This window comes from Azospirillum sp. B510, from assembly GCF_000010725.1.
GTDB classification, from domain to species: Bacteria; Pseudomonadota; Alphaproteobacteria; order Azospirillales; family Azospirillaceae; genus Azospirillum; species Azospirillum lipoferum_B.
Genome location: NC_013854.1, coordinates 3,270,671 through 3,311,395 on the forward strand (window position 1 = coordinate 3,270,671; position 40,725 = coordinate 3,311,395).

Sequence of the window (40,725 nt, forward strand, 5' to 3'; positions counted from 1 at the left end):
GCGCGTGCCCGGGCTGGGCGAACGGCTGGTCCATCCCTCGGGCCTGGAATTCGAGATCGTCGATGCCGACTCCCGCCGGCTGAAGCGCCTGCGCGTCCACAATGTCCCGGCCAACAGTTCGGAGTTGGCGGAGACGGCGTAACGGGATGGGGGCGGCACGACGCCCCCACTTTCACAACCCAGCCTAGCCCAACAACAGCCTTGGCGCTCCCGCCCGGCCACATTACCTATGGCGCCGCCCGCCCCGCCGCTGCCGGAGTTTCCGCCTTGACCGCCACCGACACCCTGCCCGTCCCGGCCCGGCTGGGCCGCGTTTCCGCGCGGCTGGCCGCACTGGCCGGCTGGCGCCGGCTGGCCGCCGCGGCGTTGCTGGGCGGGCTTGCCACCCTGGCGCTGCCGCCGGCCAATGTCGTGCCGGTTCTGCTGATCGCCTTTCCCGGCCTGCTCTGGCTGTTGCAGGGGGTCGCGACGACGCGGGGCGCCTTCGCCGTCGGCTGGTTCTTCGGCTTCGGCCATCATCTTCTCGGTCTCTATTGGATCAGCGCGGCGCTGTTCACTGACATCGAGCGTTTCTGGTGGGCCCTGCCGCTGTCGGCGGTCGGGCTGCCGATCCTGCTGGCGATGTTCAGCGGTGGCGCCACCCTGACCTTCCAGCTGCTGCGCCGGCGCGGCTTCGGCGCCGGGCTGGCGCGGCCGCTGCTGTTCGCGGCCTGCTGGTGCCTGTGGGAATGGCTGCGCGGCCATGTCTTCACCGGTTTCCCGTGGAACCTGGCCGGCTATGGCTGGGTCGGGGTGCTGCCGGTGCTGCAAACCGCCTCGCTGGTCGGCATCTATGGGCTGACCCTGCTGACCGTGCTGGTGGCCGCCCTGCCCGCCACCTTGCCCGACCGCGACACAACGCCGCGCCGCGCCCGGGCCGCCGTCGCCGCCGGTCTGGCGTTGCTGGCGCTGCTGGGCGGTTGGGGCGCCTGGCGGCTGGCCGGCGCGATCGACGAGCCGGTGCCGGGCATCCGGCTGCGGCTGGTCCAGGCGGCGATCGACCAGCGGCTGAAATGGGCGCCGAGCGAACGGGTGCAGAATTTCCAGAGCCATCTCGCCCTGTCCGCCGCCCCGCCCTCGGACCCTTCGGCCCCGCCGCCCAACCTCATCATCTGGCCGGAAACCGCCGTCCCCTTCTTCGTGGAGGAGGATGCGCGGGTGCGCCAGGCGATGGCCTCGGTCACGCCGCCGGGCGGGCTGCTGATCACCGGGGCGCCGCGGACCACGTTGGGTGCCGATGGCGAGCGCCGCTATTTCAATGGCATGGTGGCGGTGGACGGCAGCGGCGCCGTGGTCGCCGACTATGACAAGTTCCACCTCGTTCCCTTCGGCGAATACATGCCGCTGCGGCAATGGCTGCCGGTCGGCGCCATCGCCGGCAATGGGGCGGAATTCTCCCCCGGCACCGGCCCGCGCACCCTGCATCTGGACAGCCATGTGGCCGGACTGCCCTCCTTCAGCCCGCTGATCTGTTACGAGAGCATCTTTCCCGGCGCCGTGGTCGATGGCGCCGACCGCCCGCGCTGGCTCCTCAATCTGACCAATGACGCCTGGTACGGCCGCACCGCCGGCCCGCACCAGCATTTCGCCATCAACCAGGTCCGCGCGGTCGAGGAAGGGCTGCCGCTGGTCCGGGTGGCGAATACGGGAATATCCGGGGTGGTCGACTCGTACGGTCGTGTGCGACACTTGCTCTCACTGGGAGAGCGAGGTTTCATCGATACCACATTGCCGAAAGCGCCGGACGGCGTCACAGCCTATGCCCGTATGGGCGACTGGATTTTCGGCTTAGTGCTTCTTGGCTGTTTTTTGACGGCCTTGTCCTCGCGATATCACCGGTAACCCAGCAATACGGGCAATCGGGCCCCCCATGTAGGTTAAGTTCGTGTAAACGGGTTGACCGAACCGGGCTTGACTGCATACGTGGATATGTCGTAACTAGGTTGCACAACCTCTACAGGGATAAACGAGATGCAGACTGAAACTGGGGCGCCGCGCGGGCGCCGTGCGGGTGCCGGCCGTCCGAAGACCGGAAAGCCGAATCCCATCGACGTCCATGTCGGCTCCCGCGTCCGTCTTCGCCGCACTCTTCTCGGCATGAGCCAGGAGAAGCTGGGCGAGGCCATCGGCCTGACCTTCCAGCAGGTGCAGAAGTACGAGCGCGGCGCCAACCGCATCGGCGCGTCCCGCCTGTTCGACCTCAGCCGCGTTCTGGACGTGCCGGTTTCCTTCTTCTTCGACGACATGCCGGCCGAAGCGGCCGCCGCCCGCGTCGAGGATGACGACGAGGCGGGCGCGTCCGACGAGCGGTCCGCCAACACCTACGAGCCCGATCCGATGGCCAAGCGCGAGACGCTCGAACTGGTCCGCGCCTATTACAAGATCAACGACCCGTCGGTGCGCAAGCGGCTGTTCGAGCTGACGAAAGCGGTCGCCAGCGCCGCCGTGGCCGAAGCCGCCGAGTAACCTCCGCCGATCGTTTCACGGCCTGTATACCCACCGAACGGGGAAGGCGCGGCGCGGCCGTGCCCACCCCTTCGTGTGGAGCCGTTCTATGATCGGTCCATCGCCTTACTGCCGGTAGTCTTCTTGACCACGGCTGGATTCCTTGCCACAACCGGTGTTGGACCGGTGTCTGCGGCCGCTGTACCGGTCTGCCGTTTCGGCTCATGAAATAGCGTGCCGCCGAATGCCGAGGTTTCCCGTGGCAAAGCTCAACTACGTCTTCACCAGCGAGTCCGTGTCGGAAGGTCATCCCGACAAGGTCTGCGACCGCATTTCCGACGCCATCGTCGATCTTTACCTTTCGCACGACCCGCAGGCCCGCGTGGCCGTCGAGACGCTGGCGACCACCAACCAGGTCGTCCTGGCCGGCGAGGTGCGCGGCCCCGACAGCATCAAGGCGGACCAGCTGGTCGCGGCCGCCCGCGCCGCGGTGAAGGACATCGGTTACGAGCAGGACGGCTTCCATTGGGAGAAGATGGACGTCAAGTGCTTCGTCCACTCCCAGTCCGCCGACATCGCCGTCGGTGTCGACGCCGCCGGCAACAAGGACGAGGGCGCCGGCGACCAGGGCATCATGTTCGGCTACGCCTGCCGCGAGACCCCGGCGCTGATGCCGGCCCCGATCTATTACAGCCACGCCATCCTGAAGTCGCTGGCCGAGGCCCGCCATTCCGGCGCCGCGCCGCAGCTGGGCCCGGACGCCAAGAGCCAGGTCACCCTGCAATACATCGACGGCCGCCCGACCCGCGCCACCGCCATCGTGCTGTCGACCCAGCATGCCGAGGGGCTGGACCAGGAGGCCGTTCGCGAGATCGTCCTGCCGCACATCGTCAACTGCCTGCCCGAAGGCTGGATGTGCGAGCCGAAGAATCTCTACGTCAACCCGACCGGCCGTTTCGTCATCGGCGGCCCGGACGGTGACGCCGGCCTGACCGGCCGCAAGATCATCGTCGACACCTATGGCGGTGCCGCTCCGCACGGCGGCGGCGCCTTCTCCGGCAAGGATCCGACGAAGGTCGACCGCTCCGCCGCCTATGCCGCCCGCTATCTCGCCAAGAACGTCGTCGCGGCCGAGCTGGCGGAGAAGTGCACGATCCAGGTCTCCTACGCCATCGGCGTGTCGAAGCCGCTGTCGGTCTATGTCGACACCCACGGCACCGGCAATGTCGACGAGGACCGCCTGTCCGACGTGCTGCAACAGCTGGTCGACCTCAGCCCGCGCGGCATCCGCACGCATCTCGGCCTGAACAAGCCGATCTACGCCCGCACCGCCGCCTACGGCCATTTCGGCCGCGAGCCGGAGGTTGACGGCGGCTTCTCCTGGGAGAAGACCGATCTGGTCGAGGCCCTGCGCGGCGCCTTCTGATCGCCCCAACCGGCGCATCACCGACATCGAAGGGACGGCGGAGGCTGGAAACGGCCTCCGCTGTCTTTTTGTATAAGCCCGTTTCGTGCCGACCCCGCTCTTCGAACCGCATCAGCCGCCATGACCGACAGCAAAACCGACCAACAGACAGACAACGCTCCGCAGACCGAAACCGGAAACCGGCTGTTCGGCCGGCGCAAGGGCCGTCCCCTGCGCAAGCGCCGGACCAGCCTGATCGAGGATCTGCTGCCGCGGCTCCAGATCCCGATGCCGAAACCCGGCGACGGCCTGGACCCCGCCGGCCTGTTCGACACGCCCAAGCGCGAGGTCTGGCTGGAGATCGGCTTCGGCATGGGCCATCACCTCGCCTGGCAGGCGGGGCGCCATCCGGATGTCGGTGTCATCGGTGCCGAGCCCTTCCTCAACGGGATCGCCGGCCTGCTCGGCATGGTCGAGGACGAGACCTTGCGCAACGTGCGCGTCCATCCCGACGACGCCCGGCCGCTGCTCGACGCCCTGCCCGACGCCTCCATCGGCCGCGCCTTCGTGCTGTTCGCCGATCCCTGGCCGAAGAAGCGCCACGCCGACCGCCGCTTCATCGGGCCGGAGAATCTGCCGCGGCTGGCCCGCGTGCTGAAGGACGGGGCGGAGCTGCGCCTGGCCAGCGACGACATGGGGCTGGTGCGCTGGATGCTGGAACACACGGTGAAGCATCCCGATTTCGAATGGACGGCCCGCCGCCCGTCGGATTGGCGTGTCCGCCCCGACGACTGGCCGGCGACCCGCTACGAGGAAAAGGCGATCGCCGCCGGCCGCAAGCCGGTCTTCATGCGTTTCGTCCGCCGTCCCCGCGCGTGACCGGCCGCGGCGGCTTCTCCAGCGGATCCGGCATCGCGGCGAACGGAGCGGCGAAATGCTCCACCAGCGGGAACGGGTCGTAGAAGTGATGAAGCCGCCTCTTCCACTCCGCATAGCGGTCGGAGCCGCGAAATCCTTCGGTATGGTCCTCCAGGCGCTCCCACCACACCAGCAGCAGGTAACGGCCGCCATCCTCCAGGCAGGGCCGGACCTCCATGCCACGGAAGCCGGGTGAAGCCGCGATCAGCGGACGGGCTTCGGCCATCGCCAGTTCGAACCCGTCCCGTTCGCCCGGCCTGACGTTTAGAATCGCCGCTTCCAGGATCATTCCAGCCCCTTTCCGACACCGCCGGCACCAGTTCCGCTTGTAAAGGAACGGCGTGTTTCCGAAAAGGCTTGCGGCATCGGGCGGAATGACTATATTGACCCTCTGTGAACCCATACGGATCGGCGGCCCGGGCAACCGGGCCGGCGAGACGCTTTGCGGGTGGGCTTTTGCCCACTTATTTTTTTATGAGCGTGTGGAAGCACGCGCTTCTTAAACCTTCTGTTGTGGAAACCTCGTCCGGTTCGATCCCGGCCGCAGGCTTTGGGTCAGGTGGAATGGACGCTACAGGTCGCATCGAACAGATCATCACGCCGTCGGTCGAAGCCATGGGCTATGAGGTCGTGCGCGTACAGATCTCCGGCGGCCAGCGGGCGGTTCTCCAGATCATGGCGGAGCGCGCCGACGGCGCGCCCATGACTGTCGAGGATTGCGCCGACATCAGCCGCTCCGTCTCCGCCCTTCTCGATGTGGAAGACCCGATCCGCGAGGCCTACACGCTGGAGGTCAGCTCGCCCGGCATCGACCGGCCGCTGACCCGGCTCAAGGATTTCGAGCGCTTCGCCGGCTTCGAAGCCCGGCTGGAAAGCCGCATGGCCATCGATGGCCGCAAGCGCTTCAAGGGCATGCTGAAGGGCGTCGAGGACGGCCTCGTGTGCATCGATACCGAACAGGGAGCCGCCCGGCTGGAGTTCGACAACATCCTGCGCGCCAAGCTGGTGCTGACGGACGATCTGATCCGCGCCAGCCAGGAGCAGCAGGACGGGCCGCACAACTGACCGGCCCGTCCGCGAGGACGAAGACGCCGCGACGCGCCCCCCGATCGCCGAACGAATAGCCCGCCACCGACATCCCGCCGACCGGACATCACGCAAGACCGGCATCACGCAAGACCGACCCAGGAAGTGTAACGGATGGAACTGCTGCAAGTCGCTGACGCGGTCGCCCGCGAAAAGAACATCGACCGGGACGAAGTCCTGGAGGCGATGGAACAGGCGATTCAGAAGGCCGGCCGCTCCAAGTATGGCCACGAGCACGACATCCGCGCCCGCATCGACCGCAAGACCGGCGACATCCATCTGACCCGCCACCTGGAGGTGGTCGAAACGGTGGAGAACGAGGCGACCCAGGTCACCCTGCCCTACGCCCAGCGCCGCAAGGCCGGCGCCAAGCTCGGCGATTTCCTGGTCGATCCGCTGCCACCGATCGATTTCGGCCGCATCGCCGCCCAGACCGCCAAGCAGGTGATCGTCCAGAAGGTGCGCGACGCCGAGCGCAAGCGCCAGTTCAACGAGTACAAGGACCGCAACGGCGAGATCGTCAACGGTCTGGTCAAGCGCGTCGAATACGGCAACGTCACCGTCGATCTGGGCCGCGCCGAAGCGATCCTGCGCCGCGACGAGCTGCTGCCGCGCGAGCATTTCAAGAACGGCGACCGTGTGCGCGCCTATATCTTCGACGTCCGCGAGGAACCGCGCGGGCCCCAGATCTTCCTGTCGCGCACCCATCCGATGTTCATGGCGAAGCTGTTCGCCCAGGAAGTGCCGGAAATCTACGACGGCATCATCGAGATCAAGGCGGTCGCCCGCGATCCGGGCAGCCGCGCCAAGATCGCCGTTCTGAGCCACGACAGCTCCATCGATCCGGTGGGCGCCTGCGTCGGCATGCGCGGCAGCCGCGTCCAGGCGGTCGTCGGCGAGCTTCAGGGCGAGAAGATCGACATCATTCCGTGGAACGGCGAGGCACCGACCTTCGTGGTCAACGCCCTCGCCCCGGCCGAGGTCGCCAAGGTCGTTCTCGACGACGACAACCACCGCATCGAGGTGGTGGTGCCCGACGACCAGCTGTCGCTGGCCATCGGCCGCCGCGGCCAGAATGTCCGCCTCGCCTCGATGCTGACCGGCTGGGACATCGACATCCTGACCGAACAGGAGGAGTCGGAGCGCCGGTCCGAGGAGATCCACAACCGCTCCGCCCTGTTCATGCAGGCGCTGGACGTCGATGACGTGATCGCGCATCTGCTGGTCGCCGAAGGCTTCACCTCGGTGGAGGAGATCGCCTTCGTCGAGACCGAGGAGCTGGCCGAGATCGAAGGCTTCGACGAGTCGGTCGCCGACGAGCTGAAGCAGCGCGCGCTCGCCTTCCTCGACGTGCAGGACGAGCAGGCCAACCTGCGCCGTCTGGAGCTGGGCGTCGAGGACATCGTCGCCGAGCTGACTGGCTTCAACGCCACGCAACTGGTGAAGCTGGGCGAGAACGGCGTGAAGACGCTGGATGATCTGGCCGATCTGGCCGGCGACGAGCTGGTCGAGATCCTCGGCAAGGACGGCCCCTCGGAGGAGGAGGCGAACGCGATCATCATGGCCGCGCGCGCCCACTGGTTCGAGGGTGAGGAACAGGGCGCCACCGCCGAAGGCTCGGCGGATGGTCAGGGCGCGCAGGCCTGACCGGCGGCAATGCCGGTTGGAACTGCGCCCGACAGGAACGATTATTCGGGACCGCGCGAGCGGATGACGATCGGATGACCGAACGGAACGACGAACGGACACCGACCGCCGCCGCGGATGCGGTGCCGGATCAGGAATTGGCACAGGACGAGGGTGCCGGGACGGAGCATCTGCCGGCCGACGACGAGAAGGGGCCTCTGCGCCGCTGCATCGCGTCGGGCACGGTCGGGCCGAAGGAGGGCATGATCCGCTTCGTGATCAGCCCCGACGGCGAGGTGGTGCCGGATCTGGAGGAACGTCTGCCCGGCCGCGGCCTTTGGGTCACGGCCGATCGGGATGCCCTGGCGAAGGCCATGGGCAAATCCGTTTTCGCCAAGGCGGCCCGTCGGGGGGTGAAAGTACCGCCCGATCTGGCCGAGAGGCTTGAACGGCTGCTGGAACGCCGCTGTCTGCACGCGTTGGGCCTTGCCCGCCGTGCCAGCCACGTCCTGGCGGGGTATGAGAAGGTGCGCGAGGCGTTGAGGGCCAACCAGGTCGGCCGTGCGGGTCCCCCGCCGGCCCTGCTGGTCGAGGCCGCGGACGGCTCGCTGGACCAGCGCGGCAAGGTGACGGCGCTCGCGCCGTCGCTGCCGGTGATCGACCTGTTCGAATCCGCGGCCTTGGCCGCGGCGCTCGGGCGCGATCACGCGGTGCACGCCGTGGTGGCGCGGGGCAGGCTGGCCGCAGGGCTGGCCCGCGATGCGGCACGCCTGAAGGGGTTGAAAGGCCCCCAAGGGGACCGGAACGCGCACCGGGATTCTGATAAGGGCTTGGGAGTCGGCGATACGGCCGGCCGGCCTGCGATGTAACGTCTGACCATTCGGGAACCGATGACCGACAGCAACGACCAGGACCAGAAGAAAGTCTTGCACCTAACCGGCGCCAGCAAAGGAAAGCTGGAGTCGAAGAAGCCGGTCGAGACCCAGGTCCGGCAGAGCTTCTCCCATGGCCGGTCAAAAGCGGTGACCGTAGAGGTCAAGCGCAAGCGTCATGTTGAAAAGGGCGCCGTGCCCGGCGTGGCCGACGGCGGCGCCGCCGCGCGCCAGGCCGCCCAGGGCCTGCCCATCCGTGGAGCGGCGGGCCAGCGGCCCCGTGGCGGCGGAGCCCCCGCCGGGCGCCAGCTGACCCGGGAGGAGCTGGAATCGCGTCTGCGCGCGCTTCGCGGCGCCGCGGCGTTCGAGGAACAGCGCCGCATCGAGGCCGAAGAGGAAGCGGCCCGCGCCGAAGCCCGCGCCGCCGAGGCCGCCGCCCGCGCCGCCGAGGAAGCGGCCGCGGCCGCGGCAGCCCTGGCGGACAACGCGGCGCCGGCCGCCGCCTCCACCACGCCCGACGCTCCGGCATCCGCGGCGCCGGAAATGCCGCCGGTCATCCTGGACGCCGAGACCTTGCGCCAGCGCGAGCTGGACGAGATGCGCGCCATCCAGGAGGAGGATCGCAAGATCGCCGCCGAGGCCGAACGCCGCCGCAAGGAGGAAGAGGCCAAGCGCAAGGAGGCCGAGGAGGCCAAGCGCCGCGAGGCCGAACCGGCGCCGCGCCGCGAGGGTGGCCGTGATGGCGGCCGCGACGGCGCTCCGGCCCGTGACGGCGCGCGTCCCGCCGGTGCCCGTCCGGGCGCCGACCAGCGCCCCGGCGGTGCCGCCGCCCGTCCCGCCGCCGACGCGGCGCCGAGCCGGCCCCTGCCGGGCGCCGGCGCCCCCCCCGCCCGCGCCGTCGAGGAGGAGGAGGACAACCGCCGCAAGGGTGGTCGTGGCGGCGCTCCCGCCAAGGCCGCTCCGGCCCGGCCCGCCGCCAAGGCTCCGGCCGGCGCCGACCGCCGCAAGGGTTCCAAGCTGACCGTCTCGCAGGCGCTCAGCGACGATGGCGGCGACCGCACCCGGTCGCTGGCCGCCGTGCGCCGTGCCCGCGAGCGCGAACGCCTGCGCCAGATGAGCCGCCAGGAGACGGCGAAGGTCACCCGTGACGTCGTCCTGCCGGAGGTCATCACCGTCCAGGAGCTGGCCAACCGCATGGCCGAGCGTGGCGCCGACGTCATCAAGTCGCTGATGCGCATGGGCGTGATGGCGACGATCAACCAGACCATCGACGCCGACACCGCCGAGCTGGTGATCACCGAGTTCGGCCACCGCGTCCGCCGCGTCGCCGAGTCCGACGTCGAGATCGGCCTGCGCACCACCGAGGAGGAGGGCGCCATCCTGGTGCCGCGTCCGCCGGTGGTCACCATCATGGGCCACGTCGACCACGGCAAGACCTCGCTGCTCGACGCGCTGCGCCAGACCGACGTGGTGTCGGGCGAGGCCGGCGGCATCACCCAGCACATCGGCGCCTATCAGGTGCAGCTGGAGTCGGGTTCGAAGATCACCTTCATCGACACGCCGGGCCACGCCGCCTTCACCGAGATGCGTGCCCGCGGCGCCAACGTCACCGACGTGGTCGTGCTGGTGGTCGCCGCCAACGACGGCGTCATGCCGCAGACGATCGAGGCCATCCGCCACGCCAAGGCGGCCAAGGTTCCGATCATCGTCGCCATCAACAAGTGCGACCTGCCCGACGCCAAGCCGGAGCGCGTCCGCCAGGAGCTGCTCCAGCACGAGCTGGTGGTCGAGGAGATGGGCGGCGACGTGCTCGACGTCGAGGTGTCGGCCAAGGCCAAGCGCAACCTCAGCAAGCTGGAAGAGGCCATCCTGCTCCAGGCCGAAATCCTGGAACTGCGGGCCAACCCCGAGCGCGCCGCCGAAGGCGTCGTCATCGAGGCGAAGCTGGAGCGCGGCCGTGGTTCGGTCGCCACCGTGCTGGTCCAGCGCGGCACGCTGAAGGTCGGCGACGTGTTCGTGACCGGCGCCGAATGGGGCCGCGTCCGCGCCCTGATCAACGACCGCGGCCAGACCGTCAACGAGGCGGCCCCGGCCGTCCCGGTCGAGGTGCTGGGCCTGAACGGCACGCCGATGGCCGGCGACGACTTCACCGTCGTCGAGTCCGAGGCCCGTGCCCGCGAGATCGCCGAGTTCCGCCAGCGCAAGAAGCGCGAAGCGGTGGTGGCGGCCTCGGCCCGCGGGTCGTTGCAGGACATGTTCAGCCGCATCCAGGCCGGCGAGGCCAAGGAACTGCCGGTCGTCATCAAGGGCGACGTGCAGGGCTCGATCGAAGCCATCGCCAGCTCGCTGGAGAAGCTCACGGCCGAGAACACCGAGGTCAAGGTCCGCGTCCTGCACAACTCGGTCGGCGCGATCAACGAGTCCGACATCACGCTGGCCAACGCGTCCAACGCGATGATCATCGGCTTCAACGTCCGCGCCAACCCGCAGGCCCGCGACCTCGCCAAGCGCGACGGCGTGGAAATCCGCTACTACTCGATCATCTACAACGTGATCGACGACGTGAAGGCGGCGCTGACCGGTCTGTTGTCCCCGACGCTGCGGGAACGCTTCATCGGCTACGCGACCATCCGCGAGGTGTTCAATATCACCAAGGTCGGCAAGGTCGCCGGTTGCATGGTCACGCAGGGCACCGTCAAGCGCGGCGCCGGCGTCCGCCTGCTGCGCGACAACGTCGTCATTCACGAAGGCACGCTCAAGACGCTCAAGCGCTTCAAGGACGAGGTCAAGGAAGTGCGCGAGGGTTACGAGTGCGGCATGGCCTTCGAGAATTACGACAATATCCAGGCCGGCGATCAGATCGAAGCCTTCGAGATCGAGGAAATCGCTCGCGAGCTTTGATCTCTTCGGTTCACCCGATCCCTTCCGGCGGTCTGCCGGGACGGATCGGGTGGCCATCTTGGCTTTCAGGGGCGCGGGATCCACATCCTGCGCCCTGTTCCTATATTGGGGTGGGAGACCGACGGCTTCCCCGACCCCCATGTGACCGGCCGGAGAGCTGACGCAGCCCGGCCAAGCGACATCGACGAAAGACACGGACCATGGCCAGCAAGAAGCGCGGCGCGTTCATCGCCGGCAAACCCCCGTCCCAACGGCAACTGCGCGTCGGCGAGGAGTTGCGCCACGCCCTCGCCGACCTGTTCCGCCGCGGGGACTTCCACGATCCGGAGCTGGCCTCGCTGAACGTCACGGTCACCGAGGTGCGGATCAGCCCCGACCTGTCCAACGCCACCGTCTTCTATTCGACGCTGGGCGGCGAGCGGATGGAGGAGGCCCAGGTCGCGCTGAAACGGGCCGCCGCCTTCCTGCGTGGGCAGGTCGCCCGCATGGTCAACCTGCGCCATGCCCCGACGCTGAGTTTCGAGGGCGACACCTCCTTCGACTACGCCCACCGCATCGACAGCATCCTGCACAGCCCGGAGGTCGCCCGCGACCTGAGCGGCCATCCGCTGGGCCGCGTCAATGGCGACGACGACCATGACGAGGATGAGGACGAGGACGATTCCTGGGACGAGGAGGGGGACGAGGAGGGGGACGAGGACGACGACGGAGGCGAGGACGGGGGCGAGGAAGAAACCAAGGACGAGAGCCGGGGCGGCCGTCGTGGCTCGTAAGCGCAAGGGCACGCCGATCCATGGCTGGGTCGTGCTGGACAAGCCGGAAGGCATGACCTCCACCCAGGCGCTGTCGAAGGTGCGCCGCCTGTTGAACGCCGAGAAGGCCGGGCACGGCGGCACGCTGGACCCTCTGGCGACCGGCATCCTGCCGATCGCGCTGGGCGAGGCGACCAAGACCGTCTCCTACGCCATGGACGGCGCCAAGACCTACCGCTTCTCCATCCGCTGGGGCGAGCGCACCAGCACCGACGACCGCGAGGGCGAGGTGATCGCCCGCTCCGACCATCGGCCGTCGACCGAGGCGATCCGCGCCGCCCTGCCCGCCTTCCTCGGCGAGATCCGGCAGGTGCCGCCACAATTCTGCGCCATCAAGATCGACGGCGAGCGCGCCTATGACATCGCGCGCGACGGCGAGGTGGTCGATCTGGCCGCCCGCACCGTGCGCATCGACCGCTTCGAACTGGTCGAGGAAGCGTGCGCCGACCATGCGCTGTTCGAGGTCGATTGCGGCAAGGGCACCTATGTCCGCTCGCTGGCCCGCGACCTGTCGGAGGCGCTGGGCACGGTCGGCCATGTCGGGCTGCTGCGCCGTCTGCGCGTCGGCTCCTTCACGCTGGAGCGCGCGATTTCCCTGGACGAACTGGCCGCCATGGAGCAAGGTGCGGCCGTCGAACGACTTCTGTTGCCGATCGAGACCGCGCTGGACGACATCCCGGCGCTGGCCCTGACGGAAGCGGAAGCGCACCGACTGAGGCACGGCCAGACGGTCGCTCTCCTCACCCGGCAGGATCGTGACCGCCTGATGGCGGTTCAGGGTGCTGACGGTGGGGATTGCACCGTCATTGCGCTTTTCGGCGGAACGCCGGTTGCGTTGGCCCGTGTCGAGGGGGCGGAGGTCCGTCCGGTGCGCGTGCTCAACCTCACATGATTTAGGAGACCCCGATGTCGATTACGCCCGAGCGCAAGCAGGAGCTGATCAAGGAATTTTCCCGCGGCACCAACGACACCGGTTCGCCCGAGGTCCAGGTGTCGATCCTGACGGAGCGCATCAGCAACCTGACGGAGCACCTGAAGGGCCACAAGAAGGACTTCCACTCCCGCCGTGGTCTGCTGGTGATGGTCGGTCAGCGCCGCCGTCTGCTCGACTACCTGAAGAAGAAGGATCAGTCGCGCTACGCCACTCTGATCGAGCGTCTGGGCCTGCGCCGCTGACAAGCCGCGCCGTCCCGCCGACGGGTACGGGTTCCCCTGGCCGGCCACCGGCCGGGGGCTTCCCCGGAAACACGGCGGGAAGAGTATTTTTCATTCTCCACCTGTATCGTTCCGGAACACCTCATTGGTTATTGGCAATAGAAACTCGATCTTGAGCGTTTCGTGACGGACAGGCCGGCCCGATCATTCGGGGACCGGCCTTTTTTGCATCCGCGACGTCTTTGTCTTGATTGATTTGGTCCTGTTGTCGAACATCACATCTCAAGTTTTCTCGCGGGGTCCTACGACCGATGGCCCCGGCCTTGGGCGGCAATCCGGCCGTTCCAGGGTGTCGGATGGAAGGAAAGAATCCATGTTCACTGTTCATCGCAAGGAAATCGAGTGGGGCGGCCGCAAGCTGGTCCTGGAAACGGGCAAGATCGCCCGTCAGGCCAACGGCGCGGTTCTGGTCACCTATGGTGACACCACCGTCCTGTGCACCGCCGTCGCCGCCAAGGCGCCGAAGCCGGGCGTCGATTTCTTCCCGCTGACTGTCAATTACCAGGAAAAGGCCTTCGCGGCCGGCAAGATTCCCGGCGGTTTCTTCAAGCGCGAAGGCCGCCCGACCGAGAAGGAAACGCTGGTCAGCCGCCTGATCGACCGTCCGATCCGTCCGCTGTTCGCCGATGGCTTCCGCAACGAGACGCAGGTCATCTGCACCGTGCTGAGCCATGACCTGGAGAACGACCCGGACATCGTGTCGATGGTCGGCGCCTCGGCCGCCCTGACGATTTCCGGCATCCCGTTCCTGGGTCCGATCGGCGCCGCCCGCGTCGGCTACAAGAACGGCCAGTATATCCTGAACCCGACCATGGATCAGGTCGAGGACACCGATCTGGATCTGGTCGTCGCCGGCACCACCGAAGGCGTGCTGATGGTCGAATCGGAAGCCAAGGAGCTGACCGAGGAGGTCATGCTCGGCGCCGTCATGTTCGGTCACAGCAACTTCCAGCCGGTGATCAACATGATCATCGACCTGGCCGAGGAAGCCGCCAAGGAGCCGTGGGACCTGCCGGAGCCGGCCTATGACCGCAAGGCCCTGAAGGCCCGCCTGCGCGAGACCGTCGGCGCCGCCGTCGAGGCCGCCTATACCGAGACGGTCAAGCAGTCGCGTTACGAGAAGGTCGGCGCCGCCAAGGCGAAGGCGCTCGAGACGCTGGCCGAGGAATTCGACGCCCAGTCGATCGGGTTCGAGTTCAAGGAGCTGGAGGCCGACATCCTGCGCGGCGCCGTCCTGAAGACCGGCCGCCGCATCGACGGCCGCGACACCAAGACCGTGCGCCCGATCGTGTCTGAGGTCGGCGTGCTGCCGCGCGCCCACGGCTCGGCCCTGTTCACCCGCGGCGAGACCCAGGCGCTGGTCGTCACCACGCTGGGCACCAGCCAGGACGAGCAGATCATCGACGCGCTCGAGGGTGAGTACCGCGAGCATTTCATGCTGCACTACAACTTCCCCCCCTATTCGGTGGGTGAAGCCGGCCGCATGGGTTCGCCGGGCCGCCGCGAGATCGGCCATGGCAAGCTGGCGTGGCGCGCCATCCATCCGCTGCTGCCGAAGAAGGAAGACTTCCCCTACACGCTGCGCGTGGTGTCGGAAGTCACGGAGTCCAACGGCTCCTCCTCGATGGCCACCGTTTGCGGCACCTCGCTGTCGCTGATGGACGCCGGCGCGCCGCTGGCCCGTCCGGTCGCCGGCATCGCCATGGGCCTGATCAAGGAAGACCACGGCTTCGCCGTCCTGTCGGACATCCTGGGTGACGAGGATCACCTGGGCGACATGGACTTCAAGGTCGCCGGCACCGAGGTCGGCGTCACCGCGTTGCAGATGGACATCAAGATCACCTCGATCACCGAGGAGATCATGAAGATCGCGCTGGGCCAGGCCAAGGACGGCCGCCTGCACATCCTGGGCGAGATGGCGAAGGCGCTGACCGGCGCCCGTGAAGGCGTCAACGAGAACGCCCCGCGCATCACCGTCATCAACATCCCGAAGGAGAAGATCCGCGACGTGATCGGCTCCGGCGGCAAGGTGATCCGCGAAATCGTCGAGCAGACCGGCGCCAAGATCGACATCGACGACGACGGCACCGTCAAGGTCTCGGCCGTCGACCAGAAGAAGTCGGATGCCGCCATCGAGTGGATCAAGGGCATCGTCGCCGAGCCGGAGATGGGCGTCGTCTACACCGGCAAGGTGGTGAAGGTCGTCGATTTCGGCGCCTTCGTGAACTTCCTGGGTTCGCGCGACGGTCTCGTCCACATCTCCGAACTGGCGCAGCAGCGTGTCGGCAAGGTGTCGGACGTCGTGTCGCAGGGTGACTCGGTGAAGGTCAAGGTCATCGGCTTCGACGACCGCGGCAAGGTCAAGCTGTCGATGAAGCAGGTCGACCAGGCCACCGGCGAGGATCTGACCAAGAAGGCGGAGTGATCCGTCCGAATGTGACGGCGGGGTGGGGCTGCGGCCCTTCCCTCGCCGGGTCCATGAAAAAGGCGCCATCCTGCGGGAGGGTGCCTTTTTTCTTGAAGGGTGAAGCGGTTCTACAGGACGGGCGCAAGCTGGAGATCGCCTATCGCGACCGCGACGGGTCGGAAAGCCGGCGCACCGTCTGGCCCTTCGCGCTCGGCTTCTTCGACCGGGCGCGGGTGATGGTGGCATGGTGCGAGCTGCGCCAGTCCTTCCGCCATTTCCGCACCGACCGCATCCTGGCGCTGACCGCCAGCGATGTCCGCTATCCCCGCCGCCAGCGCCGCCTTCTATGCCGATCTTCCGGGCTGGCCGCCGGTGGAATCCTCCGCCACCTTCGCCATGTTCAAGGCGGGTGACGGGCTGATGCTCGGCCTGTGGTCGCGCCATACGGTGGAACCTGCGGCGACCATGCCGGGGGGCAGCGAAATCGCCTTCACCGTCGCCGACGAGACGACGGTGCGCGGCCTTCATGCCGACTGGAGCGCCCGCGGCCTGACCATCCTGCAACCGCCGACGGCGATGGATTTCGGTCATACCTTCGTCGCACAGGACCCGGACGGCCACCGCCTGCGCGTCTTCGCTCCCCATCGGGACGAGGTTCGGGCGGACCGGACGCCGACATGAACGGACGCGGCGGGCGGCCGCGCCCGGTCTCGAAAAATTCATTGGCCGGCGGGGAAGAAACACCCCGCCGCCGGCGTCCGGACAGGAGATGATGCGAGGGACGGCAGCGGTCCCGAGCCTCTCACACATTGGTATTGGATCACGAACGAATGGCGCATCCTCCTGACCGAGATCAAGGCGAAACCCCTCGCAGTCCGCGATACATGCGCTTATATCGTCGGCAAGCCTGACCAGGGTCATCCGTACCGGGGCCATCGTCCTATGCATCGTTTCGCCAACCCCGCCCGCTTCCTGCGCCTGTCGGCCCTGCTGTTGCCGTGGTGCGCCGGGACGACCGTGATCCTGACGATCCTCGGGCTGTGGCTCAGCCTGTTCAGCTCGCCGCCGGACTATCAGCAGGGCGAGACGGTGCGGATCATGTACATCCATGTCCCCGCCGCCTGGATGAGCCTGTTCGTCTACACCAACATGGCCATCGCCGCGGCCTGCGGCCTGGTGTGGAAGCATCCGCTGGCCGACCTGTTCGCCAAGGCCGCCGCCCCCATCGGCGCCGGATTCACCTTCGTGTGCCTGGTGACCGGGTCGCTGTGGGGAGCACCCATGTGGGGCACATGGTGGGTGTGGGACGCCCGGCTGACCAGCGTGCTGATCCTGTTCTTCCTCTATCTCGGCTACATGGCGCTGGTGAACGCCTTCGACGATCCGCAGCGCGGCATGAAGGCCGGCAACGTCCTGCTGCTGGTCGGCATCGTCAATGTGCCGATCATCAAATTCTCGGTCGATTGGTGGAACACGCTGCACCAGCCCGCCAGCGTGATGCGCATGGGCGGGCCCAGCATCGACCCCAGCATGCTGATGCCGCTGCTGGTGATGGCCGCCGCCTTCACCGCCTATTTCCTGTCGGTCGTCATGCTGCGCGTGCGCACCGAGATCGCGCAGCGCAAAATCCAGACGCTGCGCCTGTCGGTCGCGGGCGATGGTGCCGTCAATGACGGGATGCGGGGGTGAGCGCCATGAACGAATTTCTCCATATGGGCGGATACGCCGCCTATGTCTGGCCGGCCTACGCCATCGCCACCATCGTCCTGCTGGGGCTGCTGGCCGCCACCTGGAAGGGGCTGCGCAACGCCGAGGCGACGCTGAAGGCGCTGGAAAGCGCCCGTCCCGCGCGCCGCCGCAACGGCCCCCGCACCGCCGGCCGGAAAGCGGCCGATCAAAGCGCCGGAACGCCGGCGGAAGCGAGCGAAGGATGACCCGCAAGAAACGCCGCCTCTACATGCTGGGCCTCGCCCTTCTCGGGCTGGGCACGGCGACCGCCCTGGCGCTGACCGCCTTCCAGGACAACATCGTCTTCTTCTACAGCCCGAGCCAGCTCCAGGCGCAGCATGTCGGCGACCGCAACTTCCGCCTGGGCGGGCTGGTCGAACAGGGCAGCGTGCACAAGCAGCCGGATGGCGTCACCACCGCCTTCCGCGTCACCGACACCGTCAACACCGTCGATGTCCGCTATCGCGGCCAGCTGCCCGACCTGTTCCGCGAGGGTCAGGGCGTGGTGGCCGAGGGTCGGCTGAGCGGCGGCGTCTTCGTGGCGCGCGAGGTGCTGGCCAAGCATGACGAGAACTACATGCCGCCCGAGGTGTCGGAGGCGCTGAAACAGGCGGGCGTCTACAAGAACCCGGCGGAGTCCGCGACCAAGACGGCGAAGAAGGAGTAGCGGGACCGTGATCCCCGAACTCGGCCATTACGCGCTGGTGCTGGCGCTGTTCGTGGCGCTGGTGCAGTCGGTGCCGCCGCTGGTCGGCGCCGCCACCCGCAACACCGCCTGGATGGGCGTCGCGGTGCCGGCGGCCATCGCCCAGATGATGCTGGTGCTGATCGCCTACGCGGCGCTGACCTGGGCGCATGTGGTGTCCGATTTCAGCGTGCTGAACGTGGTGCAGAACAGCCACTCGGCCAAGCCGATGCTCTACAAGGTATCGGGCGTCTGGGGAAACCACGAGGGCTCGATGATGCTGTGGATCGTCATGCTGACGGTCTTCGGCGCCGCCGTCGCCCTGTTCGGGCGCAATTTGCCGCCGACCTTGAAGGCGCGCGTGCTGGCGGTCCAGGGGCTGATCGGGGTCGGCTTCCTGCTGTTCATCCTGATCACCTCCAACCCCTTCATCCGCGTGGTGCCGGCGCCGATCGACGGCAACGACCTGAACCCGCTGTTGCAGGACCCCGGCCTCGCCTTCCACCCGCCCTTCCTCTATGCCGGCTATGTCGGCTTCTCCATGGCCTTCTCATTCGCCGTCGCCGCCCTGATCGAGGGGCGGGTCGATCCCGCCTGGGCGCGCTGGGTACGGCCCTGGACGCTGGCCGCCTGGTCGATGCTGACCATGGGCATCGCCATGGGCTCCTGGTGGGCCTATTACGAGCTGGGCTGGGGCGGCTGGTGGTATTGGGATCCGGTGGAGAACGCCTCCTTCATGCCCTGGCTGGCCGGCACGGCACTGCTGCATTCCGCCATCGTGGTGGAGAAGCGCGACGCGCTGAAGAGCTGGACCATCCTGCTGGCCATCGTCACCTTCTCGCTGTCGCTGATGGGCACCTTCCTGGTGCGCTCGGGCATCCTGACCTCGGTCCATGCCTTCGCCGTCGATCCGCGGCGCGGCATCTTCATCCTGGCGCTGCTGGCGGTCGCCACCGGCGGCTCGCTGCTGCTCTACAGCCTGCGGGCGCCGACGCTGAAGGCGGGCGGGCTGTTCGCGCCGATCAGCCGCGAAGGGGCGCTGGTGCTGAACAACCTGCTGCTGTCCACCGCGACGGCGACGGTGTTCATCGGCACGCTCTATCCGCTGTTCCTCGACATCATGAAGCTGGGCAAGGTGTCGGTCGGCGCCCCATTCTTCAACGCCACCTTCGTGCCGATCGCCATCCCGATGGTGATCGCCATGGTCGTCGGCCCCTTCCTGTCCTGGAAACGGGCGGATCTGGGGGCGGCGCTGACCCGGCTGTGGGTGGCCGGCGCCGCCGCGGTGGCGGCGGTCGCCGTCACCGCCTATGTCCAGGCCGGCGGCGGGCCGCTGCTCGCCCTGGTCGGCATGGCGCTCGCCGCCTGGGCCTTCGTCGGCTCGCTGGTGGAGTTCGCCGAGCGCATCGCCCTGTTCCGCACCTCGTTCAGGAACAGCTGGAACCGCGCCGCGCATCTGCCGCGCAGCGCCTGGGGCATGACCATCGCCCACGCCTGCCTCGGCCTGTCGATCCTCGGCATGACCGGCACCTCGGCCTGGCAGACGGAATCGATCACGGCGATGAGGCCGGGCGACCGCGCCATGCTTGCCGGCTACGAGTTCCGCTTCGACAGCGTCGGGCTGGTCGACGGCCCGAACTTCAAGGCGGAGCGCGGCGTCTTCACGGTGACGAGGGACGGGCGGCCCGTCGCCACGCTGGAGCCGGAACGCCGCAGCTACACCACCACCCGCATGACCACCACGGAATCGGCCATCCACACCACGGTCTTCTCGGACCTGTATGTGGCGCTGGGCGATCCGACGCAGAACGGCACCGCCTGGATCGTCCGCATCTACCACCACCCGTTGGTGCCCTGGATCTGGATCGGCGGCGTCGGGATGATGCTGGGCGGGCTGGTCAGCCTGACCGACCGCCGCTTCCGCGTCGGCGCGCCCGAACGCCGCCGCGCGGCCGGCAAGACCGGTGGAAAATCGGCCCCGCTGCCGGCCGAATGAGGACCAAGACACCATGCGCCGCCTTCTCTACCTGCTGCCCTTCCTGCTGTTCATCGGGGTGGGCATCGCCTTCTACCTGGGGTTCGAGCGTGACCCGCGCGACATCCCGTCGGCCCTGATCGACAAGCCGGCCCCGACCTTCGACCTGCCGGCGGTTCCGGGCCAACCGGCGACCGGCGGCCTGTCCTCGACGAAGCTGGCGGGGGACGTGACGCTGGTGAACGTCTTCGCCTCCTGGTGCATCCCCTGCAAGGCGGAGCATCCCATCATCACCCGCCTGTCGCGGGAACAGGGGGTGACGGTCTTCGGCATCAATTACAAGGACAAGCCGGAGGACGCGCTGACCTGGCTGTCGCGCAACGGCAACCCCTATGCCGCCATCGGTGCCGATCAGGATGGCCGGGTGTCGATCGACTGGGGCGTCTATGGCGTGCCGGAAAGCTATCTGATCGACCGCAAGGGCCGGATCCGCTTCAAGCATGTCGGCCCGCTGACCCCGCAGGTGGTGGAGGACCAGATCCTCCCGATGATCAAGCATCTGAGGCAGGGCTGATGAAGCGCCTCCTTCTCGCCGCCCTGCTGGCGCTGTCCAGCCTGTCCCCGGCCCTGGCCGTGCAGCCGGACGAGGTGCTGGCGGATCCGGCGCTGGAGACCCGCGCCCGCGCCATCAGCCAGGAGCTGCGCTGCCTCGTCTGCCAGAACCAGTCGATCGACGACAGCAACGCGCCGCTGGCCCGCGACCTGCGCCTGTTGGTGCGCGACCGGCTGAAGGCCGGCGACAGCGACGGCAAGGTGATGGAGTTCGTCACCGACCGCTATGGCGACTATGTGCTGCTGCGGCCGCCCTTCAAGGCCATCACGGTGGTGCTGTGGATCGGCCCCTTCGCCGTGCTGCTGCTGGGAGCGGTCGGCACCTTCCTGTTCCTGCGCGGGCGGCGCGGTGTGGCCGCCGGCGCCGACACCGCGCCCTTGAGCGCGGATGAGCGGCGGCGGCTGGACGCCCTGCTGCGGAAAGAAGACTGATGCTGTTCTGGATTTTCGCCGCCGCCCTGACCGTGGCCGTGCTGCTGCTGATCGTGCCGCCGCTGCTGCGCTCCGGTGCCGCCGCCCCCGGATCCGGCCCCGCTTCCGACCGCGACGCCCCAGACCGCGATGCCCCAGACCGCAACGCTTTCGACCGCGAGGTCTATCGCGACCAGCTCGACGAGCTGGAGCGTGACCGCGCGCGCGGCCTGATCAATGACGCCCAGACCGAGGCCGCCAAGGCGGAGATCGCCCGGCGCATGCTGGCGACCGTCGAAAAGGACGAGGGGGCGGCGGCCGCGGCTACCCCGCGCAGCGCGCGCCTGCTCGCCCTGCTGCTGGCGCTGGTCCTGCCGCTGGGGGCGCTGAGCGTCTATGGCGTCTATGGCCGCCCGGATCTGCCGGCCCAGCCGCTCGCCTCGCGCAATCTGGACCAGGAGCGCGGCGGCCCGTCCAAGAGCGTGCTGGCGGCGATGGACAAGCTGAAGGCGCAGCTGGCCGAGAACCCGGCCGATCTGCAAGGCTGGCTGATCCTGGGGCAGGCCTATGCCAAGATGGGCCGCAACGGCGACGCCGCCGACGCCCTGCGCCGTGCCGTCGCCCTGAACAAGGACGATGTCGAGGTCCAGGGCCTGTTCGGCGAGACGCTGGTCACCGCCAATGACGGCATGGTGCCGGAAGAGGCGGTGGCCGCCTTCGACGCCGTGCTGGCCAAGGAACCCAAGGACCCGCGCGCCCGCTTCTTCGCGGCGCTCGCCCGCTTCCAGGCCGGCGACCAGCAAGGGGCGCTGGACCGCTGGAGCGCGCTGATGGCGGAGTCTCCCGCCGATGCGCCATGGGTGCCGGTGGTCCGCGACCAGATCCGCGAGGCCGCGGTGGCGCTGAAGCTCGACCCCGCCAAGGTCACCCCGCAGCCGTTGCCGCCGGAACAGAAGGATCAGACGGCACAGACGCCGCCGGAACGGGAACAGCCGGCGGCCCCGAACGCGCAGGCCGGCGCCCAAGGCCAGGACGAGATGATCCGCGGCATGGTCGCCAACCTCGCCGCCCGGCTGGAGTCCGATCCGTCCGACATCGACGGCTGGCTGAAGCTCGCCCGCTCCTACGGCGTGCTCGGCGACACCGCCAAGGCGCTGGACGCCGCCGGCAAGGCGCGCGCGCGCGCGCCGCAGCGCGCCGACGTGCAGATCGCCTATGCCAACACGGTGCTGCAAACCCAGCCGCGCAACACGACGCCCAAGCCCTTCCCGGAGGAGGCGACCGCCGCCCTGCGTCTGGCGCTGAAGGCGGAGCCGGACAACAAGGACGCGCTGTGGCTGCTCGGCCTCGACGCCATGATGGCGGGCCGCAAGGACGAGGCGGAAGCCCATTGGGGTAAGCTGATCGCCCAGTTCAAGCCGAGCGATCCCGAATACACTCTGTTGAAGGGACGTTTGGACGCGTTGAAGGCGGGCGGCTGATCCGCCAGACACAGGAAGGCCCGGACGGCCCAGACGTGAAATCTCGAGGAGAGGCCCTGTTGCCGCACAAGATCGACAGAGACACGCGCCTGTGCATCTCGCTCTCGGGCCGTCCGAGCAACATCGGCACCCGTTTCCACAATCACCTCTATGAGGCGCTGAGGCTCAATTACGCCTACAAGGCCTTCACCACCGACAATCTCCCCGGCGCCATCACCGGCATCCGGGCGTTGGGCATCCGGGGCTGCGGGGTGTCGATGCCGTTCAAGGAGGCCTGCATCCCCTTCCTCGACGAGCTGGACCCGTCGGCGGCGGGGTTGCGATCGGTCAACACCATCGTCAACGACAGGGACGACGCCGGCGGAAGCCGGCTTCGCGGCTACAACACCGACTATCTCGCCGTCCGCACGCTGCTCGACCGCCACGACGTCTCGCCCGGTCTTCCCTTCGCCCTGCGCGGCAGCGGCGGCATGGCCCGCGCGGTGCTGTGCGCGCTGCGCGATTCCGGCTTCACCAACGGCCGGCTGATCGCCCGCAACGAGGAGACCGGCCGCCGGCTGGCCGCCGAATACAGCCTGCCCTGGCAGCCGGACACCACCGGTATCGCCGAAGGGTCGCTGCTGGTCAACGTCACGCCGCTCGGCATGGCCGGCGGACCGGAGGCCGGCACCCTGGCCTTCGAGCCGGGGCTGATCGCGGCGGCGGCCCATGTGTTCGACGTCGTCGCCATGCCGGCCGAAACTCCGCTGATCCGCGCCGCGCGCGAGGCCGGAAAGCCGGTGATCACCGGCGCCGAGGTAATCGCCCTGCAAGCGCTCGAACAGTTCGTGCTCTACACCGGCGTGCGCCCGACCGAGGAACAGGCGGCGGCGGCGGCGGCCTATTCGCAGGCGTAAGCCGGGGCGGCCTTTTTCTTCGCGCTGCGGCGACACACATTGACAGGGGCGGGCCAGCGGGCTTTATCCGTCGACACAACCCCTGTTTCCCCTTCCGCAGAAGGTTCCGCGCCGATGACCCGCAGACGACTGCCCACGCCCGACGAGCGGCGCCTGTGGCGGATCGCCATGCGCGACGCCGAACCGATGCCCGGCCGCGAGGTCGAGCTGGAGCCGGAGCCTTTGGCGACCATGGCGGAGCTGGTGGAGGAGCCGGTGGCGACCAGCCTCGCCCCGCCGCCGACACCACGCCAGCATCCATCGCCACACCGGCCCGCCCGGCATTCCCAGCCGCCGCTGACGCCCGGATCCACCGCCAACATCGACCGCCGCACCGGCGACCGTTTCCGCCGCGGCGAGCTGGAGATCGACGGCCGCATCGACCTGCACGGCATGACCCAGGCGCAGGCCCACCACGCGCTCGCCGGCTTCGTCCACCGCGCCTGGAACGAGGGGCGGCGCTGCGTGCTGGTCATCACCGGCAAGGGCAGCTTCGGCAGCCTGGGCGTCCTGCGTCAGGCCACCCCCCGCTGGCTGGCGGATCCGGCCCTGCGCCCGATGGTGCTGGCGATCCAGCCGGCCCAACCCAAACATGGCGGCGACGGCGCGCTGTATGTCTTGATCAAAAGGCGGCGCGACCGTAAGGACTAGAGCGCGATCGCTTCGGACGAAATCGTCCGAAGCGTGAATCGTACGAGAAATCAAAAGGCTAAAGCCCATCCGATGCTTATGGAAGCATTGGAGGGCTTTAGGTCCCACACAGTCAGGGACTCCACATGACCCCGTTCGGCGAACGGGTCCGGTCGCTGCGCGACGCCAGGGGCGTGACGCTGAAGCAGATGGCGACGGACCTGTCCATCTCGTCCGCCTATCTGTCGGCGCTGGAACATGGCAAGCGCGGCCAGCCCTCGCCCCAGCTGGTGCGCCAGATCTGCGCCTATTTCGACATCATCTGGGACGAGGCGGAGGAGCTGGAGCGGCTGGCGGATCTGTCCCACCCGCGCGTGACCGTCGACACCGCCGGCCTCAGCCCACGGGCGACGGAGCTGGCCAACCTGCTGTCGGAACGGATCGGCGAGCTGGACGAGGAGCGGATCGACGCGATTCTGGCGATCCTGGACGCGGTGCCGCCGAAGAAGGGAACGCGGCGGCGGACGGTGATGCGGCGGCGGTAACGGAGGACTGTCGGCGCCCCCACCTGTCCTCCCCCGTCAAGCGCCCGTCCCCGTCAAGCCTTGCCGATCATCCGCCCCAGATCGCGGCCGGCGAACAGGTGGATGTGCAGATGCGGCACTTCCTGGTGCGCCGCCTCGCCGCAATTGGACAGGATGCGGTAACCGGGACCGTCGGCGCCGACCAGACGGGCGACCTCGCCAACCGCGCGGAACAGGCCGGCGATCTCGGCTTCCGACGCGTTGGCGGTGAAATCATCCATGTCGACATAGGCGCCCTTCGGGATCACCAGCACATGGGTCGGCGCCTGCGGCTCGATGTCGTGGAAGGCGAGCGCATGGTCGGTCTCATGCACCGTCCTGCACGGGATTTCGCCGCGCAGGATGCGGGCGAACACGTTGTTTGCGTCATAGCTCTTGGCCATCGCATGCGTCCTCTTGCTGGGGTGTCCCGCGCAAAGCCCCACTCAAGCTTTACGGGACTTCTTCTCGTCGATGCCGCTGGTGCCCTCGCGGTGGGCGAGCCTGCTCCAGACCTCCGCCGGATCCAACCCGGCATCGGCCCACAGCACCAGCAGGTGATAGAGCAGGTCGGCGGATTCGGCGGCCAGCGCCGCCTTGTCGCCGCGCACCGCCTCCAGGATGGCCTCCACCGCCTCCTCGCCCACCTTCTGGGCGATCTTGGCGGTGCCGCGGCTGTAAAGCTTGGCGGTGTAGGAGGTCTCCGGATCCGCCCCCTTGCGGGCGAGCACGGTGACGTAGAGCCGGTCCAGCACCTCGGCGGACAGGGGGGCGGACAAGGGGGCGGACAAGGGGGCCGACTGGGCGGCGGTCTTCTTGTCAGCCATTTCCCGCCTCCACCGCGCGGGCCGGGCGCACCGGGATGCCGGCCGCGCTCAACGCCGCCTTAGCCTGCCCGATGGTGTAGGTGCCGAAATGGAAGATCGAGGCGGCGAGCACGGCGGTGGCATGACCCTCGCGGATGCCTTCGACCAGATGGTCGAGCGTGCCGACGCCGCCGGACGCGATCACCGGGACGCGGATCGAATCCGCCACGGTCCGCGTCAATTCCAGGTCGAAGCCGCTCTTGGTGCCGTCGCGGTCCATCGAGGTCAGCAGGATTTCGCCCGCCCCCAGCGATTCCATCCGCTTGGCCCATTCCACCGCGTCGATGCCGGTGGCGTTGCGCCCGCCATGGGTGAAGACCTCCCATTTGCCGGGAGCCACCTTCTTAGCGTCGATGGCGACGACGATGCACTGGGCGCCGAATTTCTCGGCCCCCTCGCGCACGAACTCCGGACGGTGGATCGCCGCGGTGTTGATCGACACCTTGTCGGCGCCGGCCAGCAGCAGCTTGCGGATGTCGTCGACCGTGCGCACGCCGCCGCCGACGGTCAGCGGCATGAAGACCTGCTCCGCCGTCCGCCGCACCACGTCGAAGATGGTGTCGCGGTTCTCATGGCTGGCGGTGATGTCGAGGAAGGTCAGCTCGTCGGCCCCCTCGCGGTCATAGACGCGGGCCTGTTCCACCGGATCGCCGGCATCGACCAGATCGACGAAATTGACCCCCTTCACCACCCGGCCGTCCTTGACGTCCAGGCAGGGGATGACGCGCATCTTCAGCATCAGTCGGCATCCTCGACGGCGGGGGCGGACAGCAGGGCCAGCGCCTCCTTGGGGTCGATCCGGCCGTCATACAGCGCGCGGCCGCAGATCACGCCCTCGATCCCGGTATCCTCCTCGACCTTCAGCGCCTTCAGATCCTCGATGGAGGACACGCCGCCCGACGCGATCACCGGCGTCGTCAGGTGGAAGGCGAGGTCGGAGGTGGATTCGACATTCACGCCGCCCATGGCGCCGTCGCGGTTGATGTCGGTGTAGATGATGGCGGCGACGCCGCAATCCTCGAACTTCAGCGCCAGATCCAGCGCCTTGATGTCGGAGGTCTCGGCCCAGCCGGCCACCGCGACATAGCCTTCGCGCGCGTCGATCCCCACCGCGACCCTGCCCGGGAACTCGCGGCAGGCCGCCTTCACCAGCTCCGGATCGCGCAGCGCCACCGTGCCCAGGATGACGCGGCTGATGCCCTTCTCCAGCCACATGCCGATGGTCTCCAGATCGCGGATGCCGCCGCCGAGCTGGACCGGGATGGTGACCGATTTCAGGATGCTCTCGACCGCGGCGCCGTTCACCGGCTTGCCTTCGAAGGCGCCGTTGAGATCGACCAGATGCAGCCATTCGAAGCCCTGGCTCTGGAACAGGCGGGCCTGTTCGCCGGGATCGGTGTTGAAGACCGTGGCCTGGCTCATCTCGCCGCGCAGCAGGCGGACGCAGGCACCGTCCTTGAGGTCGATGGCGGGGTAGATGATCATCGCGGGCGTCTTCCTATGGCGTTGCTGGCCTTTATTGGGCGGGCGGTTATTGGGCGGGCGGCTGTGGGGCCGGCTCAAGGTCTTTGCAGTAGAAATGTCCGGCAAGCGGCTTGCCCTGCACCAGCGCGTAGAAGGGATGGGTGCCCCAGCGCCTGAAGCCGAGCGATTCATAGAGCGCGATGGCCGCCTCCTGCGTTTCGCGGACGTCGAGGTTCAGCACCTTGAAACCGACCGCGCGCGCTTCCTCCACCACCGCCTGGATCAGCCGGCGGGCGAGGCCGTGGCCGCGCGCCCAGGGGGCGACGAAGCTGGTGGTCAGCTGGGCGGCGTGGGCCTGCGCCTCGTTGTTGCGCGCCGGCTTGACCAGCTGGGCGGATCCGGCCACCACCCCATCCAGGCGGGCGATGAACAGCACGCGTTCCGGCACCATCAGCACGCCCTTCCAGTAGCGCTCCATCACGTCGCGCGGCGGCGGCGCGACCCAGCCGAAGCCGCCGCCGGCGCGAATGGCGTCGTCGGCCGCGTCGCACAGGTCGTGCAGGTCGGCGGTCTTCAGGGCATCCGCCTTGTCGATGGCGATCTCGGCCATCGGCTCAGACCTTCCAGCGCAGGAAATTGGCGATCAGCGCCAGACCGGTCGCCTGGCTCTTTTCCGGATGGAACTGGGTGCCGACCAGATTGTCGCGCCCGACCACCGCGGCGAAGGGCCCGCCGTAATCGGCCGAGGCGATCAGCATGGCGGGATCGGCCAGCCTGAACTGGTAGGAATGGACGAAATAGGCGTGCGCCCCCTCCGGCAACCCGGCCAGCACCGGATGCGGATGGCGGACATTCAGCTCATTCCAGCCCATATGGGGGATCTTCAGGGCCGGATCCGCCGGCTCCAGCTTCACCACCTCGCCCGGAATCCAGCCCAGCCCCTCGGTCACGCCATATTCGCGCCCGCGCTCGGCCATCAACTGCATGCCGACGCAGATGCCGAGGAAGGGACGGCCGCGGCGGTGCACCACCTCCTCCAGCGCCTCGAGCATGCCGGGAACCTCCGACAGGCCGCGCTTGCAGTCGGCGAAGGCGCCGACACCGGGCAGCACGATGCGGTCGGCATGGCGGACGGCATCGGCGTCGGAGGTGACGAGGACGGTGTAGGAGGCTTCGGCTTCGCCGGCCGCGCGCTCGATCGCCTTGGCGGCGGAGCGCAGGTTGCCGGAGCCGTAATCGATCAGCGCGACCGTTTCCATGGACGTGACAAACCTTCCGATAGGACGGCGGAGGGGGGGGGCTTCAACTCCCCGCCGTCAGAGCGATCCGCCGAGCGTGCCCTTGGTGGAGGGCACGGCGTCGCGCTTGCGCGGGTCGATCTCCACCCCGGCGCGCAGCGCGCGGGCAAGCGCCTTGTAGCAGCTTTCCACGATGTGGTGATTGTTCTCGCCATACAGGTTTTCGACATGCAGCGTCACGCCGGCGGCCATGGCGAAGGCCTGGAACCATTCGCGGAACAGCTCGGTGTCGAAATCGCCGATCTTGTCGCGGGTGAAATTCACCTTCCAGATCAGGTAGGGCCGGTTGGAGAAGTCCAGCGCCACCCGCGTCAGCGTCTCGTCCATCGGGACATAGGAATGGCCGTAGCGCTGGATGCCCTTGCGGTCGCCCAGCGCCTTCGCCACCGCCATGCCGATGGCGATGCCGCTGTCCTCGGTGGTGTGGTGATAATCGATGTGCAGGTCGCCGTCGGCCAGCACCGTCAGGTCCATCAGGCTGTGGCGCGACAGCTGTTCCAGCATATGGTCGAGGAAGCCGATCCCCGTCTTGACGTCATAGACGCCGCTGCCGTCAAGGTTCAGCGAGACCCGGATCCGGGTCTCGGTGGTGTTCCGCTCGATCGAGGCGCGGCGGCCGCCGTTGATGGGGGTCTGGTCCATGGCGGTTTTGTAGCAGGAAGCATCCGCACACGCCAGCATCCGGCACCAACAATGCGTGCCCTGTCCATTCCGGCGATTGTCCTGCGAAGGTGTGCGGGATAGACTTTTATACAGCCATAACGTGCATATCCGCATATGACGAATCCTCTGCGCCCGGTCCTTCTTGCCGTTGCGCTGCTTCCCGGCCTGCTGGCGGCCGGCTGCGGCGGCCTGTCTCCCGCCCCGCCGCCGGTGAAGACGGCGCCGCCGGTCGCCGCCGGAACCACGGCGCCCGTCCGTTTCGGCGAGATGGCGATCGGGTCGATGCGGCGCGGGATGCAGATCGGCCGCTATGTCTGGGGCATCGACTGCGCCCCGCCCTACGACGATGTCTATTGGACCAGCGGCGTCAACATGCGGCGCGGCTCGACCTTCGAGGAGCGCTTCAGCGAGGCGATGACCGCCGCCGGCTTCGACGTGGTCGGCCGGCCCGGCGGTCCCGACAGCCCGGACGGCAACCGCAGCCGCGCCCGCTTCACCATCCAGGGCGACCTGCGTGATGTCCGGCTGGAACTCTGCCACCGCATCAATTGGCTGACCGGCGGCGACAAGGGCAGTTCCGGCAGCGGCAGCGTGAAGGTCGAATGGACGGTCTACGACGCGCGCGGCGGCGGGCTGGTGCAGCGTCTCGTCACCACCGGCGCGGCGCGGCAGGAACGCGGCGTGCCGCAGGGCGACACCATGCTGATCGAGGAGGCCTTCGCCGCGGCGGTCGAGGCGCTCGCCGCCGATGGCGGCTTCCGCGCCCTGCTGTCGGGCGGCACTCCGCCCACCCCGGCCACGGCAGCGTTTCCCGAGGCCATGCCGGCCGGATCCGGCCCCATCACGCTGTCACCGGCGGTTCAGTCGATTGCCCCCGCCCCTGCCCCCGCCCCGGCCACGGCCGCCATGCCCGCGCCGGCCGCCGGGAGCCGTTTGCCGCTGCGCATGGGGGCCGGATCCGGCCGCATCACGGCGGCGCGGATCGCGGTCGGCGGTGGGCATGGGCTGGTGATCGGGGAGACCGATGTGGCGGGCGAAGTCCAGGCGGTGCTGCTGGCTCCCCTGCCCGGATCCGACCCCACCGTCACGGTGCGGCCGGCCCGTGGGGTGGAGTTGACCGGCTGGGTGGTCGGGCGCGACGCGGCCGGCGGCTTCGCCCTGGTCCGGGTGCCGGCCCGGCTCCCCGCCCTGCCCGTCCGCATCGCAACCCCACGCGTCAGCGACCCGGTGCGGGCGGTGCCCGGTGGGCGCGGACAGGAGATCGCCGGCATCGTCGGCGGCATCATCGGTGGTCCGCCGGCCGGCGAACCACCGGGCACCGACCGCGCGGGCCCGCTGATCCAGGCGGATCTGGGCGCCGCCGCGCTGTTCACAGCGGTGACGGAGGCCGGCGACCCGCTGCTGGATGAAAGCGGCGCGCTGATCGGTGTGGCGCCGTCGGCCGGGCGTTCCGTCACCACCCCGGCCGGGCTGGTGGAGTTCCTGGCGATCGGCCCATTGCTCGACCGGCTGGGGGCGGATCCGGCGGGACCTGTCCCCACTTCCACCACATCCACTGCCCGGCCCAAACCCGGCAAGGCGCGTCGCGACGGGACCGGCACTTCACCGGACTGGGCCGATTGGGAGGACGAGGCGCCGCAGGGCGAGACGCTTGACGGCGACCGCACCCCTCCCACATAGACCGGATGTCCCGCCGCCACGCCCATGGGGGCTCGAGAGATGCGTCATCCGCATCGGTGCGGCATCGTTGGGGGTGGCGGGCGGCTTTCCTTTTTTCAACCTTTCCTTTTCCAACATGGTTTCCGCATGACCTACCCAGCGTCCAATCCACATGATCCCATCCAGTGGCACGGCACCACCATCCTCTCCGTGCGCAAGAACGGTCAGGTGGTGATCGCCGGCGACGGGCAGGTCTCGGTCGGCCCGACGGTTATGAAGGCCAACGCGCGCAAGGTCCGCTGGCTGGCCGGCGGCACGGTGATGGCGGGCTTCGCCGGCGCCACCGCAGACGCGATGACCCTGTTCGAGCGGCTGGAGGGCAAGCTGGAGCAATATCCCGGCCAGCTGACCCGCGCCTGCGTGGAGATGGCCAAGGATTGGCGCACCGACCGTTACCTGCGCCGGCTGGAGGCGATGATGGCGGTGGCCGACAAGAGCGTCAGCCTGGTGCTGACCGGGAACGGCGACGTGCTGGAGCCGGAGGACGGGTTGATCGGCATCGGCTCCGGCGGCTCCTACGCCCTGTCGGCGGCGCGCGCGCTGATCGACATCGACGGGATGGAGGCGGAGGCGGTGGCGCGCAAGGCGATGAAAATCGCCGCCGGCATCTGCGTCTACACCAACGAAAACGTCACCCTGGAAAAGCTGTGAGCGTCATGACCAGCCCGACCGTCTCCCCCGACACCGCCGCCTTCAGCCCGCGCGAGATCGTCTCCGAACTCGACCGCTACATCGTCGGCCAGAATGAAGCCAAGCGCGCCGTCGCCATCGCGCTGCGCAACCGCTGGCGCCGGCAGCAGCTGCCCGACGGGCTGCGCGAGGAGGTGTTGCCGAAGAACATCCTGATGATCGGCCCGACCGGCGTCGGCAAGACCGAGATCGCCCGCCGCCTCGCCCGGCTGGCCCAGGCCCCCTTCCTGAAGGTGGAGGCGACCAAATTCACCGAGGTCGGCTATGTCGGCCGCGATGTCGAGCAGATCGTCCGCGACCTGGTGGAGGCCGCCATCGGCCTGACCCGCGAGCGCCTGCGCAAGGAGGTCGCCGCCAAGGCCGAGCTGCGGGCGGAGGAACGGGTGCTCGACGCGCTGTGCGGCGACAGCGCCAGTGCCGAGACGCGGGCCAAGTTCCGCAAGATGCTGCGCGAAGGCACGCTGAACGACAAGGAGATCGAAATCCAGGTCGCCGACACCGGGGCCCCGGCCGGCATGCCGACCTTCGACATTCCCGGCGTGCCGGGCGGCCAGATGGGCATGCTGAACCTGAACGACATGTTCGGCAAGATGATGGGTGGCCGCACCAAGACCCGCCGCATGACGGTTTCCGAAAGCCACGGCGTGCTGATGGCCGAGGAATCCGACAAGCTGCTGGACCAGGAGAAGGTGGTGGCGGAGGCGATCCGCGCCGTCGAGCAGAACGGCATCGTCTTCCTCGACGAGATCGACAAGATCTCCGCCCGCTCCGATGCCCGTGGCGCCGATGTCAGCCGCGAGGGCGTGCAGCGCGATCTGCTGCCGCTGATCGAGGGCACCACCGTCTCGACCAAGCATGGGTCGGTCAAGACCGACCATATCCTGTTCATCGCGTCGGGCGCCTTCCATGTCGCCAAGCCGTCCGACCTGCTGCCGGAGCTGCAAGGCCGCCTGCCGATCCGGGTCGAGCTGAAGGCGCTGAGCCAGGACGACTTCAAGCGCATCCTGACCGAGCCGGAAGCCAGCCTGATCCGCCAGTACAAGGCGCTGATGAAGACGGAGGAGGTCGATCTGGTCTTCACCGACGACAGCATCGACGAGCTGGCCCGGCTGGCGGCGGAGATCAACAGCTCGGTCGAGAATATCGGGGCGCGGCGCCTGCACACGGTGCTGGAGCGCCTGCTGGAGGAGATCAGCTTCGCCGCCAGCGACCGCGCCGGCGAGACCGTCACCATCGATGCCGCCCTGGTCCGCGAGCGGGTCGGCGGGCTGGCGAAGAACGCGGATTTGTCGAAGTTCATCCTGTGAGGGAGTGGGGGGCTCGCTTCGCGTGCCCCCCCCCGCTTCACGTGAAACACTCCCCCTTGCCGTCCCCCTACCCGCCCGCCACCACCTTCACGCTCTTCGGCAGCAGCAGCGTATAGGTCCCGCGGCTCTTCATCACCCCGGCCCGGCGCTCCGCCTCCGGCCCATGGCCCCAGAAGATGTCGCCGCGCACCGGGCCGCGGATCGCCCCGCCGGTGTCCTGCGCGACCAGCAGCCGTCGCAGCCGCTGCCCGGCATCGACCGGGTCCTCGGCATCCAGCCACACCGGCACGCCATAGGGCATGAATTTGGAATCCACCGCCAGGCTGCGGCCAGGGGTCAGCGCCACGCCCTGGGCGCCGTTGGGACCGTCGCCGGTCAGCGGCTGGAAGAAGACATAGGACGGGTTGAGGTTCATCACCGCCGCCGCCTGATCGGGATGGGCGGCCAGCCAGTCGCGGATGGTCTGAAGCGACACCTGTTCCCGCTTCAATTCACCGCGATCGATCAACTCCTTGCCGATGGCCACATATTTGTGGCCGTTCTGGCCGGCATAGCCGACGCGCAGTTCGCCGCCCTCCGCCAGCCGGATCCGCCCCGACCCTTGGATTTGCAGGAAGAAGGCGCCGATCGGGTCCCTTACCCAGACCAGTTCCAGTCCCTTGCCCTTGAGCGAGCCGGCGACGATGGCGGCACGATCCTCGTAAGGCTTCAGCTTGCCGTCGACCACCCGGCCGGCGGTGCGCTCCCCCTTCCAGCGGTCGGCGAAGTCGCCGAGATCGACCATCACCAGATCGGGCGGCCGGCGGTAGAGCGGCACCGGATAGGCCGGATCCGGCCGCCGGCTGCCCTCCAGCTCGGCCTCGTAATAGCCGGTGAACAACCCCTCGCGCGTGCCGTTGTTGCCGGCGGCATAGGGGATGAAGCTGGCCTCGAAGAAGGCGCGGGCGGCGGCATCGTCGCCCGGCGGCAGATCCGCCAGACGGGCGCAAGGGCCCTGCCAGTCGCCGATGCTGCCCGCCACCCCGTTCGGCCCGACCGGCTGGTCCGCCGGCTGGGTCTTGAACCGGGCGCAGGACCGGGCGAGCGCCGGCACCGCCTGGGCCACCGGATCCGTCCGCCAGCCCGGCAGGTCGCCGAAGGTCAGCGGCGCCAGGGTCAGGGCGTCGGGCGGCGGCTTCGCCTCCTCCTTCGGGGTACAGGCCGAAAACAGCAACGCCACCGCCCCGAGGAGGGCGGTGGCGTTGAAACCACGGGCGCTGAAACCGGTACGGTCGCGGAAAACCATTTTCAGTGGCCGTCCATCACTGGACGGGCCGCACCTCGACCAGCGCCCAGTTCGGATCGCGGGAGCGCAGATCGCGGGCGAAGGTCCAGACGTCGGTGTTCTCGACCAGCGCCTTGGGATCGCCATCGACAACGGCGCCGTTGCGGTCGCGCACCACATTCACCTGATCGGAGACCAGACGCACGGTGACGCGGGCGGTGCGGCCGGCGTCCAGCTTGGCCTCCACCACCTCGGCCTCGCGCACCTGTTCGATGCGGGTCTCATGCTGCTCGCCGGCGGCCTGACGATCGCGGATGACGCGGGCGAAACCGTCATAGACATCGTCGGCCAACAACGGGCGCAGCGTCGCGGTGTCGCCACGGGCGAAGGCATCGACGATCATGGCGAAGGCGGCCTTGGCACCGTCCAGGAAATGTTTCTCGTCGAAGGTCGGATCAGCGGCGCGGATCTGGTCGATGGAGGCGGCCAGCGACAGCGGCTCGTCCGAGGCCATCACGTCCTGGCCGGGTGCGGCATCGGGACGCGGCTGGTTGCGCTGCGGCAGGCTCACGACATTGTCGGGCTTCGCAGCACCCGGAGCGGCGCTGAAGGGGTTGGGACGCTGCCGCTCCTCCCCGGTCCGGCGGCCGAGAACGCTGCGCAGCCGATAGACGAGGAAGGCCGCGATCATCGCGAAGATCACGATCTCGATGAACACGAACCCGTCTCCCATCATCCGTTCCTTCCAAAACGACGTGTCATGAAGCCTGTGCCGGAGGCGAATGGCCGGCATATCCGGCCCGCCCCTGGACCTTGCGGCCCGGCGGCATTACGTGTTGCCTGCCCGCCAATACCAACCGACGAACAACCGTCTACCGGACCAGGCGTCTACCGGATCAGGCCGCCGGTGTTTGACCGGACGACCTATCCAAACCTAGATAGGGGCAGCGAGCCCGAAGAGCAAGGACACCATGAATCCCCTGCTGTTGATCCTTCTTCTGCCGATCCTGGAGATCGTCGGATTCATCCAGGTCGGCGACTGGATCGGCGCCGGGCCGACCATCGGGTTGCTGATCCTGTCGGCGGTGGTGGGCACGCTGCTGGTCCGCCACCAGGGGCTGGCGGCGCTGACCCGCGCCCAAGCGGCGGCGGCACGGGGCGAGGCGCCGATCGGCACCGTGCTGGACGGCTTCTGCGCCGTGCTGGCCGGCATCCTGCTGATCATCCCCGGATTCCTGACCGATATCCTCGGCATCATCCTGCTGATCCGGCCGCTGCGCCGGGGCATCGGCCGCTGGCTGTTCGGCCGGCTGGGGGCCGGGATACCGGTCTTCACCACCACGGCCGGCGGCGTCGGTGGAGCCGGGGGCCAGGGATTCGGGGGCCAGGGATTCGGCACCGCCGATTTCGGTACCGAAGCTTCCCGCCGCGCCGATGACCCGTTCCGGCCCGCTCCCGGCGTGATCGACGGCGATTACCGCGACGTCACGCCGGCAGAAAAAACCGACGGGGGCGAGGCGCCCCGGCTGACCGATTCCCAATGGGGCAAGCACCGCCCGGATGAGCGGCGCTGACCGGCCGGCGGGCCGGCGGTTTCCGTTGGCAGGACGCCCGATCCATGATAGCCAGCCCCCTGGGCGAAGGCACAACCGTCGCGAACCAAATCCCGTCATCCAACATCCGTGCCGGCCCGCCTCCCCCGCCCTGTCCCAAGCCGGGACCGGGGCCGGAAACGGAGCCGGCGATTAGGAGTCCGTTATGTCCGATCAGATGAGCAACGGCGCCGAGCAGCAGCAGACGTCCTCGCTGCCGATGCATGTCCTCGCGCAGTATGTGAAGGACTTCTCGTTCGAGAACCCCAACGCCCCGCAGAGCCTGCTGCCCAACCAGCCGCAGCCGCAGGTCAACATCGGCGTCGACGTCCAGGGCCAGAAGGTCGGCGACGACATCTATGAGCTGACGCTGAACCTGCGCTGCGAGGCCCGTCAGGGCGAGTCCGTCGCCTTCCTGGTCGAGCTGGCCTACGGCGCGCTGTTCCAGTTCCCCGGCCTGCCGGAGGAGCATCACCGCCCGGTGCTGATGATCGAAGGCGCCCGGATGATCTTCCCGTTCGCCCGCGCCATCATCTCCAGCGCGACCCGCGAAGGCGGCTTCCCGCCGCTGATGATCAACCCGATCGACTTCGCCGAGCTGTATCACCGCCAGTCGGCGGAGCAGGCCGCGCCGCAGCAGCCCCCGTTCTGATCCGCCCGTTCTGATTCGACGGATCGGAACCTATAAGGAAAAGGGCGGGTGACCGAAAGGTCCCCGCCCTTTTTCCATGCCGTTCTTTCCATGCCGCCCCCTCCCGCAGGAGAGGGCGGATCCAGCAGAACGCCTACTGGTTCATGCTTTCGAAGAACTCGTTGTTCGACTTGGTGTGCTTCAGCTTGTCGACCAGGAAGTCGACCGCGTCTGTCACGCCCATCGGCATCAGGATGCGGCGCAGGATCCACATCTTCGACATGGTGCCCTTGTCGACCAGCAGCTCCTCCTTGCGGGTGCCCGACTTGGAGATGTCGATGGCCGGGAAGGTGCGCTTGTCGGAGAGCTTGCGGTCCAGCACGATCTCGGAGTTGCCGGTGCCCTTGAACTCTTCGAAGATCACCTCGTCCATGCGGCTGCCGGTGTCGATCAGCGCGGTGGCGATGATGGTCAGCGAGCCGCCCTCCTCGACATTGCGGGCGGCGCCGAAGAAGCGCTTGGGCCGTTGCAGGGCGTTGGCGTCGACGCCGCCGGTCAGCACCTTGCCCGAACTTGGCACGACGGTGTTGTAGGCGCGGGCCAGACGGGTGATGCTGTCCAGCAGGATCACCACGTCGCGCTTGTGCTCGACCAGCCGCTTGGCCTTCTCGATCACCATTTCGGCGACCTGGACATGGCGGGTCGCCGGCTCGTCGAAGGTGGAGCTGATGACCTCGCCACGGACCGAGCGGGCCATGTCCGTCACTTCTTCCGGACGCTCGTCGATCAGAAGGACGATCAGATAGGCTTCGGGGTGGTTGGTGGCGATCGAGTGGGCGATGTTCTGAAGCATCACCGTCTTGCCGGTGCGCGGCGGCGCCACGATCAGCCCGCGCTGACCCTTGCCGAGGGGAGAGACCAGATCGACGATGCGGCCGGTCAGGTTCTTCTTGGTCGGATCCTCGACCTCCATCCGGATGCGTTCCTCCGGATAGAGCGGCGTCAGATTGTCGAAATTGATGCGGTGACGGACCTTGTCGGGCGCGTCGAAATTGATGGTGTTGACCTTCAGCAGGGCGAAATAGCGCTCACCGTCCTTGGGCGAGCGGATCTGCCCCTCCACCGTGTCGCCGGTGCGCAGGCCGAAGCGGCGCACCTGGCTCGGACTGACATAGATGTCGTCGGGACCCGGCAGATAATTGGCTTCCGGCGAGCGAAGGAAGCCGAAACCGTCCTGCAGAACCTCCAGCACGCCGTCGCCGAAGATCGGAATGTCGTTCTCGGCCAGCTGCTTCAGGATCGCGAACATCATGTCCTGCTTGCGCAGCGTGCTCGCATTCTCGATCTGCAACTCCTCCGCGAAGGCCAGCAGTTCGGCGGGGCTTTTGCACTTCAGCTCTTGGAGATGCATCGGATTGCCTGTGAAATCGTCATGCGGGGGAGTGGCCTTGGGGGTGGGGTGTGCCGAATGGTCCGCCGACGGCGGCAGGGGGGCGGTTGGGGCGGCGGACGCCGCAACGCGGTCGCGTCGGATGGGCAGCGGGTGGCGCTGGGACGGAAACGCGCCAGGGCGTCCGGGACATGGTCGCACGGGAGCGGATCGCCAGCCACCAAGCCCGGCTCAGGAACAGAGCGTCGGATCGGCAGATGTGGGCGTGGGAGGCCACGGGGCGAAAACCCCGTGGTCCTGCTATGGTTATCGGATCGGCAGGCGCAAGTCAAACGAAAGCGAAGCCCGGAAAGGTCGCGGATTCCGCATTTTCCGGGCTGTGGAAGAGCGATGGGCCATCCGCCCGCCGGTCAGAAGGGCTTGACGATGACGAAGATGACGATGCCGATCATCAACAGCGTCGGCACCTCGTTGGCGATGCGGTAGAAGCGCTGCGGCCGGGTGTTGCGGTCCTCGGCGAAGTCTCGGCGCCAGCGGGCCATCATCATGTGGCTGACGGTCAAAAGCAGGACGAACAGCAGCTTGGCATGCAGCCAGCCCTGCTTCATCCACTCCGGCGTCAGCAGGATCATGCCGAGTCCAAACACATAGGCCGCGATCATCGCCGGGTTCATGATGGCGCGCAGCAGCCGGCGCTCCATCACCTTGAAGGTTTCCGACGCCTCGGATCCGGCCGGCGCCTGGCAATGATAGACGAACAGGCGCGGCAGGTAGAGCAGCCCCGCCATCCAGGCGATGATGCTGATGACGTGCAGCGCCTTGATCCATTCGTACAGCACCGGGCGGGTTCCCTTCCTCGTTGCGGTTCAGCGGCGGCTGTTCAGCGCCGCGCCTGCGGGCAGCCGGAGAAATTGGCCGGGCAGATCCGGTCGCCCTTCTGCGAGCAGATCGCCGCCTTGCCCGCGACGGTCTGCCGCACCAGCGCCGCCAGCCCGTCGATGAAGCCGGGATGCACCCCCACCGTCGGCACGCGGGTGAAATGCGGCACCCCGGCCTCCTTGGCGAGATGACGGTATTCGATCTCGATCTCGACCAGCGTCTCGGAATGTTCCGACACGAAGGCCATCGGCACCACCAGGATCGGCACGCCGTCCTGGCCGGCGCGGCGGATCTCGGCATCGGTGCTGGGGCCGATCCACTCCATCGGGCCGACACGGCTCTGGTAGCAGTTGATCCAGTCGAGATCGTCGATGCCCAGCGCCGCGGCGATGGATTCGGCGGTGCGCTCGCACTGCCACTGATAGGGGTCGCCGCCGCTCACCACCTTTTTCGGCAGCCCATGGGCGGAGAACAGGACACGCGGCCTGCCATGGGCCTTGGCCGCCTCGTAGAGCGGACGGATCAGATCCGCCGTCGCGTCGATGAAGCCGGCCTGGGTCGGGTAGCAGCAGAGCAGCTTCGTCGGCGCCGTCAGCCCGACGGTCTTCGCCGCCTCGGCCCAAGCCTTGGCGCTGGAGGCCGTGGTGGTGGTGGAGAATTGCGGGTAGAGCGGCAGCAGCACGACCAGATCCGGGTCGTAGGCCCTCACCCGGGCGGCCGTCTCGGCGCTCATCGGGTGCCAGTAGCGCATGGCGATGAAGACCTTGGTCTCGGCATCAGCGGTTGCCGGATCCGCCCCCAGCATGCCTTCCAGCGCCGCCGCCTGGGCTTGCGTGTTCTCCAGCAAGGGCGACCTGCCGCCGATCTGGGCGTAGATCGCGGTCGCCGGCTTGGCCCGTCGTCCGCTGATCAGGCTGGCGATCAGGAAGCGGAACGGGTTCGGCAGCCGGATGATGGCCGGATCGGCGAACAGGTTGAACAGGAAGGGCCGCACCGCCTCCGGCGCGTCGGGACCGCCGAGGTTGAACAGCACGACCGCCACCCGCCGCGGCCGGGCGGCGGAGGCGGTGGTCGCGGTGGCGGAGGTCTGGGGGAATTGCTGGCTCATCGTGCCCGCTAAACTGGAGCGTCGCCGCCGCTCTGTCCAGACCCCCGCCGTCGCTTTTTCAGCGTCTTAGCGCCGATCGCCGTCAGCCGCGCTCCGGCCATTCCCGCAGGATGCGGGTCAGGTCGGCGACATGCTGCGGCGGGGTCGACTGGATGACGCCATGACCAAGGTTGAACACGAAGGGGCCGCCGGCCAACGCCTCCAGGATGCCGCGCGCCGCCGTCTCCAACGCCTTGCCGCCGGTCGCCAGCAGGATCGGATCGAGGTTTCCCTGCACCGGCAGCCGCGTCTGGAGGGTCCGCGCCGCCCAGGCCGGCGGCACGGTGGTGTCGAGCCCGACGGCGTCGACGCCCGACTGGGAAACATACTCCTCATAGGCGTGACCGGCGCCGCGCGGGAAGCCGATGACCGGCGTCCTGGGATGCTTCGCCTTCACCAGTGCGACGATCCGCCGCGTCGGCTCGATCACCCAGCGGCGGAACTCGTCCACCGGCAGGACGCCGGCCCAGCTGTCGAACAGCTGCACGGTCTCCGCCCCCGCCTCGATCTGGTGACACAGATAATCGGCGGTCACCTCGACGATCAGGTCGATCAGCCGGCCGAATCCCGCCGGGTCGCCATAGGCCCAGCGCTTGACATGGGCATACTCCTTGGAGCCCGCCCCTTCGACCATGTAGCAGGCGATGGTCCAGGGAGCCCCGGCGAAGCCGATCAGCGTCGTCCCCTCCGGAATCGCGGTGGAGAGCCGGCGCACCGTCTCGTAGACCGGGGCCAGCGTCTCGTGGAAGCGGTCGCGCGACAGGCGTTTCAGATCCTCGACGCCGCGGACCGGATCCAGCTTGGGCCCCTCCCCTTCCAGATAGGCCAGCGGCTGGCCCAGCGCGTGCGGCACGACCAGGATGTCGGAGAACAGGATCGCCGCGTCCATGCCGTAGCGGCGCAGCGGCTGCAAGGTCACCTCGACCGCGAAGTCCGGATTGTAGCAGAGGTCGAGGAAGCTGCCCGCCTTGGCCCGGAGCTCGCGATATTCCGGCAGATACCGCCCGGCCTGACGCATCAGCCAGAAGGGCGGCCGCGGCCGCACCTCTCCCGCCAGGGCGGCGAGCAT

The 40,725-nt window shown here is 68.3% G+C and carries 44 protein-coding genes (1 of these 44 running past the window's edge); 30 read left to right on the forward strand and 14 right to left on the reverse strand.

Features of this window, described 5'->3' with window-relative positions; translation table 11 throughout:
* From AZL_RS15225 to AZL_RS15245, 5 genes are all read left to right on the forward strand, one after another.
* A protein-coding gene (locus tag AZL_RS15225) for a hemolysin family protein (RefSeq protein ID WP_012975391.1) crosses the window boundary here: on the forward strand, positions 1-142 show its final stretch. 815 nt of this gene lie to the left of the window's left edge; the window shows 142 of its 957 coding nt (coding positions 816-957); its start codon lies beyond the left edge, outside the window; the stop codon is at positions 140-142.
* Positions 143-267: 125 nt separating this feature from the next.
* Complete coding sequence (gene lnt / locus AZL_RS15230; protein WP_012975392.1) at positions 268-1,881, forward strand: apolipoprotein N-acyltransferase; 1,614 nt, start codon at positions 268-270, stop codon at positions 1,879-1,881.
* 129 nt (positions 1,882-2,010) lie between these two features.
* Positions 2,011-2,505, forward strand: coding sequence for a helix-turn-helix domain-containing protein (locus AZL_RS15235; RefSeq protein ID WP_012975393.1), 495 nt, complete (start codon positions 2,011-2,013; stop codon positions 2,503-2,505).
* A gap of 223 nt (positions 2,506-2,728) precedes the next feature.
* A complete protein-coding gene (gene metK / locus AZL_RS15240) occupies positions 2,729-3,910 on the forward strand; it encodes a methionine adenosyltransferase (RefSeq protein ID WP_371304222.1) in 1,182 nt (393 codons plus the stop codon).
* Between the two features lie 120 nt (positions 3,911-4,030).
* Entirely contained in the window at positions 4,031-4,768 is a 738-nt protein-coding gene (locus AZL_RS15245) for a tRNA (guanine(46)-N(7))-methyltransferase TrmB (RefSeq protein WP_012975395.1), read from the forward strand.
* Here the strand turns inward: AZL_RS15245 and AZL_RS15250 are convergent.
* A complete protein-coding gene (locus tag AZL_RS15250; protein ID WP_012975396.1) occupies positions 4,737-5,096 on the reverse strand; it encodes an antibiotic biosynthesis monooxygenase family protein in 360 nt (119 codons plus the stop codon). The genes AZL_RS15245 and AZL_RS15250 overlap by 32 nt on opposite strands.
* A gap of 275 nt (positions 5,097-5,371) precedes the next feature.
* Between AZL_RS15250 and rimP the strand changes: the two genes are divergently transcribed.
* From rimP to AZL_RS15350, 20 genes are all read left to right on the forward strand, one after another.
* Positions 5,372-5,872: a ribosome maturation factor RimP gene (rimP, locus tag AZL_RS15255; RefSeq protein WP_012975397.1), complete on the forward strand. Its 501-nt coding sequence runs from the start codon at positions 5,372-5,374 to the stop codon at positions 5,870-5,872.
* 135 nt (positions 5,873-6,007) lie between these two features.
* Positions 6,008-7,540 carry a transcription termination factor NusA gene (nusA, locus tag AZL_RS15260; protein WP_012975398.1) on the forward strand — a complete coding sequence of 511 codons (1,533 nt, stop codon included), beginning with the start codon at positions 6,008-6,010 and terminating at the stop codon, positions 7,538-7,540.
* Positions 7,541-7,614: 74 nt separating this feature from the next.
* Positions 7,615-8,388, forward strand: coding sequence for an RNA-binding protein (locus AZL_RS15265; RefSeq protein ID WP_012975399.1), 774 nt, complete (start codon positions 7,615-7,617; stop codon positions 8,386-8,388).
* 21 nt (positions 8,389-8,409) lie between these two features.
* Entirely contained in the window at positions 8,410-11,292 is a 2,883-nt protein-coding gene (gene infB, locus AZL_RS15270; protein ID WP_012975400.1) for a translation initiation factor IF-2, read from the forward strand.
* 200 nt (positions 11,293-11,492) lie between these two features.
* The gene (rbfA, locus tag AZL_RS15275) at positions 11,493-12,065 is read left to right on the forward strand and encodes a 30S ribosome-binding factor RbfA (protein ID WP_012975401.1); all 573 of its coding nucleotides are present in this window, start codon (positions 11,493-11,495) and stop codon (positions 12,063-12,065) included.
* Entirely contained in the window at positions 12,055-12,996 is a 942-nt protein-coding gene (gene truB / locus AZL_RS15280; protein ID WP_012975402.1) for a tRNA pseudouridine(55) synthase TruB, read from the forward strand. The genes rbfA and truB overlap by 11 nt, the downstream gene beginning before the upstream one ends.
* Before the next feature lie 14 nt (positions 12,997-13,010).
* Positions 13,011-13,280: a 30S ribosomal protein S15 gene (gene rpsO / locus AZL_RS15285; protein ID WP_012975403.1), complete on the forward strand. Its 270-nt coding sequence runs from the start codon at positions 13,011-13,013 to the stop codon at positions 13,278-13,280.
* Between the two features lie 352 nt (positions 13,281-13,632).
* Positions 13,633-15,744 carry a polyribonucleotide nucleotidyltransferase gene (pnp, locus tag AZL_RS15290; RefSeq protein ID WP_042443290.1) on the forward strand — a complete coding sequence of 704 codons (2,112 nt, stop codon included), beginning with the start codon at positions 13,633-13,635 and terminating at the stop codon, positions 15,742-15,744.
* A 92-nt stretch (positions 15,745-15,836) separates the two neighbouring features.
* Positions 15,837-16,139: a helix-turn-helix transcriptional regulator gene (locus tag AZL_RS34330; RefSeq protein ID WP_247894233.1), complete on the forward strand. Its 303-nt coding sequence runs from the start codon at positions 15,837-15,839 to the stop codon at positions 16,137-16,139.
* On the forward strand, positions 16,039-16,407 hold the full coding sequence (locus tag AZL_RS15300) for a VOC family protein (protein ID WP_012975406.1): 369 nt from the start codon (positions 16,039-16,041) through the stop codon (positions 16,405-16,407). Before AZL_RS34330 ends, AZL_RS15300 begins: the two co-directional genes overlap by 101 nt.
* Positions 16,408-16,668: 261 nt before the next feature.
* Positions 16,669-17,415, forward strand: coding sequence for a heme ABC transporter permease (locus AZL_RS15305; protein WP_012975407.1), 747 nt, complete (start codon positions 16,669-16,671; stop codon positions 17,413-17,415).
* 5 nt (positions 17,416-17,420) lie between these two features.
* Positions 17,421-17,660 (forward strand): heme exporter protein CcmD, encoded by a 240-nt coding sequence (gene ccmD / locus AZL_RS15310; RefSeq protein ID WP_042443937.1) that lies wholly within the window; start codon positions 17,421-17,423, stop codon positions 17,658-17,660.
* A complete protein-coding gene (gene ccmE / locus AZL_RS15315; protein ID WP_012975409.1) occupies positions 17,657-18,121 on the forward strand; it encodes a cytochrome c maturation protein CcmE in 465 nt (154 codons plus the stop codon). The genes ccmD and ccmE overlap by 4 nt, the downstream gene beginning before the upstream one ends.
* Before the next feature lie 7 nt (positions 18,122-18,128).
* Positions 18,129-20,135, forward strand: a complete 2,007-nt coding sequence (locus tag AZL_RS15320; RefSeq protein WP_012975410.1) for a heme lyase CcmF/NrfE family subunit — start codon at positions 18,129-18,131, stop codon at positions 20,133-20,135.
* A gap of 13 nt (positions 20,136-20,148) precedes the next feature.
* Positions 20,149-20,688 carry a DsbE family thiol:disulfide interchange protein gene (locus tag AZL_RS15325; protein WP_042443293.1) on the forward strand — a complete coding sequence of 180 codons (540 nt, stop codon included), beginning with the start codon at positions 20,149-20,151 and terminating at the stop codon, positions 20,686-20,688.
* Positions 20,688-21,158, forward strand: a complete 471-nt coding sequence (locus AZL_RS15330) for a cytochrome c-type biogenesis protein (RefSeq protein WP_012975412.1) — start codon at positions 20,688-20,690, stop codon at positions 21,156-21,158. The genes AZL_RS15325 and AZL_RS15330 overlap by 1 nt, the downstream gene beginning before the upstream one ends.
* Positions 21,158-22,618: a c-type cytochrome biogenesis protein CcmI gene (ccmI, locus tag AZL_RS15335; RefSeq protein ID WP_012975413.1), complete on the forward strand. Its 1,461-nt coding sequence runs from the start codon at positions 21,158-21,160 to the stop codon at positions 22,616-22,618. The genes AZL_RS15330 and ccmI overlap by 1 nt, the downstream gene beginning before the upstream one ends.
* A gap of 59 nt (positions 22,619-22,677) precedes the next feature.
* Positions 22,678-23,514: a shikimate 5-dehydrogenase gene (locus AZL_RS15340; RefSeq protein ID WP_042443295.1), complete on the forward strand. Its 837-nt coding sequence runs from the start codon at positions 22,678-22,680 to the stop codon at positions 23,512-23,514.
* A 114-nt stretch (positions 23,515-23,628) separates the two neighbouring features.
* A complete protein-coding gene (locus AZL_RS15345; protein ID WP_012975415.1) occupies positions 23,629-24,204 on the forward strand; it encodes a Smr/MutS family protein in 576 nt (191 codons plus the stop codon).
* Between the two features lie 125 nt (positions 24,205-24,329).
* Positions 24,330-24,728: a helix-turn-helix domain-containing protein gene (locus tag AZL_RS15350; RefSeq protein ID WP_012975416.1), complete on the forward strand. Its 399-nt coding sequence runs from the start codon at positions 24,330-24,332 to the stop codon at positions 24,726-24,728.
* Positions 24,729-24,781: 53 nt separating this feature from the next.
* On the opposite strand, the gene AZL_RS15355 is transcribed toward AZL_RS15350, so the two are convergent.
* Genes AZL_RS15355 through hisB form a run of 7 tightly spaced genes read right to left on the reverse strand, consistent with a single transcriptional unit; the run spans position 24,782 to position 29,016 of the window.
* On the reverse strand, positions 24,782-25,150 hold the full coding sequence (locus tag AZL_RS15355; RefSeq protein WP_012975417.1) for a histidine triad nucleotide-binding protein: 369 nt from the start codon (positions 25,148-25,150) through the stop codon (positions 24,782-24,784).
* 42 nt (positions 25,151-25,192) lie between these two features.
* Positions 25,193-25,573 (reverse strand): phosphoribosyl-ATP diphosphatase, encoded by a 381-nt coding sequence (locus tag AZL_RS15360; RefSeq protein ID WP_042443297.1) that lies wholly within the window; start codon positions 25,571-25,573, stop codon positions 25,193-25,195.
* Positions 25,566-26,351, reverse strand: a complete 786-nt coding sequence (gene hisF, locus AZL_RS15365) for an imidazole glycerol phosphate synthase subunit HisF (RefSeq protein WP_012975419.1) — start codon at positions 26,349-26,351, stop codon at positions 25,566-25,568. The genes AZL_RS15360 and hisF overlap by 8 nt, the downstream gene beginning before the upstream one ends.
* Entirely contained in the window at positions 26,351-27,097 is a 747-nt protein-coding gene (hisA, locus tag AZL_RS15370) for a 1-(5-phosphoribosyl)-5-[(5-phosphoribosylamino)methylideneamino]imidazole-4-carboxamide isomerase (protein WP_012975420.1), read from the reverse strand. Before hisA ends, hisF begins: the two co-directional genes overlap by 1 nt.
* Before the next feature lie 46 nt (positions 27,098-27,143).
* Positions 27,144-27,686, reverse strand: coding sequence for a GNAT family N-acetyltransferase (locus AZL_RS15375; RefSeq protein WP_012975421.1), 543 nt, complete (start codon positions 27,684-27,686; stop codon positions 27,144-27,146).
* Positions 27,687-27,690: 4 nt separating this feature from the next.
* Entirely contained in the window at positions 27,691-28,335 is a 645-nt protein-coding gene (gene hisH, locus AZL_RS15380) for an imidazole glycerol phosphate synthase subunit HisH (protein WP_012975422.1), read from the reverse strand.
* A gap of 57 nt (positions 28,336-28,392) precedes the next feature.
* Positions 28,393-29,016, reverse strand: coding sequence for an imidazoleglycerol-phosphate dehydratase HisB (gene hisB, locus AZL_RS15385; RefSeq protein WP_012975423.1), 624 nt, complete (start codon positions 29,014-29,016; stop codon positions 28,393-28,395).
* Between the two features lie 135 nt (positions 29,017-29,151).
* On the opposite strand from hisB, the gene AZL_RS15390 reads away from it, so the two are divergent.
* The 3 genes from AZL_RS15390 to hslU all read left to right on the forward strand — a co-directional run bounded on the left by AZL_RS15390 (position 29,152) and on the right by hslU (position 32,753).
* Positions 29,152-30,717, forward strand: a complete 1,566-nt coding sequence (locus AZL_RS15390; protein WP_012975424.1) for a hypothetical protein — start codon at positions 29,152-29,154, stop codon at positions 30,715-30,717.
* A gap of 126 nt (positions 30,718-30,843) precedes the next feature.
* The gene (hslV, locus tag AZL_RS15395; protein WP_042443299.1) at positions 30,844-31,407 is read left to right on the forward strand and encodes an ATP-dependent protease subunit HslV; all 564 of its coding nucleotides are present in this window, start codon (positions 30,844-30,846) and stop codon (positions 31,405-31,407) included.
* A 5-nt stretch (positions 31,408-31,412) separates the two neighbouring features.
* Positions 31,413-32,753, forward strand: coding sequence for an ATP-dependent protease ATPase subunit HslU (hslU, locus tag AZL_RS15400; RefSeq protein WP_012975426.1), 1,341 nt, complete (start codon positions 31,413-31,415; stop codon positions 32,751-32,753).
* A 67-nt stretch (positions 32,754-32,820) separates the two neighbouring features.
* Here hslU and AZL_RS15405 read toward each other — a convergent pair whose 3' ends face one another.
* Both AZL_RS15405 and AZL_RS15410 read right to left on the reverse strand, forming a co-directional pair.
* A complete protein-coding gene (locus AZL_RS15405; protein ID WP_012975427.1) occupies positions 32,821-34,038 on the reverse strand; it encodes a murein transglycosylase A in 1,218 nt (405 codons plus the stop codon).
* Positions 34,039-34,054: 16 nt separating this feature from the next.
* Complete coding sequence (locus AZL_RS15410; protein ID WP_012975428.1) at positions 34,055-34,750, reverse strand: Tim44/TimA family putative adaptor protein; 696 nt, start codon at positions 34,748-34,750, stop codon at positions 34,055-34,057.
* 238 nt (positions 34,751-34,988) lie between these two features.
* Between AZL_RS15410 and AZL_RS15415 the strand changes: the two genes are divergently transcribed.
* Complete coding sequence (locus tag AZL_RS15415; RefSeq protein WP_012975429.1) at positions 34,989-35,591, forward strand: FxsA family protein; 603 nt, start codon at positions 34,989-34,991, stop codon at positions 35,589-35,591.
* 184 nt (positions 35,592-35,775) lie between these two features.
* Positions 35,776-36,261 (forward strand): protein-export chaperone SecB, encoded by a 486-nt coding sequence (secB, locus tag AZL_RS15420; protein ID WP_012975430.1) that lies wholly within the window; start codon positions 35,776-35,778, stop codon positions 36,259-36,261.
* A 133-nt stretch (positions 36,262-36,394) separates the two neighbouring features.
* Here the strand turns inward: secB and rho are convergent, their stop codons facing one another.
* From rho to hemE, 4 genes are all read right to left on the reverse strand, one after another.
* Positions 36,395-37,651: a transcription termination factor Rho gene (gene rho / locus AZL_RS15425; RefSeq protein ID WP_042443301.1), complete on the reverse strand. Its 1,257-nt coding sequence runs from the start codon at positions 37,649-37,651 to the stop codon at positions 36,395-36,397.
* Between the two features lie 389 nt (positions 37,652-38,040).
* Positions 38,041-38,469 (reverse strand): protoporphyrinogen oxidase HemJ, encoded by a 429-nt coding sequence (hemJ, locus tag AZL_RS15430; RefSeq protein WP_012975432.1) that lies wholly within the window; start codon positions 38,467-38,469, stop codon positions 38,041-38,043.
* Between the two features lie 41 nt (positions 38,470-38,510).
* Positions 38,511-39,617 (reverse strand): ferrochelatase, encoded by a 1,107-nt coding sequence (gene hemH / locus AZL_RS15435; protein WP_012975433.1) that lies wholly within the window; start codon positions 39,615-39,617, stop codon positions 38,511-38,513.
* An 82-nt stretch (positions 39,618-39,699) separates the two neighbouring features.
* Entirely contained in the window at positions 39,700-40,725 is a 1,026-nt protein-coding gene (hemE, locus tag AZL_RS15440; RefSeq protein ID WP_012975434.1) for a uroporphyrinogen decarboxylase, read from the reverse strand.

Excerpts from the sequence above, each read along its gene's own strand:
- secB (WP_012975430.1), top strand. The coding sequence starts at position 35,776 with ATGTCCGATCAGATGAGCAACGGCGCCGAGCAGCAGCAGACGTCCTCG.
- AZL_RS15345 (WP_012975415.1), top strand. The coding sequence starts at position 23,629 with ATGACCCGCAGACGACTGCCCACGCCCGACGAGCGGCGCCTGTGGCGG.
- hslV (WP_042443299.1), top strand. The coding sequence starts at position 30,844 with ATGACCTACCCAGCGTCCAATCCACATGATCCCATCCAGTGGCACGGC.
- hemE (WP_012975434.1), bottom strand. The coding sequence starts at position 40,725 with ATGCTCGCCGCCCTGGCGGGAGAGGTGCGGCCGCGGCCGCCCTTCTGG.
- rbfA (WP_012975401.1), top strand. The coding sequence starts at position 11,493 with ATGGCCAGCAAGAAGCGCGGCGCGTTCATCGCCGGCAAACCCCCGTCC.
- AZL_RS15265 (WP_012975399.1), top strand. The coding sequence starts at position 7,615 with ATGACCGAACGGAACGACGAACGGACACCGACCGCCGCCGCGGATGCG.
- hisF (WP_012975419.1), bottom strand. The coding sequence starts at position 26,351 with ATGCTGAAGATGCGCGTCATCCCCTGCCTGGACGTCAAGGACGGCCGG.
- AZL_RS15360 (WP_042443297.1), bottom strand. The coding sequence starts at position 25,573 with ATGGCTGACAAGAAGACCGCCGCCCAGTCGGCCCCCTTGTCCGCCCCC.
- AZL_RS15350 (WP_012975416.1), top strand. The coding sequence starts at position 24,330 with ATGACCCCGTTCGGCGAACGGGTCCGGTCGCTGCGCGACGCCAGGGGC.
- AZL_RS15250 (WP_012975396.1), bottom strand. The coding sequence starts at position 5,096 with ATGATCCTGGAAGCGGCGATTCTAAACGTCAGGCCGGGCGAACGGGAC.
- AZL_RS15375 (WP_012975421.1), bottom strand. The coding sequence starts at position 27,686 with ATGGCCGAGATCGCCATCGACAAGGCGGATGCCCTGAAGACCGCCGAC.
- AZL_RS15300 (WP_012975406.1), top strand. The coding sequence starts at position 16,039 with ATGTCCGCTATCCCCGCCGCCAGCGCCGCCTTCTATGCCGATCTTCCG.
- AZL_RS15415 (WP_012975429.1), top strand. The coding sequence starts at position 34,989 with ATGAATCCCCTGCTGTTGATCCTTCTTCTGCCGATCCTGGAGATCGTC.
- rimP (WP_012975397.1), top strand. The coding sequence starts at position 5,372 with ATGGACGCTACAGGTCGCATCGAACAGATCATCACGCCGTCGGTCGAA.
- AZL_RS15390 (WP_012975424.1), top strand. The coding sequence starts at position 29,152 with ATGACGAATCCTCTGCGCCCGGTCCTTCTTGCCGTTGCGCTGCTTCCC.
- ccmD (WP_042443937.1), top strand. The coding sequence starts at position 17,421 with ATGAACGAATTTCTCCATATGGGCGGATACGCCGCCTATGTCTGGCCG.
- nusA (WP_012975398.1), top strand. The coding sequence starts at position 6,008 with ATGGAACTGCTGCAAGTCGCTGACGCGGTCGCCCGCGAAAAGAACATC.
- hisB (WP_012975423.1), bottom strand. The coding sequence starts at position 29,016 with ATGGACCAGACCCCCATCAACGGCGGCCGCCGCGCCTCGATCGAGCGG.
- AZL_RS15410 (WP_012975428.1), bottom strand. The coding sequence starts at position 34,750 with ATGGGAGACGGGTTCGTGTTCATCGAGATCGTGATCTTCGCGATGATC.
- hemH (WP_012975433.1), bottom strand. The coding sequence starts at position 39,617 with ATGAGCCAGCAATTCCCCCAGACCTCCGCCACCGCGACCACCGCCTCC.
- AZL_RS15405 (WP_012975427.1), bottom strand. The coding sequence starts at position 34,038 with ATGGTTTTCCGCGACCGTACCGGTTTCAGCGCCCGTGGTTTCAACGCC.
- infB (WP_012975400.1), top strand. The coding sequence starts at position 8,410 with ATGACCGACAGCAACGACCAGGACCAGAAGAAAGTCTTGCACCTAACC.
- AZL_RS15330 (WP_012975412.1), top strand. The coding sequence starts at position 20,688 with ATGAAGCGCCTCCTTCTCGCCGCCCTGCTGGCGCTGTCCAGCCTGTCC.
- AZL_RS15235 (WP_012975393.1), top strand. The coding sequence starts at position 2,011 with ATGCAGACTGAAACTGGGGCGCCGCGCGGGCGCCGTGCGGGTGCCGGC.
- pnp (WP_042443290.1), top strand. The coding sequence starts at position 13,633 with ATGTTCACTGTTCATCGCAAGGAAATCGAGTGGGGCGGCCGCAAGCTG.
- rpsO (WP_012975403.1), top strand. The coding sequence starts at position 13,011 with ATGTCGATTACGCCCGAGCGCAAGCAGGAGCTGATCAAGGAATTTTCC.
- ccmE (WP_012975409.1), top strand. The coding sequence starts at position 17,657 with ATGACCCGCAAGAAACGCCGCCTCTACATGCTGGGCCTCGCCCTTCTC.
- ccmI (WP_012975413.1), top strand. The coding sequence starts at position 21,158 with ATGCTGTTCTGGATTTTCGCCGCCGCCCTGACCGTGGCCGTGCTGCTG.
- metK (WP_371304222.1), top strand. The coding sequence starts at position 2,729 with ATGCCGAGGTTTCCCGTGGCAAAGCTCAACTACGTCTTCACCAGCGAG.
- AZL_RS15245 (WP_012975395.1), top strand. The coding sequence starts at position 4,031 with ATGACCGACAGCAAAACCGACCAACAGACAGACAACGCTCCGCAGACC.
- hisA (WP_012975420.1), bottom strand. The coding sequence starts at position 27,097 with ATGATCATCTACCCCGCCATCGACCTCAAGGACGGTGCCTGCGTCCGC.
- AZL_RS15355 (WP_012975417.1), bottom strand. The coding sequence starts at position 25,150 with ATGGCCAAGAGCTATGACGCAAACAACGTGTTCGCCCGCATCCTGCGC.
- hisH (WP_012975422.1), bottom strand. The coding sequence starts at position 28,335 with ATGGAAACGGTCGCGCTGATCGATTACGGCTCCGGCAACCTGCGCTCC.
- rho (WP_042443301.1), bottom strand. The coding sequence starts at position 37,651 with ATGCATCTCCAAGAGCTGAAGTGCAAAAGCCCCGCCGAACTGCTGGCC.
- hslU (WP_012975426.1), top strand. The coding sequence starts at position 31,413 with ATGACCAGCCCGACCGTCTCCCCCGACACCGCCGCCTTCAGCCCGCGC.
- AZL_RS15325 (WP_042443293.1), top strand. The coding sequence starts at position 20,149 with ATGCGCCGCCTTCTCTACCTGCTGCCCTTCCTGCTGTTCATCGGGGTG.
- AZL_RS15305 (WP_012975407.1), top strand. The coding sequence starts at position 16,669 with ATGCATCGTTTCGCCAACCCCGCCCGCTTCCTGCGCCTGTCGGCCCTG.